The following is a 56962-nucleotide window of genomic DNA, read 5'->3' on the forward strand; positions in this document are numbered from 1 at the left end:
CACCCGCCCTGGCCGTAGACGGCGAGATTGCCGTGGAAGGCAAGGTGGCCAGCGCCGACGACATCAAGAAACTGCTGGGCTGAGCATGACCTCTTCTGATTTACCCAACATCGACACCGGGCTGTTCCGGGCCCCGACCAACGACGATCTGTTCGCGGCGGCGCCTTCTGACCACAAACCCAGAATTCTGCTGCTGTACGGCTCCCTGCGCGAGCGCTCGTTCAGCCGCCTGGCGGTGGAAGAAGCCGCCCGCCTGCTGGAAGCCATGGGCGCGGAAACCCGCCTCTTTAACCCCCGCGGCCTGCCCCTGGCCGATGCCGAAGATGCCTCCCACCCGAAGGTTCAGGAGCTGCGGGAGCTGGTGCAGTGGAGCGAGGGCATGGTGTGGTGCTCACCGGAACGCCACGGCGCCATGACCGGCATCATGAAAACCCAGATCGACTGGATTCCCCTGTCCATGGGCGCCGTTCGGCCGACTCAGGGCAAAACCCTGGCGGTGATGCAGGTGTGCGGCGGCTCCCAGTCATTCAACGCAGTCAACCAGTTGCGGGTGCTGGGCCGCTGGATGCGCATGGTGACCATCCCGAACCAGTCGTCCGTACCCAAGGCGTTCATGGAATTTGACGACAACGACCGGATGAAGCCTTCGGCCTACTACGACCGTATCGTGGATGTCATGGAGGAGCTGGTAAAGTTCACCCTGCTGGTGCGGGACCGCAGCGATTACCTGACCGACCGCTATTCCGAACGCAAGGAAAGCGCCGAAGAACTGTCGAAGCGTGTGAACCAACGTTCCATTTAAGGATGTGCAATGAGCCGTAACAGCGATGTAAACACGGTTGAAGCCACTGACGGCGGAATGGACCTGTTCGGGCGTTACCTGTCCGTGTGGGTGGCGCTGGCCATTGTGGCCGGTGTAGCCCTCGGGCAGCTCGCCCCCTCGATTCCCGAGACCCTGTCCCGCTTCGAATACGCCCAGGTGTCCATCCCCATCGCCATCCTGATCTGGGCAATGATTTTCCCGATGATGGCGCAGATTGATTTCAGCGCTATTGTCGGGGTGCGCAAGGAGCCAAAAGGGCTCGCCATCACCACCATTGTGAACTGGCTGATCAAGCCCTTTACCATGTTTGCCATTGCCTGGTTCTTCCTGATGGTGGTGTTTGAGCCCTGGATCGCCCCGCAACTGGCCAGCGAATACCTGGCCGGCGCCATTCTGCTGGGCGCCGCCCCCTGCACCGCCATGGTGTTTGTCTGGAGTTACCTGACCCGCGGCGATGCCGCCTACACCCTGGTGCAGGTGTCCCTGAACGACATCATCATGCTGTTCGCCTTCGCCCCGATTGTGGTGTTCCTGCTGGGTATTTCCGACATCCAGGTACCCTGGGATACGGTGATTCTGTCGGTGGTGCTGTACATCGTGATTCCGCTCACCGCCGGCTACCTGACCCGCCGCATCCTGATCGCCCGCAACGGCCAGCAGTGGTACGACGAGGTCTTTATGAAACGCCTCGGCCCGGTGACCCCGGCGGCGCTGATTGTCACCCTGGTTCTGCTGTTTGCCTTTCAGGGCGAAGTCATTCTGGAAAACCCGCTGCACATTGCCCTGATTGCCGTGCCGCTGATTATCCAGACCGTACTGATCTTCTTTATCGCCTACGGCTGGGCAAAATTATGGAAGGTACGCCATTGCATCGCCGCACCCGGTGCCATGATCGGTGCCAGCAACTTCTTTGAACTGGCCGTGGCTGCCGCCATCGCCCTGTTCGGCCTGCAATCCGGGGCGGCGCTGGCCACGGTGGTGGGCGTACTGGTGGAAGTGCCGTTGATGCTGATGCTGGTGCGCATAGCCAATAACACCCGGGACAAGTTCCCGGCCTGATCAGAGATTGTCTTTGGGAGTGAATATGGCCCCTGGCGCGGTGTCAGTTGCACGAATTCGGGAAATTTTCCTGGCCTTCCTGGCCCTGGGCCTGACCTCCTTTGGCGGCCCGGCGGCCCATCTGGGTTATTTCCGTAATGAGTTTGTGGCCCGGCGCCGCTGGCTGTCAGAGCAGGACTATGCAGATCTGGTCGCCCTGTGCCAGTTCCTGCCCGGGCCCGCCAGCAGCCAGGTGGGGTTTGCCCTTGGCCTGCAGCGCGGTGGCGGCTGGGGCGCTGCCGCCGCCTGGACCGCCTTTACCCTGCCCTCGGCCATCATCCTGGTGGCCTTTGCCCTGAGCGCCAGCCTGCTGGATGGTGCGGTCAGCCAGGGCATTATCCATGGCTTGAAAGTGGCGGCGGTAGCCGTAGTAGCCCACGCCGTGCTGGGCATGGCGCGCTCACTGTGCCCGGATCAACAGCGGGCCGGCATCGCCCTGGCAGCGGTTATGCTGGTGGTGTTTGTGGGCGGTACTGCCGGGCAGGTTTCCGCGATTGTGGTCGGAGCCCTTGCGGGCCTGGTGCTGTGCCGCGCTGCCGACGACGGCGCCGCCGGACATTCCGGCATCTCGGTGTCAGCGGGCACCGGCCGGCTGACGGCTTTTCTATACGTGTTCCTGCTGGTCGGCCTGCCCCTGCTGGCGTGGCTCGCGCCCTCGGCCCTGCTGGATATGCTTGATGGCTTCTACCGCGCCGGGGCCCTGGTCTTCGGCGGCGGCCACGTGATGCTGCCACTGCTGGAAGCGGAAGTGGTGCAAACCGGCCGGGTAAGTGCCGATGAATTCCTCGCCGGCTACGGCGCCGCCCAGGCCATCCCCGGCCCGCTGTTTACCTTTGCTGCCTACCTGGGTGCCGTGATGGGGCCCTCTGCACCAATTATCTGGGCCGCGCTGGCCCTGCTGGCCATTTTCCTGCCCGGCATGCTGATCCTGATGGCGGTACTGCCGCACTGGAACAACTTCCGCCGCTGGCACCGCGCCCAGGCCCTGATGCGCGGCGCCAACGCGGCTGTGGTGGGCATTCTCGGTGCCGCGCTGTACCAGCCGGTATTCACCAGCGCCATCGTCGGCCCCGGCGAATTCGCCCTTGGCCTGACCGGGTTTATGCTGCTAAGCGTATGGAAACTCCCGGCCTGGGGCGTGGTGATCGTGATGGCCGCCGGCGGCGTGCTGCTGGGTGCGTAACCTGCCGCGCCTGTTCAGCCGGCAGTCACCCTGCTAATATCCCGCTCGTTTTCTGAGCGCGCCAAACCCGTTAATCAGCACCACCGACCGGAATTAAAAGAATGGATGTTTACCAGGCCCTTTTCCTTGGCCTCCTCCAGGGACTGACCGAATTCCTGCCCATATCCAGCTCCGCCCACCTGATACTGACACCTGCCTTCTTTGGCTGGGAAGACCAGGGCGTAGGCTTTGACCTGTCGGTGCATGTGGGCACGCTGCTGGCCGTGGTGCTTTACTTCCGTCGGGATGTCTTCGGCGTTGCCCGGGACGGCCTGATCTCCATCCACCAGCGCAAAATCGTCGGCCAGGGCGCCCTGGCCTGGTACCTGGTCATCGGCACCATTCCCGCAGGCCTCGCTGGCCTGGCCCTGCTCGACATGATCGACAACGAACTGCGCGGCGCCTCGGTGATCTTCTTCACCACCCTGGTGTTCGGCATTCTGCTTGGCATTGCCGACTGGCTGCCGAAACGCCAGCGCACCATGGATACCCTGAACTGGAAAGACGCCGTCGTCGTCGGCATCGCCCAGGCCATGGCCCTGGTCCCCGGCACCTCACGCTCCGGCGTCACCATCACCGCCGGCCTGTTCCTGGGCATGACGCGGGAAACCGCCTCGCGGTTTTCGTTCCTGCTGGCGATTCCGATTATCGTGCTGGCATCTGCGGTGAAGCTGCTGGAAGTGGCATCATCCGATGTGATCGTAGACTGGAGTGGCTTCCTGATCGGCGGCGTAACGTCGTTCCTGATGGCCATCACCGCCATCCACTTCTTCCTGAAGTGGCTCAACAAAGTGGGCATGTGGCCGTATGTTCTCTACCGGATTGTTCTGGCTGGTGTGATTTACGCGGTTCTGATGTAAGACGCTTATTCGGGAGTTTCGTTCTTTGGGTGCAGGCCTCGACCTTGGGGGTTGGCAGGCATCAGGAAGGGCTTTCCAAAAAGCGCTCAAGCCGTCCATGGGCGCTTGTGTTCCGCCATCCATGGCTCCACAAATTTTTGGAAAGCCCTTCCTGATGCCAGCTCGTAACTACCGAATTGCCTGCCAGAAATAACTTCTCATTCCGCCTGATGGTTCAAGACTGGCTCTCAAAGACTCGCCTGTTATCTATTGGAGTTAAGACGTCACGCTTCCATATCTCTGCCTTTATGAGGATGGCACGGAGTACAGCGTTTCGGTTTGGGGGAGCCTTTCCAAAAATTTGCGGAGCCATGGATGGCGGAGCAGAAGCGCCACAAGGATGTGCCGAAGGAGCGGTTTTTGGAAAGGCTCCCCCAAACCGGAACTCCCCGCAACCAGCATGCGAACTCAACAGAGGCTAACGCCGAAACCTAGCAGGCCTCCAAAGGCGCATAGGCCAGCACCAGCCACTTGGCGCCATCGTCGAAGTTTACCTGCACGCGGGTGTGGTGCCCGGTGCCCTCGGAGTTCATTACGATACCCTCGCCGAACTTCGGATGACGCACCCGCTGCCCCAGACTGAAACCCGATTGCTGCGCCGAATCCTGGCTGAACATGCTTTCATTGGGGCGGGACACCATCGCCGGCCGGGTCACCGTATTGCGTAACCGCACTTCCTGCAGGCAGTCGCCCGGAATCTCCCGAACGAAGCGGGACAGCGCGTGGAATTTTTCCTGCCCGTACAAGCGGCGGGATTCGGCGTAAGTGAGCACCAGCTTTTTCATGGCACGGGTAATGCCCACATAGGCCAGACGGCGTTCTTCTTCCATACGCCCCGGCTCTTCCAGCGACATGCTGTGGGGGAACAAACCTTCTTCCACGCCCGCCAGGAACACCAGCGGGAATTCCAGGCCCTTGGCGGAGTGCAGGGTCATCAGCTGCACGCTGTCTTCATGGGCATCGGCCTGGGCTTCGCCGGCATCCAGTGCCGCCTGGGCGATGAATTCTGCCAGCGGGTCGACGCCGTCTTCCACCTCGAAATCGGACAGCGCATTTACCAGCTCTTCCAGGTTCTCTACCCTTGCCTGACCTTTCTCGCCTTTTTCGCTGGCGTGGTAGTCCTTCAGGCCACTGGCTTCGATGGCCTGCTTCATCAGCCCCTGCAATGAGGCTTCGCCCACCATTGCAGACAGGCCGTTGATGATTTCCATAAACGACTGCAGCCCGGTTTTCGCCCGGCCTTTCACCTGCCCTGCTGCCAGCAGGCGTTCGGCAGATTCCCACAGGGAAATGCCCTGCTCGGTGGCGTATTCACGCAACTCCGCCAGGCTCTTGGCGCCGATGCCGCGGGTCGGGATGTTGACCACCCGTTCGAAGGCGGCGTCGTCCCGGTGGTATTGCACCAGGCGCAGGTAAGCCAGGGCGTTGCGGATTTCCTGGCGGTCGTAGAACCGCAGGCCACCATACACCCGGTAGGGAATGCCCTGGCGCATCAGGGCTTCTTCCAGCACCCGGGACTGGGCGTTGGAGCGGTACAGGATGGCGGATTCGCTGCGCAGGTTGCCGTCGTTGACCCAGGCGGTGATGGAGTCGGCGATGTAATTGGCTTCGTCCTGTTCGTTAAAAGCCGCGTACAGACTGATCGGTTCGCCTTCGGGGCCGTCGGTCCACAGCTCTTTACCGAGGCGACCCTGGTTGTTGGCGATCACCGCGTTGGCTGCTTTCAGGATCATCTGGGTGGAGCGGTAGTTTTGCTCCAGCCGCACCAGACGAGCGTTGGGGAAGTCCCGCTGGTACTGCTGGATGTTTTCGATCTTGGCGCCACGCCAGCCGTAGATAGACTGGTCGTCATCCCCGACCACGGTGAGCGGCACGCGGTTGCTGGCCAGCACCTGCAGCCAGGCGTATTGGATGGTGTTGGTGTCCTGGAACTCGTCCACCAGGATGTGCTGGAAGCGCTGCTGGTAGTGGCTCAGCAACTCCGGCCGGTGCAGCCAGAGTTCGTGGGAGCGCAGCAGCAGTTCGCCAAAGTCCACCAGGCCGCCCTGCTGGCAGAGTTTCTCGTACTGGCGGTAGATTTTCAGCATGGTGCTGGTGAAGTGGTCACCGGGGTTTTCCTGGATATGATCCGCCCGCAGGCCTTCGTCTTTCTGGCTGTTGATAAACCACTGGGCCTGTTTCGGCGGCCACTGGCTTTCATCAATCTGGAACTCGCGCATCACCCGCTTGACCATGCGCAGCTGGTCGTCGCTGTCGAGTACCTGGAAGTTCTCCGGCAGGCCGGCGTCTTTCCAGTGCGAGCGCAGCAGGCGGTGGGCGATGCCGTGGAAGGTGCCGAACCACAGTCCCCGGGAGGGGATGTTCATCATTTCTTCGATGCGGTAGCGCATTTCCTTGGCGGCTTTGTTGGTAAAAGTCACCGCAAGGATGCCGGTGGGCGGCACCCGGTCCACCGTCATCAGCCAGGCAATCCGGTGCACCAGCACCCGCGTTTTGCCACTGCCCGCGCCGGCCAGTACCAGCAAGTGGTCGTTCTGGGCGGTGACGGCCTCGCGCTGGGCATCGTTCAGGGGGTCAATAATGTGGGAAACGTCCATAGCACCTGGCTTTTACTGGTTAAATAAACAGGCCTGAGAGTATAACAGGAGAAAAGCAGGTTTGTCGGGCAGGGATTGGCGCCGCTCTTTTGGAGTTAACGCTCAGGATCTTTGGAGTTAACGCACAGGAACGGGGACTTCTTCCCAGGACACGCTACGAGCACATCCCTGTGCGCTTGACTGTGGCCATCCATGGCCACAGACAGTCCTGGGAAGAAGTCCCCGTTCCTGCGCTGTCTGGCAACGAAGGTGCACCTCCCCCGTGCGACACCTCAAAAGATGAGGGCTTATGTCTTAGAAGCCACGCGGTACGGTTTGCGCTTCCACAAACTCGAACAAGCCTTCCAAGCCACCTTCCCGGCCAATACCGGACGCTTTCATGCCACCAAACGGCGCTTCCGGAGTAGGCCCGGTGCCGGTGTTCCAGCCTACGTGGCCGAAACGCAGGCCGGCGGCTACGCGCTGGGCGCGCTCGGCATCGGCGGTGAAGACGTAGGAGGCCAGGCCGAATTCGGTGTCGTTGCCGGCTTCGATGACTTCTTCTTCGGTGCGGAACAGGGCCATGGGCACCAGCGGGCCGAAGGTTTCTTCCTGGTAGCAGGCCATGTTGCGGTCAACGCCCTGTACCACCGTGGGCGGGAAGAACAGGCCTTCACCCAGTTCTTCCGGCTGCTTGCCGGCGACCAGTTTGCCGCCTTTGGCCAGGGCGTCTGCCAGGTGGCGTTTTACTTTGTCGAAACCGGCTTTGTTGACCAGCGGCCCGATGTCGACGCCGTCGTTCATGCCGTCGCCGACGGTCATTTTGTTCACCCGCTCGGCGAGTTTTTCGCCGAAGGCGTCGGCCACTTTTTCATGGACGAAGATGCGGTTGGCGCAGACGCAGGTCTGGCCGCCACCACGGAATTTGTTGGCGATCAGGTTGTCGGCGGCGGCGTCCAGGTCGGCATCGTCGAAGACGATATACGGGGCGTTGCCACCCAGTTCCAGGGACAGCTTTTTCACCTGCTCGGCAGTGTCGACGATCAGTTTTCGGCCCACTTCGGTGGAGCCGGTGAAGCTGAGCATGGGTACGTCTTTGTGTTCACACAGCACTTTGCCGATGACGCTGGCCTTGCCCATCACCAGGTTGACCATGCCATCGGGCAGGCCGAGTTTGTCCATGATGCTGAAGAAGGCAACCATGGTGAGCGGGGTTTCACTGGCCGGTTTGATGACCGAGGGGCAGCCGGCCGCCAGGGCCGCCGAGAGTTTCTTGGCGATCATGCCGATGGGGAAGTTCCAGGGCACAATCAGGCCGGTGACGCCGATGGGGCGGTAGTGAACCGTCCAGGTGCAGTCTTTCGGCTTTTCCGGAATGGTGTGGGCATCCAGCGCCTGGATGTGCCTGGCGCAGTAATCGAAGAAGCCGGCGGCGTAGTCCACTTCGCCCTGGCCTTCTTTCCAGGGCTTGCCGTGTTCCATGCACAGGATGCGGCCGATTTCCTCGCGGTTGTCCTTCAGGGCATCGCGGATGTCTTCCAGCCATTTGCGGCGGGTTTCAAGGGGATAGGGGTTGGTCAGCCGCAGGGCCTGCTTGCCGGCTTCGACCGCATCCAGTATGTCTGGCTCCGGCATCGAAGGTACTTTAGCAATCACCTCGCCCGTGGCCGGGTTGTAGACATCAAAGGTCCTGCCACCGGCGCTGTCTGTCCAGCGCCCGCCAATATAGCCGGTAAGATTCTGCAGCAGTGGTGATTCGATCATCTCGACTCCTTTTCTGTGCCTGATCACGCCCGGTTGCGGGCCGGGATCCGGGGTTCGGGTTCTGCCTTCATAGTGGTAGCTGGGGGCCAGCCTGTAAAGTCAGCGGGGATTTTTTGACCCATCCCGGTCTCTGCCTATACTCGAGGGAGTGAGTCAAGGAGGCCGGACATGAAAGCATTTTTCCATCCGTCACAGGATCTGCACATCCCGAAGACGTATTTCACCCGGGGCCAGATGCGCCAGCCCCAGGAGGTGCCGGATCGTACCGGCCAGATGATTGAAGGCCTGAAGGCGTTGGGCATTCCGGTGTTACAGCCCGCCGACCAGGGCGCGGCGCCGATCTCGAAGGTGCATGACCTGGGTTATCTTCGGTTCCTGGAATCCGCCCACCGGCGCTGGATGGAAATGGAAGACTGGGGCGACGAGGTGATGTCCAACATCTTCGTGCGTTCTCCCAATGCCCTGCGGGGTGTCCTGGCGGAAGCGGCCTGTTACCTGGCCGATGGCAGTTGCCCGATTGGCGAGAATACCTGGAAGGCTGCCTACTGGTCGGCCCAGACCGCACTCGGGGCGGCCGATGCGCTGATTGCCGGCGAGCGCTACGCCTATGCCGTGTGCCGCCCGCCCGGCCACCACGCCCGCAAAGACGCCGCCGGGGGCTTCTGCTACCTGAACAATGCCGCCATCGCTGCCGAGCATATGAAAAGCCGGTTCCCGCGCACGGTGATCCTGGACACCGACATGCACCACGGCCAGGGCATCCAGGAAATCTTCTACAATCGCAGCGATGTGCTGTATATATCCATCCATGGCGACCCCACCAACTTCTACCCGGTGGTGAGCGGCTTCGAGGACGAGCGCGGCGAAGGCGAAGGTTATGGTTACAACATCAACCTGCCCATGCCCCACGGCTCCAGCGAGGAGGATTTCTTTGCCCGCGTGGAGGAAGCACTGGCGGCTGTGCGGCTGTACCAGCCCGATGTGCTGATCCTGCCGCTGGGCTTCGATATCTACAAAAACGACCCGCAGGCGAAGGTGTCGGTGTCGTCCGAGGGCTTCTGCCGGCTCAGCACCCACATCCGGCAGCTGGGGCTGCCGACGCTGATCGTACAGGAGGGGGGATATGACCTGGACGCCCTCAGCGAGAACGTCCAGCAGTTCTTCAGGGGGCTGGAAGGCTAGGCGCCCGGAGCGTAAACCTTCACGTTGTTAAGGCCTTCCGCCTTCAGGTGACCGGCGTGCATGCGGCTCATGGTGCCCCGGTCACAGTACAACAGGTACTGGCGGCCTGCCGGCAGCTCCGGCACCTGCTGGTTGAGCTCGTAGAACGGGATCTTCAGGATCTCGTTGTTGGTAAGCGTCAGCGGCGCCCGCTCTTCCTCGGAAGGGTGGCGCACGTCGATAATCACATCGTCTACCGCCGGGGTCTGTACCAGTTCCACCTCTTCCGGAGTCACCACGCTGTCCAGCAGTTCGCTCACCTTGGTGTGCTCGCTGTTGGCGATGGCGCTGGCCAGTACTTGCGGGTCCATATGGGTTTCTTCTTCCTCCACCCGGTGCAGCTTGGCGCGGGTGACCGGTTTGCTGGAAATCACGCCACAGTATTCCGGCATGTTGCGGGCAAAGGGCTCGGTACCGATGTCCCGGGCAATGCGGATGATTTCCTGCTTGTCCATGGCAATCAGCGGGCGCAGCACCACTTCATCGCTGGCGCGATCGACCACGTTCAGGTTGGTCAGGGTCTGGCTCGACACCTGGGCCACGGCATCGCCCATCACCAGGCCGGTGGCGGTGTAATCCCGGGCAATTTCGGCAGCGGCTTTCAGCATCATGCGCTTGAGCACCACGCCCCAGTGGCGATGGTTTACCGAACGCATGATTTCTGCCACCACGCCCTCGAAAGGCACCGAGATAAACTTTACATTGTGGGAGGCGCCATAACGCTGCCACAGGTAGTGCACCACCTGGCGCACACCCACTTCATGGGCGGTGCCGCCGAGGTTGAAGAACAGGAAATGACTGCGGATACCGCGGCGCATCATCAGGTAAGCCGCTACCGACGAATCGTAGCCACCGGAGATCAATGTCATCACGGTTTCCACGGTACCCAGCGGATAGCCGCCCAAGCCCTCGTGACGGCGATGGGCAATGTGGAACTGGTCATCGTTCACTTCGATGCGCACTTCCACTTCCGGATTTTTCAGATCGACCCCACGGGCCTCGGAGGCTTGCATCAGCGCGCCGCCGACCAGTCGCTCCAGGTCAATCGAACGGAAATCGTGCTGGCCATGGCGCCGTGCACGTACTGCAAAGGTTTTGCCTTTCAGTCGACCGGCAAAGGCCTGTATGGCCTTGGCGCCCACGTCGTCCAGGTCCACAAACGGGTAAACCGCGATTTCCTGGATGGTGGAAATGCCTGAAATTCGGGTAAGTTCATCAATCACCGCGCCGGTCAGGCCCCGGCCTTCGGGCACCTCCACATCAACCCGGTCCCAGCTGCCATCCACCCGGATGTCGGCATCCAGGCGAGCCAGGAGTTTCCGGATATTCTGCCGCAACTGGCGCATTTGCTGCTGGCGAACGGGTTTGCTTTTGATGGCCACTTCAGCGGCGGGACGAATCAGTAATTTCATAAAAAAGGACTTTGATCGGAGGAACGTCGGGTAGCGTAAAAGGCGGAAAGCGCTTAGTGTACCCTTTCGCCTGAGTGGCTCAAAATCCGTCATTGCCGAAACAGCAGGAGTTCCAACACCGATGACCGAACCCACCATGAATGCCCTGGTCTCTCCGGAGGGCAGCCTCGAAATTCTCTCCACCCACGAGGTAAACCGGCTCAAGGACAAGAGTGAAGGTGGCTTGTACCGATTGTTCAGGCAATGCGCCCTGGCGGTGCTGAATACCGGCATGGAAACCGACGACTGCAAGGAACTGATGGAAGCCCACGGCGATTTCGATGTGCGGCTGGTTCCCCAGCCCCGGGGCCTGAAGCTGGAGCTGATCAATGCCCCGGCGCACGCTTTTGTTGACGGCGAAATGCTGCGGGCGATCCGGGAACACCTGTTCTCGGTGTTGCGGGATATTGTCTACAGCCACTCGCTGCCAGACACCGTCTCCGGCTTCCGCAAGGATAATCCGGAAGACATTACCAACCTGGTGTTCCACATCCTGCGCAATGCCCGGGCCCTGGAGCCCGGCCGCCAGCCCGACATGGTGGTGTGCTGGGGTGGCCATTCCATCAGCCATGACGAGTACCAGTACAGCAAGGAAGTGGGGCACCAGCTGGGGCTTCGGGGAATGAGCATCTGCACCGGCTGCGGCCCCGGTGCCATGAAAGGCCCCATGAAAGGCGCGACCATTGCCCACGCCAAGCAGCGGATCAAGAACGGTCGTTACATTGGTATAACCGAACCGGGCATCATCGGGGCGGAAGCGCCCAACCCGATTGTCAACGAACTGGTGATCATGCCGGATATCGAAAAGCGGCTGGAAGCCTTTGTGCGCTGCGGCCACGGGGTGATCGTTTTCCCCGGTGGCGTGGGTACTGCCGAAGAGATTCTGTATCTTCTGGGTATTCTGCTACATCCGGACAACGCCGACCTGCCGTTCCCGGTGGTGTTTACCGGCCGCCGGGAAAACGCGGAATACTTCGAGATGATCGACAAGTTCATCCGCAATGCCCTGGGCGACGAAGCCGCCAGCAAGTACGACATCATCATTGATGACCCGGTACGGGTAGCCCAGACCATGAAGCAGGGCATCAAGGATGTGGAGACCTTCCGCCGCGCCATGCAGGATGCCTACTACTTCAACTGGATGCTGAAGATCGACCCGGTGTTCCAGTTACCGTTCGAGCCCAACCACAGCAACATGCGGGCGCTGGAATTACACAGGGATCAACCGGCACACCTGATTGCAGCGAATCTGCGCAAGGCGTTCAGCGGTATCGTGGCGGGAAATGTGAAGGAAAGCGGAATTCGGCAGATTCAAGAAAAGGGACCGTTTGAAATTGCCGGAGACCCGACGCTGATCAAACCCCTTGAGGCCATGCTGGAGCAGTTTATTGCCCAGGACCGGATGAAACTGCCAGGATCATCCGCTTATCGGCCCAGTTACCGTATTGTCAGTGGTGCGGCCTGAGCCGCACCACTGCCGGGCAATTACTTGCCGCCAGCCGGCAGGCTTGCGTAGTAAGCCGCCAGGTTAGCGATGTCTTCATCGCTCAGGGCAGTTGCCTGGCCCTGCATGACCGGAGCCTGGCCACCCTGACGCTGACCAGCCTTGTAGGCTTTCAGGGCAGCAACCAGGTACTGCTCTTTCTGGCCTGCCAGGTTCGGGTAGATGGGCACCTGGGAGATACCGTTCTGGCCGTGGCACGCGGCACAAACGCCAGCCTTGGCCTTACCGGCTTCGGCATCGGCTGCCATGGAAGCGGCAGGCGCAGCAGCACCCAGTGCGAACAGACCAGCAACTGCGAAGTGTTTCAGGTTCATAGAGTTCATCCTCTCATCGTTTTTACGTTTACAATTCAGTTTTTTATCAACCGGACCGTAAGTCAGACTCTCTTTATAGCACAGCCATCCAAGGCCTCAAATGTGATAGGTCAAGGACATTCGTGCGACCATAGTGCTGTTTTACTCTCGTGCTGACTATAGGACAGTACGAACAAACCGCAAAAATACATTAATTAACAAAATCACCTGCACACCGGAGATCACACCACATGTCTGTAGAGGTTCAGGAGCTCACCTGCCGCCAGGGCCACATCGGGCTGCTTACCCTGAATGCAGCCCAGACCCTCAACGCCCTGACCGAGGACATGGTCAACCAGGCCCAGGAAACCCTGGATCGCTGGGCCACAGACGACCGCATCTGCATGGTGGTGTTGCAAGGCAGTGGCGAACGGGCCTTCTGTGCCGGCGGTAACATCCGCAACCTTTACCAGGCCCTGAAAGGCGAAGGTGACACATCTGCCCCGGAACGCTTCTTCACCCGGGAGTACCGGCTTGACTACAGCCTGCACCGTTTCCCGAAGCCGGTGGTGGGCCTGGCCCGGGGCATTGTGATGGGGGGCGGCCTGGGCCTGCTGTCCGCCTGCCGCTACCGGCTGGTCACACCCGATGTCACCCTGGCCATGCCGGAAATCAGCATCGGCCTGTTCCCGGATGTCGGCGCCAGCTGGTTCCTGAACCGCCTGCCGGGGCGCCTCGGGCTGTTTATGGGGCTGACCGGGGCTCGCCTGAACGTGGCCGACACCCTGCGGGTGGGGCTGGCAGACCTGGTGATTGATGCCGGCCAGATCGAAACCCTGCTGGCCCGCCTGCAGGATGAGCGCTGGACCGGCGAGGCCGCCGCCGATGACAACCGGCTGTTCCGCCTGCTGAACCAGGTGGAAGCACTGGATTACCGGAGCCTGGCGCCGGGCCACCTGGAGCGGCACGAACAGACCATCGCCCGGCTGACCGCAGGCACCGAGCTGCCCGCCATCATCGAACAGATACTCGCCGCCGACATTGACGACCCCTGGTGGCAAAACTGTGCGGAAAACCTGAAGAATGGCTGCCCGGTGACCGCCTGGCTGGTCTGGCACCAGCTGCGCAAGGGTCAGCAGATGTCACTGAAGGATATTTTCCGGATGGAACTGGCCATGGCACTGGAATGCACCCGCCGCCCCGACCTCGCCGAAGGCATCCGGGCATTGCTGGTAGATAAAGATAAAGCGCCGGTGTGGTCGTTCAAATCCGCCGGGGAGGTACCGGAAGAGGTGATCGAACGGCATTTCGAGCCAGTGTGGGACGACCTGAACGACCCGATGCAGCTGGACTGACACCGGGCCGGGAAATCAGCGGGCCGCGCCCGCCTGCACCAGCAGCATTTCCAGGTCCTGGTTATTGCGGGCCCGGGCAATGTCGAGGGCCGTAGTGCCATCGGTGCGCCGGTAGTGCACATCAGCACCAGCGGCCAGCAGCATCTCGGCGGTCAGCAGGTCGCCGGCTTCCACCACTTTCATCAGCAGGGATTCGCCGTCCTGGCTGACATTGACGTTGGCTCCCGCCGCCAGCAAGGCCCGAACCACCGACAAATGCCCGTTTTCCGCCGCATGGATCACCGGCGTGTAACCGCTGTTGTCTTCGCTGTTCACATCGGCACCGGCCGCCAGCAACAAGCGGACAATACGTCGGTTACCCTCCGCCGCGGCCAGCATCAGCGGGGTTTTGGAAGAACCTGCCCTTGGGTCCGGGTCCACGCCCTGCGACAGCATATCCAGCACCGCCCGGTCTTCATTGGCCGCAACCGCTGCCAGCAAATCCGCGCCGGTTGCCCCGGTATCGCCTACCTCGCCTGTGCTGCTGCAACCAGCCAGCAACGACAGCACCACCAAAACCACAAAATGAAAGCGACTGCCCGCATCCCTGCTCATCATTCGTACTCTCTTGTTTGATTTTTTCAGCTATTTTGCGGGCCGGGTGGTCATAATTAAATCGAAACGGTCACAACTCCGACACTTGTGCCAACCAGCGGGCCACGATTTGTCTCAGCCGCATTTCGCCCTCCCGCTTGCCGGATACCTGCCCGGCCCCCTGCACTTGCGACCAGGACCAGCCCTGAAGCACGGCACGGCACCAGAGCCCGGCATCGTCCTGCCCGGCCAGCCAGGCCATCCAGCCAGGCCAGCTGCAGACTTCACGCAGCAGCGGCAAAGTCACTTCAAACCCCCGGTAACCCTCGGCAAAGCTCCGCAAATCCTGCCAGTCGTCCGGCCCGGGCTCTGCCGTGACAGGCAGGTCTGCGGCAAGCTGCGCCAGCAATTCCGGGGGCATATCTGCCCAGTGCCGGGGAATCAGCACCTGCCAGTGCCTGGCAAACCGACGGCGCAGGCGCTGTTCCAGGTCGCAGCCCGCCGGGGATACGCCCTTGAGCAGTTGCACCGGAAACTCGCCGGTAGAATGCTCCCGGGTCAGCCCGATACGCACCAGGCGTAATCCACAACCTTGCCAGAACGACTGCAAACCCGCCTCGCCACCAAAACTGGTACCCAGCGAATCCAGCCCCTGGCTCCGGCAAAACTCTTCCGCCGCCGCCACCAGCGCCCGGCCCACTCCCAGCTGCCGGGCCGGCTCTGCCACGGCAATGCGCACCACCCGAAAACACCGCTGCTGCGCCGCCTCCGCAAAGCCGCCATGGCTGGCCAGGGACTGCGCCAGCAAATGCCCCCGCAAACGGCGCTGGCCCATGGCCACCTGGACGGCCAGGTCCTGATCCAGGCCACCTTCCACACATCCCCAGAGCACACCCACGGTTTTGCCCTGCACAACCGCCCGCCAGCTGCTGGCAGCAGGATCGTCCAGCCACTGGCGCAAATCCGCCGGCGTGGTGCGGTAATGGGCATCCACCAACAAGCCGAAGGCCTCGGCCAATTCCGCCTCGCTGGCCTGTGCCGGATTCCAGGGTTCGACATGCACCGCACCGGGTGCCGGCTTGCTAGTGTCCGGCCCCCGGGCCCCCAGCAGAAACATCCGGAACAACACCCGCTCGAGAGGATCACCCTGCGCCCAGCGCACCGGCTGGTTCAGCTCCACCGATTGCCAGTGCGGCGTCTCCCGGTCCAGCACCTGCCGAAACCGGATCGCAAAGCCACGCCCGGTGCCCTCATAGCCATGCACCGTGCTGGCAAACGCCACCCGAGGCCAGCCCAGCAAAACCTCCCGCAGCCAGCTCGCCGGCAAACCGGCGGCCTCGTCCACCATCACCACCTCGGCCTCCGGCTTCTGCGCCAGCAACTCCGGCACCGGCAGAAAACAAATCGCCTGCCCGCCCGGCAGCACAAGCTCCGACTCCGACCGGCTCTCAACCCGGTCGCCCAGAACCTCCGCCGCATGCCGGAAAAAACTCTGCAGATTGTCCACCGAAGGCGACGTCACCAACACCTGCTGCCGCCCCGCCAGCAACAACTCCGCCGCCGCCATCCCCAACGCCGCCGACTTCCCCCGGCCCCGGTCTGCCGTCACCACCACCGGCCGCCGACGCCGCCCCAACCCGAAACGCACCAGTCGCGCCACCAGCTCCGACTGCTCCGCCGTCGCCCCCGGCCTGAACGCTGCACCCTCACCCCGCACATCCGACAGCACCGGCCATTCATCAATCCCCTGCCGAACCCGGATCACCGCACCATCAGACGCCACAACCTCCGCCAACCGCGCCAAAAACGGATGCTCCCCCGCCCCGTCCAGCCCCGTGCGCGAGTAATCCGGATCATCAAACCCCGGCCATTGCGCCAGCGGCGGCATCAACCAGAACAACAACCCACCGGCCCTCAACGTACCCGCCAACCCCGCAAACCCATCCGGCGGATTCCCCTGCCAGCCATCCCAGACCAACACCCCGGTCTCCCGCCCCAGCCAGCGCTTGTACTGCGCTGCCGAGACACCACGGACCCCCGCAGCCCCGGCGCCCTCATCACAGCCAACCCACAGTCCCCCTGCGACATCAAAACCACCCAGCCGCTCCTGCACCCAGCCCCGGGCCCACTCCTGTTCACCCTCCACCAGAACGAGGCGGCGTTGACCGGTATGGGCCAATTGAGCCGAAAAGGTTTGCCAGTTCTGTGTGATCGAGGAAGGCATAATCTGAAGGCAACTCCGATGGAGCGCTGCGCCGGGGGTGGCCTTCAAAAAATTTGCGGAGCCATGGATGGCGGAGCAGAAGCGCCACATGGATGTGCCGACAGGAGCGTTTTTTTGAAGGCCACCCCCGGCGCAGTGCGGGCATGAATGACAAAAGTCTCAGGCAATTATGCGGCACGGCTACTCCCGCTGCCAGCAGCCAAGTACAATACCCGCCATGCCAAACCAGCCCCAGATGCCAGACACCAGCTACCTGCCAGACCACCTAACCGACGAACAGCGGGCCATCATCACCGCCGGCTACGAACACTCGGTGATCACCGCCGTGGCCGGCAGCGGCAAAACCTCCACCCTGGCCTGGCGCATACGCTACCTGCTGCAACAGGGCCACGACCCGGACCGCATGCTGGTACTCATGTTCAACCGCAGCGCCCGCATCGACTTCCAGCGCAAGCTACAAGAGGTGTGCCACCAGTCCGGCCTGGCCCTGCCGGAAATACGCACCTACCACTCCATGGGCCTGCGGCTGTACAAACGCTTCGTGCGGGAAGGCTACCTGCCCGGATTCTCTGAAAAAATCCTCACCGAACAGGAAATCGGCTACCAGGCCTGGCTGCTCACCCGCCGGCTGGCACCGGAAGACCTGGCTGACGAAATCCGCCGCAACAAGAAAGACTATGTGGAAACCGCCACCGGCTTTATCGACCTGGTCAAAACCTGCCTGTCGCCGGCAGAAATCGTATTCGAAGAACTGGGCTACTCGGAAAAACACAAATACCTGATCGACCTGTTTCACAGCTTTGAGCAATGGCGCAAAAGCCAGAGCCGCATCAGCTACGCCGACATGCTGTACGAACCGGTCATGGCCATTCACCAGAACCCGCCATTGCAGCGCCTCGTCGGCAATAAAATGGACCTGATCCTGGTGGACGAATACCAGGACACCAACGAAATCCAGCACCTGCTGCTGCGCTACGTGGCCGGCGACCGCGCCCGGGTGACCGTGGTCGGCGACCCGGACCAGACCATCTACGAATTCCGCGGCGCCAAGCCTGAATTTATCCTGCGCCGGTTCAGCGACGAGTTCGAAAGCCCCCTGGAACAGACCCTGAGCTACACCTTCCGGTACGGGCACCAGGTCGCCTTGCTGGCCAACCACCTGATTTGCCACAATACCGGCCGCAAGGATGTGCTGTGCCACTCCCACTCATCCACTCCGGCCACCGATGTAAACCTGCACAGGGCAGACAACGACAGCGACCAGATCCTGAAAATTCTGCAGCAACAAAGCCCGGAGCAAACCAGCCAGAGCGCCATCCTGTTCCGGGTCTGGAGCCAGAGTGTGCCGATCGAGCTGAAACTGCTGGCCCGGCAGATCCCCTATCGCATCGACAGCGGCAAAGGGGCCCTGTTCAGCCGGGAAGTGCAGGCCATTATCGCCCTGCTGATGGTCGTGAGCGGCCGCCTGCATCAGCTGCCCGACAGTGACCGGCTGGACCTGGCCCGGCAACTGCTGCGCTTTCCCCACGTCGGCCTGAAAGAGCCGGAACTGGAAAACCTGGCGCAGTTCCTCGCCGGCTTCGACAGCGACTGGCACGAACGCCTGCTGGCCATGGACTTCAACGCCCTGGCCCCCATGGCCGCCCGCAAGCTGAAAAAGCTGGGCGAAGTATTGATGCAGCTGCGCAACTACACGGGCCCCGTGGCTGGACTGATCAGCGTCTACGCCGACCATACCGATCTGTATGAAGGCATCCGCAGCCTCGCCCTGACCCACGACAGCGCCGAGGAGCGCATCGACACCATCCAGGGCTTCCGCGACTACCTGAAAAGCCTGGATGTTGACGCCACCGGTGCGCTGGACCACCTCAAGGCCCTGAAGCAGCAAGCCGGCGAACAGCGGGAACAGGGCGTACTGTTATCCACCATCCACCGCACCAAGGGCCTGGAGTGGCCGGTGGTCATCATTCCCGGCCTGCAGGAAAAGTACCTGCCCTACAGCCCCCGCCCGCAGGACGATGCCCGAGCCCTGCTGGAGAGTGAACGGCGGCTGCTCTACGTGGGCATGACCCGTTGCCGGGAGCAGCTGCACCTGATTACCCGCCCCGACAGCAGCCACCCGCACCTGGATGGTGATCAGGGCCCCAGCCGCTTCGTGGCAGAATTCTGCTTCCCCCTGGCCCGGGAGCTGGGGCAGGTTCTCGATGCAGGTAACCCCGCCTCCGGCCAGCCCATAACGCTCCGGCACCCCCTCACTCCGGTCAGCCTGCGCTATGCCGAAAGGGCCAAAATCACCCTGGATGGCCAGGCGCCAGCCAGCACCCCGGACACCTCACAACCCGTATGGCACCAGCCCCGGCTCATTCACGCCATCTTTGGCGCTGGCCGCGTAACCGGGGAAGACGAAAGCTCATTCCAGGTGCGCTTTGATAATGGCGACACCCTGAATTTCAGCAAGAAAAGCGCCCACCTGTACTTCACCCCGGTAACAGACTGATCCATAAGTGGAACCCCCTGCGTACAAGTCCTGGCCCAGGTAAAGATGTAATTTTTTGTATTTTTTGGCTTACTAACCTAGATTCCAGATAAGGCATTAAATCTAGGGATTTGTCTGCGTTCCTGATGAGAGAACGGGAACATAAAAATGAAACAGGAGGTTCTGCATGAACATCGTGCGCCCGGTCGCCCTGGCCGTCTTAGCTTCATCCCTGTCTGCGCCAGCCCTGGCCGCCGACAAGCAATCCATTTACCTGAACCCGTTCGCCGGTTACCAGCTGTTTGACGACAAGCGTGACCTGAGCGAAACCGACACCTACGGCTTTGGCCTTGAGTACCGGTTCAAGCCCCACTGGGCGGTGGAAGCGGTCTATTCCCGGGCCGATGCAGACCGCAAATACGACGCCGGTGATTCCGAATTTGAAGAACTGCGCCTGGACGGCCTCTATTACTTCCGTGGCCAGGATTCAGCCTGGAACCCGTACCTGGCCTTCGGTGCCGGCCATGCCGATTTCGGACTGGGCGACAACATCGGTCGTGAAACCGCCGGCACAGACCACGACGAAACCCGTGTAAACGTGGGCGCCGGTGTGCGTTACAACATCAGCGACATGATTTCCCTGCGCGGTGACCTGCGCGAGTTCCACGGCATTGACGAAAGCACCTTCGACACCATGGTGTCTCTGGGCCTGAGCCTGGCCTTCCACCGCACCACCACCGAGCCCAAGCCAGCGGATGCGGACAACGACGGTGTGCCCGATTCCCGTGACCAGTGCGCCAACACCCCGGTCGGTGCCCAGGTAGACAGCCGCGGCTGTGAACTGGATGCCGACAACGATGGCGTTGCCGACAGCAAGGATCAGTGCCCGAACACCCCGGCTGGTGCTGAAGTAAACAGCCGTGGTTGTGAGCTGGACAGCGACAACGATGGCGTGGTGAACAGCAAGGACCAGTGCCCGAACACGGCCGCCGGTGCTGAAGTGGACGAAACCGGTTGCGAAGGTGTCACCGAGACCATCGAAACCATCGAGCTGCGGGTTCAGTTCCCCACCAACAGCTCCGTGATTGACGCCACCTACGACGCCGAAATCCGCAAGGCGGCGGACTTCATGGAAGAGTACCCGGACACCACCGTTGAGATTGCCGGTCACTCCGACAGCATTGGTGATGCCGAATACAACCGCTTCCTGTCCCAGCGCCGTGCCGAAGCCGTGGCTGATCGCCTGACTTTCGTACTGGGCGTGGATCCGGACCGTGTAACTGCAGTTGGTTACGGTGAAGTCGAGCCGATTGCCAGCAACGACTCTGCGGCTGGCCGTGCCCAGAACCGCCGTGTAGAAGCCCGCATCCAGGTTCGTCGCTAAGACCAACCGGACGGGTAATGAATAAGTAAGGCGCCTTCGGGCGCCTTACTTGTTTCAGCCGCAGTCATTCCACCCGAACCGCGTCCACCAGCAGGTTTCTGGGCGTCAGTTCCCGTGCACAGAAACGGCCCAGGCGCACACTGTAGCCCTGCTCCTCCAGAAACACCGCGTAATCCAGCACCATCCAGAGCTCCAGTGGCCGGCGGAACAGATGCCGCAGTAACTCGTGGCGCTGAACCTGCAACGCCCGCTGTTCACCCCGCGCCAGCCAGTGCTGCCAGTCCAGGTTATCCGGCAATTCCAGCTGTTTCTTGCCCGCCGCCCAGCGGCAGAAGCCTTCGAAGTCACCGTTATTCAGGGACGGCGGATGGGAGGGCACCGGCAGATAGCCGTCTACTGCCCGCAGATGGCGCTGCAGGGCATCAAAGCCCAGCCGCCATGCCGTCACCCGGGCCGTCTGCTCCCGTACCCTTGCGGGCGCTGTGACCGTTTCCTGCACGGCCAGGCGCAGGGTGTTACGGGCTGGCCTCAGGGCGGGTGCGTGGTTTCGGCTGCCTTTTGCCAGGGGTTGATACTGCTCCTGGGCCGTCAGGTGATAACAGCAGGGGGAAAAACTCAGTCTCGGCGTACCGGCCGCCGCCCCGCGCTTCAACAGTTGCCGGTGCAGGTCGCCACAGGCATGCAGCGCCACGCCATGCACTCCCGCAGGCCAGTTCAGGGAATCCGCCATCACATCCTGGTGGTGCAACTGCACCGGATCGCCGTAATGCCGGGCCAGCCGGTTGCCGTCCTGAACCAGTTCATCATTCCACTCGAAGCCCTGCACGCGCGCCGCCCCCCGGGCCGCCAGCGTTCGTGCCAGGTGGCCTTTGCCACAGCACCAATCCAGCACCGGCTGTTCCAGCGGCAGCACTGCGGCGGCAAAGGCACCGGCTTGCAAACGCTTGCGACCGGGCATATCCACGGCCTGCAGCTCCGGCAGTGCCGACCGGGCCCCGCTGTCGGGAGGCGACAGTTCCGGCAGCTCTACCAGGGCGCTATAGTCAGCAAGGTTCGGTACAAACCGGGCGGCTTCAACTGCAAACGCCGCCAGGTTTTCCTCAAAGGCTTCACAGGCGTCCACCGTCAGCGTGCCCAGCCAGTGTGCAAGCTCCCGATAACGTTCGCACCAGGCCGGTTCCGGCTCCATAAACGGTGCCGGCTGCCACAACTCCTGGTGCCGGACCAGCCAGTCATTCACCTGCTGCCAGTGGCTGTAAAAAGATCTCGCTAGCTGGTGTAAACTCGCCGCCGGAGGTAACGTCATGAAACTGGCCTTTGTACTGGTTGAACCAAAAGTTCCGGAAAACGTAGGCGCGGCTGCCCGGGCCCTGTGCACTATGGGTTTTGCCGAGCTGTGGCTGGTCAATTCCGACCTGCACACCCGGCCTGAAGCCCACTGGCTGGCTCACGGCAGTGATCACATCCTGGATAACGCGCGCATTTTCCCTGATCTGGCAGCGGTTAGAAACTCCGCGGATTTGCTGATGGGCACCTCGGCCAAGCCCCGCCATAACCGGCAGGACTGGCACCCGCCGGCGCAGCTGAAATCGGTACTGGCCAACAAGGGCGCGGCAGTGGCTACCGCGGCCCTGGTGTTCGGGCGGGAAGACCGGGGCCTGTCGAACGACGAACTGGCCCTGTGTGACCTGCTGACCGGCTTCCCCATGGCGGTCAGTTATCCGTCACTGAACCTGGCCCAGTCGGTGATGCTCTACGCCTGGGAACTATCGGGGCTCGCCGGTGCCGGCACCGACAGCCCTGCCGAAGAAACGGAAGCCGCCGGTCTCGGTGCCCTGCGTACCCGGCTGGAAACCCTGTTGCCGAAACTGGATGCCCCAGCCGATGAAAAGCTGTCGCAATGGGTGTTCGAGCGCCTGCCCCTGCTGTCGGAGCGGGATATCGGCTTTGTGCATACCCTGTGCGGCAACATCGAGCGCAAGCTCTGAGCTATTCGGAGAACCGCCCGGGCCGGAAGGCGTCCAGTTGCACCTCCGGCTCCTCGCCATCAATCACCTGGGCAATCACCGCCGCGCTCCCTGCCGACAGGGTCCAGCCGAAGGTACCGTGCCCGGTATTCAGGAACAGGTTGTCCCTGGGGCCTCGCCCGATAATGGCGGGGCCGTCCGGCGTCATCGGCCGGAACCCGGTCCAGGTTTCGGCGTCATCCAGGTTGGCGCACCCCGGAAAGCGCGACTGCACGGATTTTTTGATGGTGGCAATGCGGGCCCCGGGGATGTCCCGGTTGAAGTCCGCCAGTTCCACAAAACCGGTGGCCCGCAGGCGGTTACCCAGCCGGGTGGCAACCACCTTGAAGTTGTCATCGTGAATGGTGCTCACCGGCGCCCGGCCGGGCTCGCTGAGTGGCACCGTAATGCTGTAGCCCTTGACCGGGTAAATAGGCAGTTTCAGCCCCAGCGGCCGCACCAGCTCCGGCGACCAGCAGCCGGCAGACACCACGAAGGCATCCCCCTCGACAATCTCGGTACGGCCATCAGCCCGCCGGATCTGCACGCCATTCACCCGCTGCTGGTCCGCCAGCAGGTGTTCCACTGACACTTCATAGCGGAATTCGGCCCCCAGCTCCTGGCAGACCCGGGCCAGTTCCTGGCTGAACAGGTGGCAATCACCGGTGCCGTCGGTGTCGTAGCGAATGGCACCGTACAGGGGGCCGCCACCGGTCATGCCCGGCTCCACCTGCCGCACCTGCTCCGGGGTCAGCAGGCTTGAGGCAATGCCCATGCCGGCCAGCAATTCATGCAACTTGCGGTAGTCGTCCATGGCGTCTGGCGTGCTGGCCAGGTGCAGCAGGCCCTGATGGGCACCGTCAAAGGCCAGCTTGTGTTCCTGTTCCAGGGCCAGGAAACGTTCCCGGCTGTAGATACCAAGGCGCAACATGGCCCGCTTGTTCAGCCCGAATAATCCCGGCGACCAGGCGTAGCGCAGGGTGGCAAACATGAACCGCAAGGCCTCCAGTGACGGCGGCAGGCCCAGTTTCAGCGGGCCGTCCTGTTGCAACAGCCATGGCAGGGACTTGAACACCATGGACGGATCCGCCCAGGGATACACCACCCCGTAGGAGCGCTGGGCCGCATTGCCCTTGCTGGTTTCGTTACCCGCCACCGGGTGCCGTTCCAGTACCGTTACCCTGTGGCCCCGCCGTATCAGCTCCCGGGCAGTGGTTACACCCACCACACCGCCGCCTATCACCACAATGTGCATGACTTGCCTCCGTTAACTCACGCCATTCTCGGCCAGCAACTGCCGATACTCCTCCAGCACCTCCGGATGTTCCGCCGGATACTCCGGTGCCAGCTGCTTCAACACATCCGCCACCAGCGCCGCCACGATCGCACGGGCAACCGGCTTGCTGTCTCCGGGCACAACAAACCAGGGTGCATCGTCGGTATGGGTTGCCGCCAGCGCCTGCTCGGCATACTTCTGGTAAGTGGCCCGCTGCTTCCAGCCTTCGATATCGGAATGATCGAATTTCCAGCGTTTCCGGGGTTTGTCCAGGCGCTTCAGCAACCGCCGTTTGTGCTCATCTTCCGACAGGTTGAGCCAGATTTTCACAATACAGGTGCCTTCAGACACCAGGTGCCGTTCGAAGTCACAGACCGCCTGGTACCGGGCCGGCCAGTTGTAGGTGTCTTCGGCCCGCACCGGCCACACCCGTTCGCCAATCACCGCTTCATGGTGGCTGCGGTTGAAGGCCACCATCTGGCCATAGGCCGGCAGGTAAGGCGTCACCCGCCACAGAAAATCATGGGCGGCCTCGGCCCCGGTCGGCCGGCTGAACGACCAGGCATGAAAGCCGGCAGGGTCTGCATAGGTGGCCAGGGTGCGAATCAGGCTGTCCTTGCCACTGGTATCCGGGCCATGGACCACCAGCAACAGCGCCTGCTTGCGGTTGGCCCAGAGCCTGCGCTGGTATTCCCCGATGTCTTCCAGGCTGGCCTCAAGCGATGGCACACCTGCGCTGTCATCCAGCTCGGTGGGGTAATGCCCCAGCCCCGGTTGTTTCGGGCTCAGAAACCAGGAACGGGCAAACGCCGTGTACTTCATCAAGGAAACTCCCTAGGCCTGCCGGGCAGGTCAAGCTGTATGCAAACTGTTAAACTCAGGGTATCAACTTTCAGGATAGCAGCCAGCCCCGTGCTGCGATGGAGCCAGAACCCCGGATATGAGCAAAAAACGTCGCGAGATTCCCGTTTTCGATCACCCGATCATTGAGACCCACTGCCACCTGGACTATCTGAAAGACCAGCCCCTGGCGGATATTCTCGAGCACAGCCGGAAGGTCAACATCGAAAAGGTCATCACCATCGCGGTGTCGCCGGACAACCTGGCCGGCGTGCGGGAACTGAGCCAGGCTGCCGACTGGGTGTATGGCACCCAGGGTATCCACCCCCATGAAGCCGAGAGCTACACCGATACGGTGGAAGCCGAAATCCGCCAGCACGCGGGCGACAGCAAGATCGTCGCCATTGGCGAGATCGGCCTGGATTATTACTACGACAACGCCGACCGCGAAGTGCAGCGGGAGGTGTTCCGCCGCCAGCTGCAAATTGCCTGCGACACCAACCGCCCGGTGGTGATCCACAGCCGGGATGCCGATGACGACACCATCGCCATCCTCAAGGAATTCGAAAACACCCTGGAGCGGCGCGGCGTCATTCACAGCTTTACCTCCGGCCCCGGCCTGGCGCAATACGCCCTGGACCAGGGCTGGTGTCTGGGTTTTAACGGCATCACCACCTTCAACAAGGCAGAAAACGTGCGGGACATCGTGCGCATGACACCCATCGAGCAGATTCTGCTGGAAACCGATGCCCCGTTCCTGACGCCGGTGCCCTACCGTGGCCGGGAGAATGCCCCCTTCTACCTGCCGTTCGTGGCGGAAAAAATCGCCGAGGTAAAAGAACTACCGCTCGGGCAGGTTGTGAGCCAGACTTATCAAAACAGTCTCAGGGTGTTTTTCCCGAAACCATGATCTCATCCGTTTTTCAGGTACTCGGCGGGCTGGCGTTGTTCATGCTGGCCATGGAAATGATGACCAACGGCCTGAAAAACGCCGCCGGCCATTCCCTCCGCCACCTGCTCGGCCACTGGACCCGCACCCCGATGCGCGGGTTGATGGCCGGCTTTGTGATTACCGGTATTGTGCAGCACTCCGGCGCGGTCACCGTGGCCACCATCGGCTTTGTTAACGCCGGCTTGCTGTCCCTGAAACACTCCCTGGGCGTAATCTTCGGCTCCAACATCGGCACCACCATGACCGGCTGGCTGGTGAGCTTGGTGGGCTTCGGTTTCAAGATCGAAGCCATTGCCCTGCCCCTGCTGGCGGCCGGCGTGGGATTCCGCACCATCAGCCGCACGCCCCGAAACCAGTTTCTGGGAGAGGCCCTGGCCGGCTTTGCGCTGTTTTTCCTGGGCCTGTCGATTCTGAAAACCGCACTGGAATCCGCCGCCGGCGGCCTTACCAGCGGCGACATCATCAGCCCGGACTACGGCCTGCCAGCGTTCTTCATGATTGGCCTGATCGCCACCGTTCTGACCCAGTCCTCCAGTGCCTCGCTGGCCATTGTGCTGACTGCAGCTGCCGGTGGACTGATCCCGCTCGATAATGCCGCAGCAGCCGTGGTGGGTGCCAACCTGGGGTCTACCTCCACCGCTGCGCTGTCGGCCCTGAAAGCCACCGCCAACGCCCGGCGCCTGGCTATTGGCCACATTCTGTTCAACGTGGTGACCGGCATCATCGCCCTGCTGATCCTGCCGGTGATGCTCTGGATGGTCGCCACACTGACCGACCTGCTGGACCTGGAAGCCAACCCGGCAGTGTCGCTGGCCCTGTTCCACACCCTGTTCAACGTGTTGGGCGCCGCCGTGATGCTGCCGTTTATCACCCCCTTTGCCCGTTTTCTGGGCCGGCTTTTCCGCAGCAAGGAAGAGGACAATGCCGAACCCCGGCACCTGGATGACACCCTGATCACCACGCCGGAACTGGCGATCGGCGCCGTAGACCAGGAGATGAAACGGCTGATCGGCCATACCCGGGGCCTGCTGAGGGTATGCCTGGACCGGGAAGGCCTGAATGTCGCCCAGATCCGCCCGAAAATGGAGGCCATCAAAGCCCTGAACAGCGCCATTACCGACTATATCGGGCGGTTGCGGGCGGAGAAAATGCAGGTCTCCATTGTCGACGCCCTGACGATCAGCGTTCGCACCTGTCGCTACCTGGCCGAAGCCACCGACCTGGCAGACCGGTTGCTGACCCTCAGGGAACTGGCAGGCCGCACTGAATTTGCCGGCTCCAAACAGGCCTACAGCGACTATCTGGACACCCTGCGGGCACTGGTGGCGTCGGAAGAACCGGCTCCGGAATTGCTGGCAAAAACCGAACAGGTTTATCACAGCCTGAAGAACGACACCCTGCAGAAAATTGTCTGGCAGCGGCTGGCCACCACCCTCGGGGACCAGATGCTGGATACCCTCAGCTCGGTACGCCGGCTGAGCGACCAGTGGGCCAAGTCACTCTACTGGCGCGCCGGCACCGATATCCTGAACGGCTACCACCATCAGGAGCCGGTGCCGGAGAACCCGCAATAACCGTTACGGCCCGTGTTCTTGGCCTGGTACATGGCCTGGTCGGCCTGGCGCAGCAGCTGGTCGCCGTCCAGCTCCGCAGGCTGGGGATACAGGGTGTAGCCGACACTGGCAGAGACTTCCACCATGTGGTCAGCCACCCAGACCGGCTCGGCAACCGCCGTCAGCAGCCTGTCCATCAGGTTTTCAATAGCGTCCACATCGGCCACGTTCACTACGATGGCCGCAAACTCGTCGCCACCAAGCCGTGCCAGGGTATCTTCTTCCCGCAGCACCGTGCGCAGTCGCCGGGCCACTTCCACCAGTAACTGGTCACCGGCGTCATGGCCGAAGGCATCATTCACCGGTTTGAATTTATCCAGGTCGATATAAAGCACCGCCAAACGATAATCCTGCCGCCTGGCCTGGGCCATGGCCTGCTGCAGGCGCTCGGCAAACAACACCCGGTTGGGCAGGTTGGTGAGGGCGTCATAGTGCGCCATGGTGCGAAGCTTCTTCTCGGTTTCCTTGAGCCGGGTGATATCACTGAACACACCCACGAAATGGCTTTTCTCGCCCTGCTCATCCACCACGCTGCTCAGGGTCAGGCTCAGGATCAGCCGCCGGCCATCCCGGTTACGGCTGGCGAACTCGCCGCTCCATACTCCGTGTTTGCGGGCAGCCACCAGTATCGAGCTGCCTTCATCCACCGGCAGCGGTGGCACGCGGCCTATTGCGGTGTTGCGGTCCCAGCCGGTAATCAGGAAGTAGGCCTCGTTGGTGTCGATGACCACACCATGGGCATCGGTGATGAAGATCGCTTCCCGGGCATTTTCAAACACCTTCAGGGCCAGCCGCTGACGTTCTTCGGCCTGTTTCCGCCGGGTGATGTTGTACCAGGAACACAGCACCGATGGTGTGTCGTCATCATTCTGGTAGACCGGGGCCAGGGTCATGTCCACCCACACGTGGCTGCCATCTTCCCGGCAGAAGAGCCACTCGGATTGCGCCACATCCCCTACCTGAACCCGCTGCAGCAGTCCTGCCAGCTTTCGGGCGGAGTCCTGGCCATCCGGCTGGACCTCCGGGGAAAACCGCTCCAGGGGCTGGCCCAGCATGTCGGCGGCGGAGCGGCACTCAAGCAGCTCCACTGCGGCCCGGTTACAGTCACTCAGGGCCCGGCCACGGATCATCAGCATGGGCTGGGGCCAGCTTGCCACCAGCTCCTGAAGCCGGCGGCTTTCCCGGGACAGCTGGCGCTTCTTGCGGCCCAGCCAGATGCTGGTAGCCAGCAATAACAGCACCAACACGGTTACCACCGCTACCCATAGCCGGTACTGGTGGAGTACATCCAGCCAGGTTACCTGGGGGACCTGGTCGTAAGGCGGCAGGCGAAGGCTGCGGGTCAGGTGTTCCACCGACTGGTAATCGGCCGGGGGCGCGAAGGAAGCCAGGCCTGCGGCCACGGCAGCCGGGTCGTCCGGTTCCAGGGCAAACAGGGCGGAGGCAATCTGGCGAATGGTGCGGGAATCCACATGGGGCAGCGACACCAGAGGCCATTCCGGATACAGGCGGGTTGAAAGCCGGAACGGATAGCCCCGGAGGTTCTGGGCGTTGATCACCTTCAGTGCGGTTTCCAGCCCCGGGTCTTCCTGCAGAAGTTCTTCCAGAACACCGGTGCGGATAAAGCCGATGTCGGTGTCTCCCGCCAGCACAGCCCGAACCACCCGGTCATGGTTGCCCAGATAGATGATCCGGTTATCCCGCCGGATATCCAGGCCTGCCGTCTGCAGCTCCAGGGCCTGGGCCTGGTAGCCGCCCAGATAGTGAAGGCCCGGGGTAGCAATGCTTTTGCCGCGCAGGTCTTCCAGCGCTTGAATATCACTGCGCCCGGCTCGGGCGATGATCACACCGCCAATGCTGCCGGTAGTGATGCCGTTCCAGTCGCGCTGCAGGGTAGCCAGTACGCCGGTCAGGCTGCGCTCGCTGCGGATCATCAGGAAGTGAGCCGGATTGGTCAGGAAAAAATCAATGCGGTTGGAGGCAACCGCACGGTCCATTTCTTCCTGGGCCAGCACACGGATGGTGATATCCCTGCCGGTCTCCCGGCTCAGATAGTCCGCCAGCGGCTGATACTTTGCCATCACCAGGGGGTCGGGGCGATATCCCAGCACCCCCAGCGTCACGCTACCCGCTTCTGCCGCCACCGGGAGCGGCGCCAGAACCAGCAGCACCAACAGCGCAATCGCCCGCCCCGGGTTACCTGCAAGAACCAAGAACCAACTCACTCTGCCCGCCTTGGCAGAAACTGCTGGCTGGCGATCCGTTCGTGTTCCGGGTGCTTGTCCATCAGTCCCTCCCGTTCCAGAAGCCCGGCCAGGCGTATGGCCGTTGTTTCAATTGTTCCGTTCTTGGCCAGGTAACGCTGGTTGGCGGCGAGATCTGGCAACATAACCGTCGCCAGTGCCTGGCGGATAAGCTCCGGCGCCATGCCCTGCCGCGTTGCTATCCGGTAAACCGCATCGTGCAGGTTGCGCACCAGGTACCGGTAACCGGCAAAATGGCCGGCCACCAGGTCCTTTATTGGCCCGGGCTGGCGGCCTTCGGCCCGGTGGGTCACCGCCAGCACATCAAAGATGGTATCCGGCAACTCCCGGCTGTCAAACAGGCTGACGGCCGCGGCATCCAGTTGCCCTGACAACAAGCCGCTCATGGAATCCCTGGCCGCCGTGCCCTTGACCAGTTGCACGGTATCCGGTAACCAGCCGAATTCTTCCGCCAGGTACAAGGGCTCGTACCCGATCCAGGGGTGAATACCGACTCGCAGGGGGTCACCCCGGCCACAACCGGGCAGGCTGGCGGCCAGGCCGGCGGCAAGCGAGAGCTGTAGGAAGCGACGACGGTGCATGAAAGGCTCCGAATAACACAATGTGTCGGATAGTAATACAGATGTCCTGCAGCCGCCTACCCGCAAGGGCCATCGGACCCAACCAGAACCCTGATATTCAGCTTAGCCGAAAGACAGGAACACGCCCATCAACACCGGAGACAGAAACGACAGCAGGAAACCGGAGGCAATGGCCACCGGCACACAGGCCAGGCCGCCACTGCTGCGGATAACCGGCAAAGTGAAGTCCATCGCGGTGGCACCACCGTAACCGATGGCCATGGCCGGGCGAGCGGTGATCACCAGCGGAATCAGAGCCAGAGCAATGATTTCCCGCAGCACGTCGTTCAGGAACGCTACGCCACCCCAGGCCGGGCCCAGGGCATCGCCAATGACAATGCCGGACAGCGAATACCAGCCAAAGCCAGACGCCAGCGCCAGGGCCTGGTGCCAGGGCACCTGCAATACCGGAATCAACGCCAGGCCCGCCACCAGGGAGCTTGCCACCAGCGCCAGGGCAATGCCCAGCCCCTGACGGTTCATCAGCAACTTGCGCAGGGAAAGGCCGGCATTACGTAATTGCAGGCCAATCAGAAACAGCAGAAACATCAAGGCACCGGTGGCCACATCGTCCACCAGCGGCAGCTCCGGAAACAGGAAATAACCCAGCAAAGCCCCCACAAGCACCGCCAACAGGGGTTTCAGCCCGGCCAGGAACAGGCGCCGGTAGCCCGGCCGACCCTCGCCGGTTTGTTCCCCGACATCCAGTGGCGCCCAGCGATGAAACAGCCACAACCCCACCATGTTCGCCACCAGTAACACCAGCACCAGCGCGCTGACCTGTCCCGCCATGGTGCCCAGTTGCCCCAGCAGCCCTTCCATCTGCCCGAGGCTCAGGCCCAGCAGTGCCAGAATGAAATACACCAGCCCTTCCACGGTGTAGTGGATCACCGTCATCAACCGGCGATTGGACAGGGCAAAGGCAAAACCCAGAAATAACGGGGCAAGAATCAGCAAAGCGCCGGTGAGCATGGCAACCTCGGAAAAGAACGGCTAAGGGAAAGGATCAGTGCAGGCTGGCGCCCGAGCGATCCTGCACCAGTACCCAGGGCGCAATGACCACGGCCCAGAGTTCCGCATTGCGATCATACCAGCCGCGCGCCAGATCCGGTGCCACTTCACCCACCTGCCCGGAGGTCATCCACTGTTCGAACTGCGCCTTGTTGTCGGCGGTCAGTTCTGCGGCTACGTCCAGCAAGTCCAGCTCCGGTGCAACCCGCACAACTTGCCCGCGGGCGTAGTAGGTTTGCAGCTCGTGCCAGTGAATTCGGGAGGTTTCGAGGTTGAGTTTGGCTTTGATGTCGTCGCGTGGGGAGTCAGCCATGGCACCTTGTCTTCATTCAGGGATTAAGAAAAGGCCGCCAGCTTACCTGAAAATGCGGGGCAGGACACGGGGCCAGCCGGGCTGGCCCCGCAGGATGGCATCAGGCGGTGCGAAGCATCTCCCGCACCACATAGTGCAGGATACCGCCATGCTGGAAGTACACCGCCTCATTCGCGGTGTCGATCCGCGACTTGAGTTCACAGCTCTCGGTGGAGCCGTCCTTGTACTTCACGGTCATCTTAAGGGTCTGGCCCGGCTTGATCTCGCCGGACAGGCCTTCGATGCTGATGGTTTCCTCACCGGTGAGTTTCAGGCTCTTGCGATCCGTACCCTCCGGGAACTGCAGCGGCATCACCCCCATGCCGATCAGGTTGGAACGGTGAATACGCTCATAGGATTCCGCCACCACGGCTTTCACGCCCAGCAGGCGGGTACCCTTGGCGGCCCAGTCCCGGCTGGAGCCGGTGCCGTACTCCTTGCCGGCAATCACCACCAGCGGGGTGCCGCTTTCCTGGTACTTCATGGCGGCATCGTAGATGGCCATCTGCTCGCCGGTGGGCACGAATTTGGTGAAGCCGCCTTCCACGCCGTCGAGCATCTCGTTACGGATGCGCACGTTGGCGAAGGTGCCGCGCATCATCACCTCGTGGTTGCCACGGCGGGAGCCGTAAGAGTTGAAGTCTTTCGGCTCTACACCGTGTTCCTGCAGGTATTTACCGGCAGGAGTGTCCGGCTTGAAGGAACCGGCCGGGGAGATGTGGTCTGTGGTCACCGAATCCCCCAGCAGGGCCAGGATGTTGGCATCCTTGATGTTCTCGATGGGCTCGGGCTGCTCGCCCATGCCTTCGAAGAAGGGTGGGTGCTGAATGTAGGTGGATTTGTCGCTCCACTCGTACACCTTGCTCTCCGGCACCTTGATCGATTTCCAGATGTCGTCACCTTCGAACACCTCGCCGTATTCCTTGCGGAACATGTCGGTTTTCACCTTCTCGACCGCTTCGGCGATTTCGGCCTGGCTGGGCCAGAGATCGTTCAGGTACACCGGGTTGCCGTCTTTATCGGTACCCAGCGGATCCTTGGTCAGATCCAGCCTTACGTTGCCCGCCAGGGCATAGGCCACCACCAGGGGCGGCGAAGCCAGCCAGTTGGTTTTCACCAGCGGATGCACCCGGCCTTCAAAGTTGCGGTTGCCGGACAGCACCGAGGCTACAGTAATGTCGCCATCGGTAATGGCCTTTTCCACGGCATCCGGCAATGGGCCGGAGTTACCGATGCAGGTGGTGCAGCCGTAACCCACCAGGTTGAAACCGAGCTTGTCCAGGTCGTCCTGCAAGCCGGCCACTTTCAGGTAGTCGGTGACCACCTTTGAGCCCGGCGCCAGAGAAGTTTTCACCCAGGGCTTGGTGCTCAGGCCCTTCTCCACCGCCTTCCGGGCGATCAGGCCGGCGGCCATCATCACGCTCGGGTTGGAGGTATTGGTGCAGGAGGTAATGGCAGCAATCACCACGGCACCCGGGTCCAGCCGGCACTTTTCGCCGTTCATTTCCAGCGGCTGACTGGCCGGGTGTTCGTAGCTGTTATCCACGCCCACCGCCGTCTGACCACCTTCTGATTCCAGTTTGCCTTCCTGGGCTTTTGCCGGGCCTTCTGCGGTTTCCATCAGCAACTCGAAGGACGCCTTCATGTTTTTCAGGGCCACCCGGTCCTGGGGCCGCTTCGGTCCGGCCAGGCTGGCCTCGACATCGCCCATGTCCAGTTCCAGGGTGTCGGTGTACGCCGGCTCATGGCCTGGTTCCCGCCACAGGCCCTGGGCCCTGGCGTAGTTCTCGACCAGTTCCAGCAGTTCCTCATCGCGGCCGGTCAGGCGCATGTAGGTGATGGTCTGGTCATCCACCGGGAAGAAGCCGCAGGTAGCACCGTATTCCGGCGCCATGTTGGCAATGGTCGCGCGGTCCGCTACCGGCATGTCTTTCAGGCCGTCGCCATAGAATTCCACGAACTTGCCCACCACGCCTTTCTTGCGCAGCATTTCCACCACGGTCAGCACCAGGTCGGTGGCGGTAATGCCTTCACGCAGCTTGCCGGTGATCTTGAAGCCGATCACCTCCGGAATCAGCATGGAGACCGGCTGGCCGAGCATGGCGGCTTCCGCTTCGATGCCGCCCACACCCCAGCCGAGTATGCCCAGGCCGTTGATCATGGTGGTGTGGGAATCGGTGCCCACCAGCGTGTCCGGGTAGGCGATGGTTTTACCGTCCACCTCCTTCTGCCACACCGTTTTGCCCAGATATTCCAGATTCACCTGGTGGCAGATGCCAGTCCCCGGTGGCACCACCCGGAAGTTGTCAAAGGCCTGCTGGCCCCAACGCAGGAACTCATAACGCTCCTGGTTGCGCTCCATCTCGATGGCGACGTTGTCCTTGAAGGCAGACGGATTGCCGTACTTGTCCACCATTACCGAGTGGTCGATGACCAGGTCCACCGGCGACAGCGGGTTGATCAGGGCCGGGTCTTTACCCGCCTGCTTCACCGCCTCGCGCATGGCGGCCAGGTCCACAACCCCGGGCACCCCGGTGAAGTCCTGCATCAGCACCCGGGCCGGGCGGAACTGGATTTCCGTGTCGGAGCCCCGGTCTTTCAGCCACTGCACCATGGCATCAATGTGGGAACGGTCGACCGTGGTGTCGTCTTCGTTGCGCAGCAGGTTCTCCATCAGTACTTTCAGGGAGAACGGCAGGCGGTTGAGATCGCCCAGGGTGTCTGCTGCCTTGGGCAGGCTATAGTAGTGGTACGTCTTGCCACCCGCGCTCAGGGTGGAGAGGGTATTCAGGCTGTCTTTGCTTGGTGATGTGTTCGACATACGTTGCCTCCTCGTGGAGTTTGTCTGGTAACACTCTATCCACTAACTATTGCACCGATAAGTGAGACTTCAACCGGCGACGATGAATGTTCGACATTTCCTTGGTGAATAGTCACTTGCGTTGTTGCGCGCGGCAACCGAGTTGTCGTTCAGCTCTATACTGGTCACCGACGCCCAACACCGGATTCTCTATGCCAACCCGGCCTTCTGCGCAACAACCGGGTATAGCCCGGACGAGCTGCGGGGCACCGGAATCCCGCAGTGTGAACACAATGGCTGCGACCCCCTGCCAGTTCTGTCATCATTAGCGCCTGTTTTCTGACGGACCAGGATCCTCTCCGTGAAGCACGATTGTCATTACCACCCGGGCGAGCCTGCCAAGTGGCATTGCGGTGAATGCCAAATGCATTATTGCACCCGCTGTATGCCCGATGCCGACACCCGGCAGTGCCGGGCCCTTTGCCCCCGCTGCAGCAAAGCCATGCGTTATCTGGGCGCCGCCACTGAAGTGGTCCCTTTCTGGCAACGGGTAGGCGCGTTTTTCCGCTACCCGTTCCATACCGACCCGCTGATCGTCATCGCTATCTGCACCCTGGTGCCCCTGATTGCGCCGCGCAACCTGTTCGGCGTGCTGATCTGGATTGTGCTGGCCCTGGCGCTGTTCAAGTACACCTACGCGGTGATCAACCACACCGCCGAAGGCCACCTCAAACCGCCACCCGTGGCCGTCGCCTTTACCGGCAGCGGGTTCAACATCGTGATTCTGCAGCTGCTGGTGTTTGTGCTGATGGGCGGGCTGGTGGGCGCCGCTGCCATGATCGGCGGGCCGATCCTGATGATGCTGGCACTGGCCTTTGCCGTACTGGCCCTGCCCGCCAGCATCATGGTGCTGGCCATGGAGCGGTCGGTGGGTGCCGCAGTAAACCCCATGAACCTGGCGGTACTGATCTCCCGAATCGGCACCCCCTACTTCCTGCTGTATGGCTACCTGATTCTGCTGACCCTGGCCTCCGGTGCGGCCCAGGACTTTGCCGTTAACCACTTCCCCATGTGGGTAGCGCAACCACTGGCCGGCTTTCTGAACAGTACCTTCACCCTGATCCTGTTCCACATGCTCGGTTACCTGCTGTTCCAGTACCAGGAGGAACTGGGCTTTGCGTCAGACCTGCAGGATGGGGAAGGTATAACCGAAAACCACCAGCGGGATCGCAGCAGCCGGTTTGATGCCGACCTGGACATGAACCTGAAAGACGGCAACTACGACCGGGTACACAGCATGCTGCTGGACGCCCTGAAGAATGACCGGGATAACCCGGTGCGCATTGGCCAGCTATACCAGCTGCTGACCGCCCGGAACGATACCCGGGAGCTGTACCGGTTCCACCCCAGAATCATGGCCTGGCTGGCCGCGCGACAGGATGGTGACGGGCTGAACCGGCTGGTAGAAACCCTGCAAACGCTGGAGCCCGGCTTCAAGCTCGAAGACCCGGAACTGGCAGTAACCTGTGCCACCACCCTGTATCACCGGGGCCACCCGAAAACGGCTATCCGCCTGCTGCAGGACTTCCACAAACGCTTCCCGAACAGTGACCAGCTGGCACCCGCCTACCTGATTGTGGCCCAGGCCCTGGCCAATGGCCTTCAGCAATGGGAGAAGGCCAGCGCCTTCCTGGCGTTTATCCAGAAGCGATGCGCCGGCCATCCGGTGCACCAGGATATTGAGGTGTGGCTGGAACAGGCCCGGAACCACCAGCCCCTGAAGGGCCCGAAAGCCAGCTTTCAGGTGCCGGACTAGCCCCTTAACAACTGCCGGTAATGCCGAGCCTTGGGTTCCATCTGCAGCTTTTCGAACTCGGCCAGCAGTAACCGGCAGGCTTCCTGCACCATATCCGGCTCAGCCTTAAGGCGCATGCGTTCGAAGGCCTTTTCAGCGGCTTTCAGGTCGTGGTTTTTCAGGCTGGTGAACAGCACCCGGTTATGGTCTTCCACCGCCAGCGGGTGATGGGCTTCGCCCTTGCTGAGGTACTCGTTCCAGACTTCCAGCATCTGTTCTGGCTGCCGCCGGTTCATGGCATCGGCCATCAGGGTTCGGGCCAGGTCCCGGTATTCCGGCAGGTCCGGGCGCAACTTGGCCAGCTGGTACAGGTGCTCCAGCAATACCGTTCTGTCCGGATAGTTTTCCCGTAAAGCCTCGAACTGGCGCCGGGCCAGGTCGAATTCCATGCGGCCAACACTGGCCATGGCCTGGGCATACCCTCGGGTAAACTGCCCGTCTTGCTGCTCCGGTTCCGGCTCGAAGAACTCTTCTTTTACCTGCAACCAGCTCTTGCCCAACAGCCAGACCAGCGCAGCCCCCGCCAGCAGGCCGCCGGCGTGGGCCATGTAGGCAATACCGGTGGCCCCGGCAAACCAGTAATCGTAGATCTCCTTGCCCAGCCACACCGGCAGCATGGCAATGGCCGGCGCCCGGAAGTAGTTGAAGTACACACCCAGGAAGTAGAAAAACCGGATTTTCTGCAAGCCATAGATGGCCACGTACATACCCATCAGCCCGGATATGGAACCGGATGCGCCCACCAGCGGGACCTGGCTGCCCATGGAAAACCCGGTAAATACCAACCCGGACAGGGCCCCGCACACCAGGTAGGCCACCAGGAATTTGCCCGGGCCCAGCGCCCGCTCCACGGTAAAACCGAGCAGGAACAAGAACAGCAGGTTGCCGATGATGTGGCCCCAGCCCCCGTGCAGGAACTGGTAGGTGATCAGGGTATACAGCGACAAGTCAGACGGCACCAGCCCCAGCTGGAAGGCGCTCATGCGGCTGATCCACTGCTCCTCGATGGCCCCGCGCTGCTCCGACCACTGGTTGCGCTCGGCCACCGACCAGATCAGGTCACGATTGTCTTGCAGGTACTGGTAATAATCCCGGTCAAACAGCAGGGTAACCGCCTGCCAGCCTTGTTCATCCTGCTCCCTCAGGGCCTGGAATTCCTGCAGCTCCAGCACACTCTGCTGGTCGCCTTCGAAGCGGATTTCCCGCTGCAGGTAGTCTTCGTAGGCGGGGGCTTCCAGTGCCAGCAGGTTGCCATCAAGGTACTGCTCGATCGCTGCGTCCAGCTTGCGGTCGTCTGCTCCCTGATAGAACAGGAACACCATGACACAGGCCATCATCAGGCCCAGGGTTACCCAGGGCGGGCGCTTCCAGTTGATGGCGTTCTCGGCGGGGATAATCAGCATGGGCGGTCACAATTCATCATAATCTGTCCCTGAAAAGCTGTTTTTTACCACAGCGGGGCCTTCTTTTCGCGGTGTAATGTCATCACCAGGTCACACAAATGCCATTCAATCGGTGACCAACAACCCCGTCAGGGGCTATCGACCATTAGCCAATTGTTGTTATTGCTCTATAACTGAATAGTGAAACGGCAATAACAAGAAGAACCTGACACTGGACTCAAGGATACTGCACATGACCGTACTCGTTCTGGACAACCCCGAAATGCTCGCCCGGGCCGCCCTGCTCTCCGGTGTAATGGCAGATTCGCTGGGGACAGAAGCCAGCCGCCCTCACCGCACCCGGTTCCATTATGGCTTTAACAAACATGTGCCTGACGCCGGCGATGCTGCCATTATGCGCCAGCATGCCGCCTACCTGAAAAACCACCCCGGTGTACGGGTCAGAATCCACGGCCATACCGACAACTTTGGTTCACCCGAGTACAACCGCTTCCTGGCCAGGCTGCGTGCCAACGCTGTAGCCCGGTTGCTGATTCAGGAGGGCGTGCCGCAAAGTGCTATCCTGATGACCACCTGGGGCGCCGAACGCCCCCTGACCCGGCCGGAAGACCACGCAGCCAACCGGCGGGTGGAACTGGAGTATCTTACCGTGGATATGGCCCAGGCCCTCTGAACCGTCTGGCACCGTAAACAGAAACGGGGCCTCGAGGGCCCCGTTTCTTAGACAGCTATCCGCCTCAGCCGTATACCTGCCAGACATTCCACAGCAGCAACAACGCCGCCACCAGGATCGCCAGCCAGGTCAGCAGAATACCGATCATTCGGGCTTTGTGGGGACCACCCTTGCCGTTGATCATGCCCCAGGCATGCAGGATTCGCCCGACCACTAATGCCATGCCGGTCCAGTAGATCAGGCCGCTGGCGACACCGTTCAACTCGGCAATGGCCAGCATGATCAGGCCAACCGGCGCGTATTCCACCAGGTTGGCGTGGGCGCGCACCGCCGCTTCAAACTCCGGGTCGTCATTCACCCCCAGACCCATGCGGTACTTGAGCCGGTACTTCACCACCTGGCCCGAGAGCACCAGCAACAACAGGCCGATAACGGCCGCGAAGACTGCGGTTACGGGTACGATCATGTCAGCCCTGCTTGATCTTGTTGACGACAGCCAGCAGCAACACCGCACCTACCGTGGCTGTGACCAGCTCGCCGATCATGCTCTTCACCGCCAGGCCCAACATGCTGAACAGCACACCGCCAATCACTGAACCGACGATGCCGATACCGATATTGGCCAGCACACCGAACCCTTTACCCTTCATGATCAGGCCCGCCAGCCAACCGGCCAGGCCACCGATAATCAGAAACCAGAGAAAGCTCATTTATCCACTCCCCTTATGTGGTGTTCAATCCTGCCAGAAGACTGCCCTGTTTCGGGCAGGCATTCAAGCAGTTCCGGGGCTGTGGCCGAGGGCTGTGATGGCGTCTGCCATTTGCTGGTGACACCGGGCCATCAGCTCCGGCACATCGTCACGGGTCAGGCCGGTGGTTTCTACCGGCGGCAGGATATGCACCGGCACCGGTTTCCGGCGGCCGGCCCAGCCACGGGTTTGGCTGTGATACTCGCCGACACACACCATGGTGATGGGGGCTCCGGCGGCAATGGCCGTGTGGAAAGCACCTTTTTTGAAGCTGCCCAGCCCCCGGCCACGGCTACGGGTGCCTTCAGGAAACACCCAGATGCTTTTGCGGTCTTTGTGAATAGCATCACTGGTAGCCTGCATGGCTGCAACGGCTTTATGGGAGCGGCCGCGATTGAGGATGATGTTGCCGCCGAGCCAGAACACCTGGCCGAAGAACGGCAACCAGACCAGTGAGGACTTACCCACCGCCACGGTACGCGGCGGCAGCAGGTCGCCCACCACGAACAGGTCGTCGTTCTGCTGGTGGTTGGCGATGATTACCGTGGGCCGGTCTTGCGGCATGTTTTCGGCGCCATACAAAGGGCGCTTCATGCCCAGCAGGCAGCGGCCCACCCGGGCCAGTGTCCAGGCCAGCAACCGGTTGTTATCCGGGTTGAAAGGCCGTGCGATGTAGCCAATCAGGGCCAGCATGCAAATCAGCGGAACACTCAGCCAGGCCAGGATTTTTCTTGCGACTGCCATACAGCTCTACCGTTACTCGAAATTTTGGCGCACAAGTGTACGCCAAAATCAGAGGGCGGCAACAGTATCCTTTTGTACCGGTCTGTTAACCGGCTTTGCCTCCACCACGAAACGCAGCGGGCCGTTGGCATCGAGCGCATCAAACGGGTAGCAGGTTACCAGCAGCAGGGTATCCGGGCCGAAGGTGCTGGTATCGATGGACTCTGTTCTGCTGTCCACCACCCGGGTTCCGGTTACCTGGTACTGCTGCCACTGCTGGTCCTGGCCCTGCAGCTGCACCCGGTGGCCCGGCTCAATGTACTCCAGGGGCCGGAAATGGGTATCCCGGTGGCCAGCCAGAATCACCGGCCCCTGCTCCCCGGCGACCATCCGCCCCGGGCCAAACGCCAGGCTTTCTCCGTGCAGGCCCTCCAGCACAATCATCGACACCCCCAGCTCCGGCAACTCCAGCCTGGCCACCGGCCAGGTATCGGCCCAGGGCCAGGGCCGGGCTTCCACCTGTCGCGCCTGGGTTTCGGCCCAGGCCAGTGCCAGCAGCTCCTGGGCTACCAGCGCCTTGAACGGAATCCACAGGCCGAACATCAACACGGTGGCGGAGGCACCAAACAACAGCAATAGCAGGCGGTTCATCATGCTGGCCTCCGGTTCAGCAGCAACATGGCCAGTGCCAGCATCAATCCGGACAGGCCCAGTGCTGCCAGCAACGGCCAGGCGGTGGCGGTTTGCGGGTAACGCAACATGCCGTCCCGGCTACCTGCTGGCAGCAAGGTGGGAACCGCCTCGGTGTCCAGCTTCGCCTCCGCCGGTCGGGCCGGTTGCTCCTCGACCGCCACAAAACTGGTGAACGGCGACATCACCCCGTGCTGCACCGACAACGCCACGATCGCCGGCTCATCCGGCGCTTCACCCTGCAGGCGGGCGGCATCCATCAGCTCGTCTATCCGGTCCCGGGCCCACTGGCGGTTCAGGCCGCTGGCCGGGGCAGCATTGCCCAGATCAAGCCGGGTATTCCAGGGCCGGCCGCCGGGCAAGCGTCCGGAGACCTCCAGCTCACCACCAGCAGGCACACCCCGCACCACCTGTACCAGCGGGCTGCCCTGAAACAGGTCACCGGGCCTGGCCGGTACCGCTTCCACCGGATTGCCACCGGTGGGCCAGCGTACGGTCAGGTCACTCATAACCGGCGCTTCCATGGCCGCAAACAGCCCGTTCAGGGCACGATTCACCTCACCGGTATTGTGTATCGCAGTGAACTCGCCACGGCCCCAGCGGGCCGCTTCGCGCAGAAAGTGCATATTGGGGGCCGAGCCGATGCCCACGGTGAACAACCTTCGTTCATCAAGGCCGGTACGAATCCGCTCGAACAAGGCCGATTCATTACCTACGGCACCATCGGTGATAAACACCATCTGCTGCACCAGTCCTTCTGCCGGCGCTTGTTCCATCGCCATCGCCAGTGACAGCGCCCCCGCCATTTCCGTGCCGCCGTTGGCGTTCAGACCTTCCACATACCGCCTCGCACGGGCCAGGTAATGGCCCTCGGCCGGCACCGGGCGGGCAAACAGGCTGTGGGCCTGGGAATTGAACTGAATAACGTTGAAATAATCCCCCGGGCGCAGGCTATCCAGTCCTTTCAGCAGCGCTGAACGGGCCTGCACAATGGACTCCCCTGCCATGGACCCGGAGGTATCAATCACAAACAACAGCTCCCGACGCAACACCGGGCCGGTGGCGTCCGGGGGCAATATCATCGCCATCAGAAAATCCTCACCCTGCCACTGCTGGTGAAACACCGCCGCCGTCGGTTCCCGGCCGGTTAACGGCCGCCAGCGCACAATCAGGTCACGATCCATCAGCACTTCCCGGCCTTCCGGACGCACCACCACCCGGCCGCCGTCTGTCTCGGTCACCAGGCTGTGACTGGGGCTGGTTACCCCGGCCAGCGGGAAACCACTGTCGATGGCCAGCTCAATCCGGGCCCGGTGGCTGCGCTCATCCACATCAGCCGCCCGCACCGTGAACGGGCTGATCTCCGCAGCATCCGGCACTTGCGTGGTGGCCGTGGCCCAGCCCGACTGCCACTGCGTTGCTGTCTCGACAACCAGTTCACCCGGCATGTAACGGGGCGTGAGCGCGGTGGGCAGGCGCAACTCGAACTCACCGTGGCGATAGCTCACCGGTTGCTGGTAGCGAACCTCCACCCGGACGGTTTCCCCGGGCGGGATGTTGGCCACCCGGCTGGTAAACAGGTTCGGGCGCTGCTGCTCCAGCGTGGCCGCATGCTGGCCGGCGGATTTCGCTTTTTCATAGGTTTCCCGGGCCTTGGCGCGGGGCTCGATGCGCCCGACTATCCGGCGCTCACCCACGGTCATGGTCAACCCGAACACCGCGGCCTGTTCCGGTAACGGAAACACGAAAATACCTTCGTGCCATGAATCACTGGTATTGCGGAATTCCCGGGTAAGCGTGGTCTCCGCCAGCAGGCCGGACACCCGCACCTGAAATTCACTGTCCAGAACCAGTGCCGGCTGCTGCCGGTTGCCCTGGCTGTCGACAAAGTAAAGCTGGCCGGCTTCCTCAGCTTGCCCGGCTTGCCGGTCACTGGCCTCGGCATACAGCGGATGGACAAACAGCATCAGCATAACCGCCAGCCACAGGCTGACCCCTTCGGCGCAGCGCAGCCAGCGGCGTTTGCTGATCAGGGGGCGAGCGGTGCGGGTCGTTTGCGAATAGAGGTCGGCCCGGACGGCCGGGTTGGCAAGCAGCGATAGCAACATCATCACGTCATCCTTTTTAGTGGAAGTTGGTGATGCCATTGCAACAGCCGGAACGGGCGCCGCCGTGGCAGAAACGGGCAGGCCGGCGACAAAAAATGATGAATTATGGCAATCGGGCCGGCACAACTTGTACCAGCCCTTGAGCGTGGTTTAATGGCTACACATTCCGGTGAAACACACAGCCATGAAAAAACACATTGTTCTGATAGAAGACGAAGCCGGTATCCGCGACAACTACCGGGCCGCATTTGAACGCCGGGGCTACCGGGTATCCGCCTATGGTGACCGGCCCTCCGCCTGGCAGGTGCTGCGCCAGAGCCTGCCGGACCTGGCTATTATCGATGTAGGCCTGGGCGACGAACTCGAAGGCGGCTTTACCCTGTGCCAGGATTTGCGGGCCCTGTCGGCCACCCTGCCGATTATTTTCCTGACCGCCCGGGACAGCGACATCGACTCGGTACACGGCCTGCGCCTTGGCGCCGACGACTACGTGACCAAGGACATGAGCCTGGACCACCTGCTGGCCCGCATCACCGCCCTGCTGCGCCGGGCCGAGGCCTGGGCCGAAGCCCTGCAAAAGCCGGACGAAGTGATTCACCGAGGCCGGATGACCATGAATGTAGACCGCATGACCGTCGCCTGGAACGACCAGCCGGTGGACCTGACCGTCACCGAATTCTGGATGCTACACGCACTGGTCCAGCACCCCGGCCATGTCCGCACCCGGGACCAGCTGATGGAAGCCGCCAGCACCGTGCTGGACGACAACACGGTGACTTCCCACATCAAACGCATCCGGCGCAAATTCATTCAGCTGGACGAGACCTTTGATGGCATCCAGACCGCCTACGGCATGGGCTACCGCTGGAATGCCCGTGAGGTGTAACCCTTGAGCCTGAAGCGCCAGCTGTTCCTGGCCAGCCTGCTGATGCTGCTGATCCCCTGGGCCGGCCTCAGTTTTGTGCTGGAACTGGACACGGCCCTGCGCCAGCAAACCCTGCAGCAGCTGCAAATACAGAGCACCCGGCTGACCGAGCTGGCCGACGACCTGCTGCTGGGGCAGCCGGCCATTGGCGCCGACCCGGTGGTGTATGCCCGCCCGGTGCAGACGTCAGGCGACAATTTTGTCTGGCCCAGCTATGAAGACCAGGACCACCGGCAACCCTGGCAAAGCGCCGCAACCAGCGACAACGAGCCACAACTGCGCTGGCAGGCAGCGGCCGACGATCGTTACCTGTACCTGTTAACGGATGTTCAGCAACACTCACTGACACCCTTCAACCCGGCCCGGCCGGAGCAGCCCTATGACCGCTTCGAGCTCTGGCTGCAGGCCCCCGCCAGCGACCTGGAACAACCCGCCGGCCCGCGTATCTGGCACATAAAACCGGATGAAGTACGGGCCACCAACGCCCGTGAACCGGAGCGCCGGGATTACCGGGTGCATGCCACCTGGCGTATCCGCACCAACAGCTGGCAGCTGGAAGTGCGAATGCCCCTGCCCGCCCAGGGCAGCCGGCTGGGTTTCCGGGTGGCCCGCAGCGATACCGGCGCAACTCTGGCCGGAACCGGGACCGAGCCCCTGCCGGCACTGATCTATCCTCACCGGGTTCTGGAGCGGGCCCTGGGCCGGCAACTGGGCCCCGGACAGCAGGTCACCATCACCGAGCCCGCCGGCTGGATAACCGCCAGCGTCAGCCGGGAGGGCCGGGATAGCACCGACTTCGAGAACCTGTCGCCCGGGCAGATTCTGGACACCCTGACCCTCAACGGTCTGCGCGCCCTGGTGCGCTGGTATCAACCGGAGCCAGCAGTCCTGGCCGGCACCGACTTCCAGCTGAACACCCGCCAGGTGCCCGACAACGGGCTGGTGAAACACCCGGACGACTCCCTGTGGCTGGCCACCGCCCACCCGTTGTTCGACGGCCGCTCCATGCTGCTGGAGCAATCCCTGAACCAATTGCTGAGCGTATCCGGCTCGGCTCTGGGCAGTGTGCTGGCCCGCTCCCTGTTGATCATCCTGGCACTGATGCTGGTGTTGCTGGGCTATGCCAGCTGGTTGTCGTGGCGCATAACCCGCCTCCAGCGGCTGGTGAGTGCCAGTGTGGATGACGACGGCCGCATCCTCGGCCCGGTGCCTGTTCCAAGATCCGGCGATGAGCTGGGCCAGCTGCAGCAGCACTTCGGCCAGATGGTCGACCGCCTGCAAAGCTATAACCGATACCTGGAAAGTTTTTCCCGCCGGCTGTCCCACGAGCTGAAAACCCCGGTGGCGGTGGTGCGCTCCTCGCTGGAGAACCTCGCCCACAGCCAGTCGGAAACCGAGCGCCGGGAATACCTGGAACGGGCTTCCGCCGCCACCGAGCGCCTGCGCCGCATCCTCACCAGCATGAGCGAAGCAGCCCGGCTGGAACAGAGCTTTGACCATGCCGACAAAGAACCCTTTGACCTGGCCGAGGTCGCCAGCCAGGCCTGTGCTGCCTACCAACAGCTGGATGACCGGCACCGGATTCACTATCAGGGACCGCCCAATGGCTGCCCCCTGCTGGGCAACCCGGAAATGCTGGTACAAATGCTCGACAAGCTGGTGGATAACGCCCGGGATTTCACCCCGGAACAGGGCAACATCGAGGCACGCCTGCAACATCGAACAGACCACTACCAGCTGGATGTCTTCAACGAAGGCTCACAGCTGCCGGAAACCGCCGGTGTGGATATCTTCGGTGCCTTTGTCACCCGAAGGGAAGGCAAGGCCGAAGGCCACCTGGGCCAGGGCCTGCTGATTGTCCGACTGATTGCCGACTACCATGGTGGTAAGGTGGAAGCCTTCAACCAGCACCATAACGGAATTGACGGCGTGTGCTTCCGCGTTATCATCCCTGTACAACCAGCATAACCAAGGACAGCTCCGTGACCTCCCAGCCACGCCCCCTGGATTTCCACCCGCTCCGGGCCGATCTGTACCAGGAGCTCCATTCCCGCCCGTTCCAGGTGCTGCCTTCACGCGCCCGGGTTACCCAGATCGCCCTGCTGACCACCCCGGCCCAGCGGCAAAGCCAGTTCCGCCACCTGCAGAACCTGCACCGGTTGCTGGGCGAACACTGGCCGGAACAGGAAGTAAGTTGCTACGAACAGGATTTCGGCCCGCTGCGCATCCGCCGGGAAGTGCACATGGAGTTCACCACCTACACCTTCACCAACCTGCGGGACTCCGATGCCGATCCGTTTGCCGAAACCGGCATCAGCCTGCTGCCGGACGGCTGGCTGAACGAACTCGAAGGCACGGTGGTAGGGGCCTTCCATGTGGAAGTACGGCCATCGTCTGAAAGCGCCCGCAACGAGCTGGCGTTCATGCGTAAACACTTTGAAGGCATGCGCCTGGTGGGTAGCAGTCCGCAGGAAGGGGCGGCGCGGATTCTTGGCACCTTCCAGTTGCACAGCGACCAGTTCGGGCGGTTTATGGTGCTTAACCACAGCATGTCAGACAGCCAGCTGGGCCGTTTGGTGCAGCGCCTGATGGAAATCGAAACCTACCGGCTGATGTCGCTGCTGGCCCTGCCCCTGGCCCGGGAAATCACCCCGGCCCTGAACGACATGGACCAGCAACTGGTGAACATCACCCAGTCACTGGCCGACAACGAAACCCTCGACGAACAAAGCATCCTGGCGGAGCTGACCAACATTGCCTCGCGCATTGAAGCGTTCCGGGCCCATTCCACCTTCCGCTTTTCCGCCACCCGGGCCTACCACCGGCTGGTACTGACCCGGCTGGAAGAGCTGCGGGAAGACGAAGTGTCCGGCCACCTCACCCTCACCGAGTTCATGACCCGGCGGCTGACCCCGGCGGTGAAAACCTGTGAGGCCGTGGGTGAACGCCTGGAAGACCTGTCGCGCCGGGTAGACCGGGCCTCGGACATGATGCGCACCCGGGTGGAACTGGCCATCCAGAGCCAGAACCAGCAACTGCTCAGCTCCATGGACCGGCGCTCGCGCATCCAGCTGATGATGCAGCACACCGTGGAAGGCTTCTCGGTGGTGGCCATTTCCTACTACCTGATCGGCCTGCTGAAGCTGGCACTGGATACCCTGCGCGAGGCCGGCGTAGCCTTTAATCACTCGCTGGTGCTGGGCGTTGCCATTCCGGTGGTGATGGTGCTGGTGTTCATCGGCATCCGCATGATTCACCACCGGTTTATCAAGATGGCCCGCCGGCAGTAGCCGGCCTCAGGTGAACCGGGGGTCGCCGGCAAACTGGCGGAAAAACTGCTGGGCGGTGCGGCCGTTGCGTACGCCCTTGCCGGTGGCAAAGCGCACCGCTTCGATATGCAGTTGCTCCCGGTCTGCCACTTGCGGGAACAGGGCATCCACCGCCTGCAGGTAGATATCCTGGGAGAACGGATAGAACGACAGCTGCAGGCCAAACCGGTCGGCCAGCGACACCTGCTCTTCGATGGCTTCGGCCGGGTGCAACTCGCCGTCACGGACCTCGCTTTTCAGGTTGTCGCTCATAAACTCCGGCATCAGGTGCCTGCGATTGGACGTGGCATATACCCGCACATTTTCCGGTGGCAACTCCAGTGAGCCTTCCAGCACACTCTTGAGGGCTTTATACCCAGACTCCCCCACATCAAACGACAGGTCATCGCAGAAAATCACAAACCGGAAGGGCAGGTCGCAGATGTCATCGACAATTTCCGGCAGGTTTACCAGGTCGTCTTTGTCGACCTCGATCATCCGCAGCCCCTGATCCCGGTAACGGTTGAGCAAGGCCTTGATCAACGAGGACTTGCCGGTGCCCCTGGAACCCCAGAGCAACGCATTGTTGGACGGTTCACCCGCCAGAAAACGCTCAGTATTGCGGGCCAGCGCCCGTTTTTGCCGCGCGATGCCGGTGAGATCGTCCCAGCTGATCGGATCCAGCCGGCGAATGGCCCGCAGGCCTGAGCGATGGCGGCGCCAGACCGCAGCCGGACTCTGTGCCCAGTCGAAGGGGGTTTCGTTCATAACCTTACTCCGTTTGGTTCTGAATATGCCCGCTCACAGTCTGGCCTTGGCCAGACCTGTAGGGGTAGGATCTGCAGATCTTATCAGACACCAGGAGCAAACCATGGCACGCATCTATAACGACAATTCCCTTTCCATCGGCAACACCCCCTTGGTAAGACTGAACCGGGTGAACGACGGCGCCACGATCTGGGCCAAGATTGAAGGCCGCAACCCGGCCTATTCCGTCAAGTGCCGCATTGGCGCCGCCATGATCTGGGATGCGGAAAAACGCGGCGTTCTGAAGCCCGGCATGACTATCGTTGAGCCCACCAGCGGCAACACCGGTATTGCCCTGGCCTACGTGGCAGCCGCCCGGGGTTACAAGCTGGTACTGACCATGCCTGCCTCCATGAGCCTGGAACGCCGCAAGGTGCTGAAAGCCCTGGGCGCCGACCTGGTACTGACCGAACCCGCCAAGGGCATGGCCGGCGCCATTGCCAGGGCGGAAGAACTGGTGGCGGCAGACCCGGACAACCACTTCCTGCCCCAGCAGTTCGAGAACCCGGCCAACCCGCGCATCCATGAAGACACCACCGGCCCGGAAATCTGGAACGACACCGACGGCGAAGTGGACATCTTTGTTTCCGGCGTGGGCACCGGTGGCACCCTGACCGGTGTTTCCCGCTACCTCAAACAGACCAAGGGCAAGGCTGTGACCACCGTAGCCGTGGAACCCACCGATTCGCCGATCATCACCCAGGTACGCAGCGGCCAGGACCCGAAGCCGGCCCCCCATAAAATCCAGGGCATTGGCGCAGGCTTTATTCCGGGCAACCTGGATATGGACCTGGTGGACCAGGTTGAAGCCATCAGCAACGAAGACGCCATGGCCATGGCACACCGGATGATGAAAGAAGAAGGGATTCTGTGCGGCATCTCCTGCGGAGCTGCAGTAGCGGCAGCCGTCCGGGTAAGCAAACAGCCGGAGCACCAGGGCAAGAACATTGTGGTGATCCTGCCGGATTCCGCCGAGCGCTACCTGTCTACGGGGCTGTTTGCCGACACCTTTGGTGAGCTGGAAAACCAGCAGTAATCCAGGTTCCTTAAACGCAAAAAGCGCAGCCTCGCCGGGCTGCGCTTGTTGGTTTCAGGCGGCTCAAAACTGGAACTTCAGGCCCACCCGGCCAGTATCGAAGTCCGGGCCGTCATTGGTCACCTGGCCGTTGAAGTCGTCTTCATCAATATCCACGTTGTAGCGGTTGTATTCGGCGAACGCTGTCAGCTGCTCGGTTACCCGGAAATCCACACCGGCGCCGACAAACGGGTTCACTTCATCGTAGGTTTCACTTTCATCGAAAGCGTCTACATCAAACGCCGAGGCAAAGGCACCTGCCTTGGCATACACACCGAAACTGTTGGTCAGCGGCAGGCGGCCAATGGCACTCAGGCCGGCACCTTTAAGCTTGCCCTCTACCTCGTCATCACCGAAGTTGCCGAAATCGATGTACTCGGCCTCCAGGGCGAAGAATTCGTTGAACTGGTAACCCAGGGCAGCACCCAGCAAGTCGTTCTCATCCTCGAACTCGCCACCGTGGGACTTGTAGCCCCCGTAGCTACCGCTGATGTAGGGGCCGGATTGATCACGGCTGACGCTGTCCTGCGCCCAGACGGCCGGGGCGGTGAATACAGCAGCACTCAGAACGGTGGCACACGCAAAACTGGCTTTGTAGCTCATAACGCGTTTTCCTCTGTGGTCAGGTTTCCATTCGTCGAAACGAACAACCGGGACGACTCGTTCCCGATTGCGTGAACCTACCCTACCGGGGAAATTTCGCGTTTTGGGTTAAAACCGTACTAAGAATTATTCACATTCAGGTCATGTTTCCGGACATGACCCGCAGCGGCCCTGGCGGCCAGTCCGGCGGCTGCCCGCCCGGCCAGCGACAAGCCGGTATAGCTCAGGCGGGATATTTCGTGGTGGCAGACACGCACGATGCGACTGCTGTGCCGGGTTGCGGGAATGGCTTCCAGCACCCGAAAGCTCTCATCCGCCACCGAAAGGTGAATCCGTTGCAGCTTGACCGCTCCGTGTTGCACGCCATGGGCCAGCAGGTCTGCCACGCCGAGCCACCAATGGGCATTGCTATGGGTTGGTTTCATACCAGCCACTCCTCAAGTTGCCGTGCTACGGCTGAATGATGGGCCAGGCGGATGTGATCCACCCCCGGAAAATTCGCTGTGCCGGTCAGCTGCCAGCCCGGCTGCCTGGCACCCCGGGCGCTGGCCTCATGCACCAGCGCATCGCCAAACAAGGCATTCACCGGGTGCTCTTCACCCCTGGCCAGCAGGCCGCTGATCACATAATGCCGGGCGCCGGCTAACAGCGGCTGGTGCGCCGTGCCCGGTTCAAACACCTCGCCCCGTGACAGGTTGCGAATGCCTTCACTGCGCAGGTCGATCACCTCGCCCACCACCTTCAGGTAATCCCGGGGCACCCGGTTGAGCCAGCCGGCGGCCTTGTGGGCACCGACTGCCAGCCAGGAACCGTCGTGGGGCGAGCCGATGTACACGCAGTCCGGGTTCAGCCGGACCCAGCTATCATCATTTTCCGCCCCGTAATGACAGGCACTGCGAATCAGCAGGCCGCCCATACTGTGGCCAAGCAGGACAAGGCGTGTTACCGGTACCGGCCAGTTGCTGACCAGCCGCTCCAGCAGCGCGGCCAGGTCCTGGCCATTGCGATAGATGGGACGGCCGGAATTGAAACGGAGCTTGAGTGCCGAGGCATTCCCCAACCGTTCAGCCAGCCGGGTGCCATAGTGCTCGCCTGGCTGGCCCGGAAAATCCCATACCGATTCCAGCTCCATCAAGCCGTGGATGGACAGACACAGCACACTGCCCGGCGCAGCGGGCCGGGGGTTCAGCAGATCCAGCGGCTCGCCGTCGGCAAACACCGTCATCGGCACCGCCAGTGCGTTGCCCCGGTGCTCCAGCCAGTCACCCAGAAAGCCGCTGGCAATGGCTGAAATGTGTTGCTGGACTCGCCCAGCGGAAGGAACAGACACCATGGTTATCTCCCGTGTATCCTTCCAGTGTACGCCCTTGGCGGTGCTTTGCACTGGCCATTTTCAGGCCAGAATGCGGCCCCGGGGCAAACCGGAGCGCCGTGGCTCAACGTTTGGTAATCTGCCCGAAAGGGCGACAGACACCTGATCCTGCTAGTCTTTGTGCCCGTATCACCCAAACCGGCCGTGCGCGCCTGTTGTCCACTGAGCAGCCAGAGGAAGTAGCCTATGCGATTTGCCATTATCGCCCTGACCAGCCTGTTGTTCTCAGCCAGCCCGGCCCTTGCCGAGCCCCAACCAGAAAGCTCTGCCGAACCGGAAGTGCTCGGTTTTATTGAATGGGTGGTGATGGGCGAAACCGGCATCCGGCTGAAAGCGCGCCTGGACACAGGCGCCAAGACCTCGTCGCTGCATGCAGTGAACGTGGAATCTTTCGAGAAAGACAACGAGGAATGGGTGCGCTTCCAGCTCCCGCTGGGCGATCACGAAGACCAGCCCAGCGAAGGTGAGCTGGAACACGATGAAGTGATCCTGGAATTCGAGCGACCGGTTTACCGCACGGTGCTGATCAAGCGCAAAGGTGCACCCTCCCAGCGCCGGCATGTGGTGAAAATGGAATTCTGCATCGCCGGCAAGGTGCACGAAACCCAGTTTTCCCTCACCGACCGGGGCAAGTTCGCCTACCCGGTACTGCTGGGCCGCCGGTTTATGCGGGATGACAACATCCTGACCGATTCCGCCAGAAGCTTTGTTGCCGAACAGGAATGTGAATACAGCACACTGGAAGAGCTCGCCGAGAGCAGCAAGGCGGTAGAGCCCTAATCGGGGCTCACCTCCGGCTCATCATTTCGCACTCGTAGAAAGCTGGCAAACCTGGGCAAGCCGGTGGCCGTGAAGCCCCGGTAGCGGAAGGTAATCACCGTGCCAACAGTCGGCGGATTGTGTCGCTCAACATCACTGAAGCCGGTGCCAATACGAAAGCGGCGGCCATTGGCCAGCTCCACTTCCAGCGATCCCATCAGCCCCTCGTACTTGCCCTTACCTTGCAGGTGACCAACCACCGTGGCTTCGGCGTCGTCGTGGGTCTTCACTTTCAGCAGATCATCTGAACGGCCGGCCTGGTACCGGCTGTTTCTGCGCTTGAGCATCAGGCCTTCCGCACCGGCAGCCACGACCTGTTCAAGCTCTGCCACCAGTTCAGGATGGCTGGCAACCGGGCGCTGCACCACCAGGGCCAGATACGGTGAACCAGAACCTTCAACCAGCTGCTTCAACTGGCGATAACGCTGCTCGAACACCTTTTCAGGAACAGGCAGGTCAAACACGTGAAACCTCACCTGACGCCATTCCTCGTCCACCGGCTGCCCCTTGCGCACCACCCCGGACAACTCGGCAAAGCGCCCGCGACCGTTCCAGAGTTCACCATCCAGGGGGTGCCGTGGAAACTGTGCCGTAAACCAATGCGGCGCCGCATACACATGCCCGCCCCGGGACCAGAGCTTCTCGCCATCCCAATAAGCCCGGACACCGTCCAGCTTTTCACTGACCCAGTAATCCTCGAGGTTTACACCCGGGTGATAGACATTCGCCAGGGGAATGGCCGGAGGCCCCGCATTAGCCTGAGGCGGATAAGTGGCAAGTAACGAAAGAAAAAGCAGGCTGAGTGCCAGGGCTGCTGCCCTGACACTGCCGGTCGTGAAGAGTGGCATGTTCCTTTGCCCTTTTTACATCCTGTTGATGGTATTCCGAAAAACTCTTTGCTCAGGCCGTTACATACTTCAGCAGCTCAACCACCTGCTCCGGCGTTTGTGCCCAGGCCATGGCAGCTGCATCTACTTCCTTGAGCGGGTGCACGATGTCTTCATCATGCAGGGTAATGTAAGGCGTGCCCATGGCGGCGCAGTAGCCGGCATCGAAAGCCGCGTTCCACTGCTTGTATTTGTCGCCAAAGCGGATAACCGCCAGGTCGCACTGTTCAATCAGGGTTTTGGTGCGGATGGCGTTCACCTTGGAAGACTGGTGATCACGCCAGAAGTTGCTCTCCGGCTTGCCCAGGAAATCGCCCGCAGCGTCGCTGGATTCGTGGTCGGTATTGGCAGAGGTGAACTCAACCGGCAGGCCGGCCGCCTCGGCACCCGCAGCAATCTGCTCACGCCAGTCGGTGTGGATTTCGCCGGAAAGGTATACGGTCCAGATCATTTTGGGCTCCTTAAGCTGAATTAAAGCCGGCCAGTCTAACCTACCGGCCGGCTATAATGTAGGTATCAGCCCGCGACGGAAGCCTCATGCTCACGAATCATGGTGTAAAGCTGATCCTTCAGGTGCAGGCGTTTTTTCTTCTGCTCTTCCAGATACTCGTCTGATGTGTTCTCAACACCGGTTTCGATGCGGTGAACCTCGTGGTCGAGATCATGGTACTCGTCAAACAGCTTGGCAAAGTGGCTGTTGCTGGTTTTCAGTTGGTGAATGGCTTCCTTGGACTCGGGAAGCTCGTGCAACAGATCATGCTTTTCGATGGTCATTCCTGGTGTTCTCCTGAGTTTTGTTGGTGCCTGAGTTCACTGTATGCCTATCGCCTGAGAGCGCTCTTGATCAACGTCAACCCGATGGCCATCGGCCGTAAGATGCGATTAGCCACCGCATTTTTCGCGCACACTGGCCCGGAACCGGTCTCGTATCTGCAGGTTCTGTTCTTCGGAGACAAACACCCGCTCCCCTTTATCATTGAGGTTGTAGAAGGTGGAGATACTTTCCATATGCTTCAGGCGGGCGTGAAGCTTACGGCAGGCCTCTGATTGTCGCTCGGCCTGCATCCGGGCCTTCGCTTCTGCCGCTTGTCTCGCCTCCCGCTCCTGCTGTTGCTGGTTCACGAACTCCGTCATTTTCTGATGCCGCTCACGGGCGGCAGTATCGGCCTGTGCAGGGGCAGCATTCACGCGTACTTCACTGGAACTCGCCTGCGCCGGTGGGCGATCGCCGAAATGGGTTTGGCCATTGGCATCTGTCCATTGGTAGACGGCAGCGTGAGAAAACGTACCAAGGGATACCAGAAATAAAGGGATGAGAAGCCTGCGAGCCATAACTGAATTCCTTTTCGAATAATGCTTTTAACGACTTTCGAAGGGGTAAAACCCATTGATCAATAAGACGCTCAGGCTCGGAAACGCCCTCTCCCTCGCTTTTGTTGCTGCTTCTCCTCACGCCCCGCTTGCCAACCAGACACTGACCCCATCTGGGTAAACTTCAGGCCCCGCTCGTAAGCACGGGTGAGTTGCTGATTCAGACCCTGTAGTGCCTCGGATGGCTTGGCCCATTGGTCTTTAGGCAAAGGCGCGGACCAGGCTTTCAATTCTTCTGGCAAGCTCTTCAGGGCCAAGGTCTTGATGCGGCGTTCAGTGATGATGTGGGCTAAGTAACGCTGAAAGAACCAGTCACCCAATTTCTTGACCAGCCAGGGTAACAAGGACATTTCTTTACGGGCCTGGTGGCATTTGGCTTTGTAGTGAGCCAGAGTCTCGTCCTCCTTCGGATCCGGGCAGGCCTCGGGGCCATTTTCCATAAACTGGCGAATACACTCCCATTGGGCCAGGCCGGCTGTTTCATGGCCGACGTTGATGCTTGCAGCAGCCAGGGCCGATTCCGGGTCGTCCGGTTTCGGAATGGCCATGGTGAGCACCGTATGTGTGGCCATCAAGCCGGGACCGATGTCCTGGCGGGTTTCGATGTAGGCGACCAGTTTTTCCCACGGGTAGATTTCGTAGACGAGTTTGGGGTCGTGTTTTTTCTTTAGGCGGAGGGCAAAATAGAGGTAGGTTCCTACTACTAAGACTTCGATTACCAAACCTATTAGCAAATAATCTCGTACACTTTGAACATATTCTGGAGGATTATTTTCTAGGCCCACAGGAGCATATAGGGTGGCAGCGATTGTGAAAGCAATAAGCATGTAAGCAAACCCGGCTGCATTCTCATTCCAAAATGGCAGCTTGAATTCCTTCCCCTCTACCCAGCGCGGCATAGCCACTTCCCGCCGCTGCCGGTTCAGTCTCATCGGTGGCGTTTCTTTTACTGCCTTGTTGCCCAGAAAATGCATATAAAGCCCCCAGGGCAGGGAAATCAGGAGATTTCCAACAAGCATAAACAGCGGCGCTTCCCAGTCCCAGTGTCCAAACTGATTTGGCCCTACTATGAACATAAAGCCGAACCCTAAGAAACCAATCGATAACAAGCTCAAGCTCAAGAACATTAGGGAAAACTCAGCGCCGAACAACAAGTTGCCGTTCTGCAAATCCAGCCAGCCCTCGGTTTTTCGTCGAATCCAAGCGTTGACGTCCGCCGCCCTCTCGCCGGTGGCCACAGGTGCAGGACCCAAAGCCAACAGTCGTCCCTCTTGGGTCGTGCGGCGCACACCGGCTTCCCAGTCGGGCTCAGGCGATGTTTGAGTTGGTGATGGGCTTTCGTTAGCTTTGGTCATAGTCAGGACTTGATGGGATGGTTTACCAGGGCATGGTAGTTGATGATCAATGGGGTCAATCGCGTGTCCGGCGCATCCAGAGGTGTTATCGGCTGCCATTCTTTCGTTTCGTTAGCGCCGACCATCGGCAAATTACCCTGCTCGTGTAAGGTCAGCTTGTAGTGGTACGCCTTGTCTGTCTCTGGCAACCAGTTGGGGGAGTTTGCTGCCTTGTAGCGGAAGGCCAAATAAAACCCATCCGCCGTATCCAGGTCAGCTCCGGTCAGGGACAGCTCCAGGGCAACGCCCGCCGAGCCCATACTCTTGGTAGTAATGGCCTGATTCCAGTAGTCGTGGTCAGGCTCCCAGGCCGTCCTTTCCTGCCGCAAGATTGCCCATTCCATGTTATCCGCTTCTAGCGAACTCAGTCCGGGCAATTCCAGGCGGAAGGCGCAATAACTTGTGCGCCCATCCAACGCGGCTTGTTCTGCCTTCACTGACAGAGTGGGTTGGTAAATGACCTTGGCCAGTTCGTGGCGCTGCTGATCCGTATCCCAACCCTTGGCGTCATTGCCCCAGGCACTCTGCTCACACCAGCGCTGCACGTCTGTGCGTTTATAATAGCTTTGTACCCAATTGCCTATGCAGACCAAAGCGGTACCTATCCACAGGTAAACGTTCAATCCCCTGAACACACCGCCGGCCAACGACAGCATACCCCGATTGACCGATTTCCAGGTGATGTCGACCGAGGTTTTGCGGAGGACGTGGTAGATGCCGGCTGATCCGGTTCTGGCCATTCGCCAGCTACCTGCCCCAAGCAAACCATCACCGCTTAACGTTAGCCCAGCTCCAGCCCGTTCCCCACCACTTTTGTTACTGTCAATCATGGAGAAAAACTGCTTTATGCCATCTGCGCCAGCCGAGAAAAATCCCGCCCAAGCCGCAATGGTGCCCCCCCAAACATTCACCCGGGCCAGCCGAGTCAGCACCTCATCCGTCTGGGAAATGGCCTTATAGTAATAATTCAGACGCGCACTGCCGACGATGGTCAAAACACTGGTGGCCGCGCCGATTGTGCCCGTGGCTCCGGAAAACGCGTCCGCCCAGTTGCCATCCGGATCGTCGTTTATCAATTTTTTGATTGCATCCCATGTTCCAACAGCCCCAACCAATCCCATAAACGACACTAATCCCATGCCGCCTATGCGTTTCGGCAGGTCCAGAGTGTCCTGTCCGTGAATCATACCCCGGCCATAATCCATCATTCGGGTAAGCCCGCCCCGCTCTCTCAGACGTCTCAGTTCATCGACTTCGGATTGCACGGCACGGCCGTAGGCGGTCCTAGTCAACCCAGCAATCAGGAGAGCTCCGCTGTGGTTTTCACCCTCTAACGGGGATGTATCCAATAATCTGAACCCGCGTTCCCGAAGCTGATGGGTCAGCTCTTGCTTTTGAGCACGAATGGCTTGGATCTGTTCGTCGTACTCTCGTTTATATCGGCGACGGTCTCGGGTACTAGCCTCGCTATGCCGCTGCTGAAGGCGGTTTTCCCGCTCCAAAACCTCCTCACGCAACTTGGCCAGCCGTTCGATTTCCTTCACGAGAGATTCATGCCTGGCAAGGCTTTCGGCATCTGCAATCTCCAGGTCAATCTGGTACA

General features: G+C 61.3%; 51 protein-coding genes (2 of these 51 cut by a window edge). 21 read left to right on the forward strand and 30 right to left on the reverse strand.

The window, feature by feature from the left end; all coding sequences use genetic code 11:
* From Q668_RS05075 to Q668_RS05095, 5 genes are all read left to right on the forward strand, one after another.
* Nucleotides 1-83: the 3' portion of a thioredoxin family protein gene (locus Q668_RS05075; protein ID WP_022988528.1), read on the forward strand. 148 nt of this gene lie to the left of the window's left edge; only the last 83 of its 231 coding nucleotides appear in the window; its start codon lies off the left edge, out of view; the stop codon is at nucleotides 81-83.
* A gap of 2 nt (nucleotides 84-85) precedes the next feature.
* Complete coding sequence (arsH, locus tag Q668_RS05080) at nucleotides 86-802, forward strand: arsenical resistance protein ArsH (protein WP_022988529.1); 717 nt, start codon at nucleotides 86-88, stop codon at nucleotides 800-802.
* Nucleotides 803-811: 9 nt separating this feature from the next.
* The gene (gene arsB, locus Q668_RS05085; RefSeq protein WP_022988530.1) at nucleotides 812-1882 is read left to right on the forward strand and encodes an ACR3 family arsenite efflux transporter; all 1071 of its coding nucleotides are present in this window, start codon (nucleotides 812-814) and stop codon (nucleotides 1880-1882) included.
* A 25-nt stretch (nucleotides 1883-1907) separates the two neighbouring features.
* Entirely contained in the window at nucleotides 1908-3104 is a 1197-nt protein-coding gene (gene chrA / locus Q668_RS05090; protein ID WP_022988531.1) for a chromate efflux transporter, read from the forward strand.
* Nucleotides 3105-3205: 101 nt separating this feature from the next.
* The gene (locus Q668_RS05095; protein WP_022988532.1) at nucleotides 3206-4003 is read left to right on the forward strand and encodes an undecaprenyl-diphosphate phosphatase; all 798 of its coding nucleotides are present in this window, start codon (nucleotides 3206-3208) and stop codon (nucleotides 4001-4003) included.
* A gap of 470 nt (nucleotides 4004-4473) precedes the next feature.
* On the opposite strand, the gene uvrD is transcribed toward Q668_RS05095, so the two are convergent.
* Complete coding sequence (uvrD, locus tag Q668_RS05100) at nucleotides 4474-6639, reverse strand: DNA helicase II (RefSeq protein WP_022988534.1); 2166 nt, start codon at nucleotides 6637-6639, stop codon at nucleotides 4474-4476.
* 294 nt (nucleotides 6640-6933) lie between these two features.
* Complete coding sequence (locus tag Q668_RS05105; RefSeq protein ID WP_022988535.1) at nucleotides 6934-8382, reverse strand: NAD-dependent succinate-semialdehyde dehydrogenase; 1449 nt, start codon at nucleotides 8380-8382, stop codon at nucleotides 6934-6936.
* 168 nt (nucleotides 8383-8550) lie between these two features.
* Between Q668_RS05105 and Q668_RS05110 the strand changes: the two genes are divergently transcribed.
* A complete protein-coding gene (locus tag Q668_RS05110) occupies nucleotides 8551-9564 on the forward strand; it encodes a histone deacetylase family protein (protein ID WP_022988536.1) in 1014 nt (337 codons plus the stop codon).
* On the opposite strand, the gene thiI is transcribed toward Q668_RS05110, so the two are convergent.
* A complete protein-coding gene (gene thiI, locus Q668_RS05115; protein ID WP_022988537.1) occupies nucleotides 9561-11015 on the reverse strand; it encodes a tRNA uracil 4-sulfurtransferase ThiI in 1455 nt (484 codons plus the stop codon). The two genes, Q668_RS05110 and thiI, sit on opposite strands and share 4 nt — an antisense overlap.
* A gap of 121 nt (nucleotides 11016-11136) precedes the next feature.
* On the opposite strand from thiI, the gene ppnN reads away from it, so the two are divergent.
* Entirely contained in the window at nucleotides 11137-12519 is a 1383-nt protein-coding gene (gene ppnN / locus Q668_RS05120; protein WP_022988538.1) for a nucleotide 5'-monophosphate nucleosidase PpnN, read from the forward strand.
* Between the two features lie 20 nt (nucleotides 12520-12539).
* On the opposite strand, the gene Q668_RS05125 is transcribed toward ppnN, so the two are convergent.
* On the reverse strand, nucleotides 12540-12872 hold the full coding sequence (locus tag Q668_RS05125) for a c-type cytochrome (protein WP_022988539.1): 333 nt from the start codon (nucleotides 12870-12872) through the stop codon (nucleotides 12540-12542).
* A 230-nt stretch (nucleotides 12873-13102) separates the two neighbouring features.
* Here Q668_RS05125 and Q668_RS05130 point away from each other — a divergent pair, with 230 nt between their 5' ends.
* Nucleotides 13103-14206 carry an enoyl-CoA hydratase/isomerase family protein gene (locus tag Q668_RS05130; RefSeq protein ID WP_022988540.1) on the forward strand — a complete coding sequence of 368 codons (1104 nt, stop codon included), beginning with the start codon at nucleotides 13103-13105 and terminating at the stop codon, nucleotides 14204-14206.
* A gap of 15 nt (nucleotides 14207-14221) precedes the next feature.
* On the opposite strand, the gene Q668_RS05135 is transcribed toward Q668_RS05130, so the two are convergent.
* Nucleotides 14222-14803, reverse strand: a complete 582-nt coding sequence (locus Q668_RS05135; RefSeq protein WP_022988541.1) for an ankyrin repeat domain-containing protein — start codon at nucleotides 14801-14803, stop codon at nucleotides 14222-14224.
* Nucleotides 14804-14870: 67 nt separating this feature from the next.
* Nucleotides 14871-17003 carry a tRNA(Met) cytidine acetyltransferase TmcA gene (locus Q668_RS05140; RefSeq protein ID WP_022988542.1) on the reverse strand — a complete coding sequence of 711 codons (2133 nt, stop codon included), beginning with the start codon at nucleotides 17001-17003 and terminating at the stop codon, nucleotides 14871-14873.
* A 217-nt stretch (nucleotides 17004-17220) separates the two neighbouring features.
* On the opposite strand from Q668_RS05140, the gene Q668_RS05145 reads away from it, so the two are divergent.
* Complete coding sequence (locus Q668_RS05145; RefSeq protein WP_022988543.1) at nucleotides 17221-19500, forward strand: ATP-dependent helicase; 2280 nt, start codon at nucleotides 17221-17223, stop codon at nucleotides 19498-19500.
* Nucleotides 19501-19666: 166 nt separating this feature from the next.
* Entirely contained in the window at nucleotides 19667-20863 is a 1197-nt protein-coding gene (locus Q668_RS05150; RefSeq protein ID WP_022988544.1) for an OmpA family protein, read from the forward strand.
* Nucleotides 20864-20927: 64 nt separating this feature from the next.
* On the opposite strand, the gene Q668_RS05155 is transcribed toward Q668_RS05150, so the two are convergent.
* Entirely contained in the window at nucleotides 20928-22169 is a 1242-nt protein-coding gene (locus Q668_RS05155) for a methyltransferase (protein WP_036219194.1), read from the reverse strand.
* Here Q668_RS05155 and Q668_RS05160 point away from each other — a divergent pair.
* A complete protein-coding gene (locus Q668_RS05160; protein ID WP_022988546.1) occupies nucleotides 22168-22851 on the forward strand; it encodes a tRNA/rRNA methyltransferase in 684 nt (227 codons plus the stop codon). The two genes, Q668_RS05155 and Q668_RS05160, sit on opposite strands and share 2 nt — an antisense overlap.
* A gap of 1 nt (nucleotide 22852) precedes the next feature.
* Here Q668_RS05160 and Q668_RS05165 read toward each other — a convergent pair whose 3' ends face one another.
* Both Q668_RS05165 and Q668_RS05170 read right to left on the reverse strand, forming a co-directional pair.
* Nucleotides 22853-24124: a D-amino acid dehydrogenase gene (locus Q668_RS05165; RefSeq protein ID WP_022988547.1), complete on the reverse strand. Its 1272-nt coding sequence runs from the start codon at nucleotides 24122-24124 to the stop codon at nucleotides 22853-22855.
* A 12-nt stretch (nucleotides 24125-24136) separates the two neighbouring features.
* Complete coding sequence (locus Q668_RS05170; RefSeq protein ID WP_022988548.1) at nucleotides 24137-24967, reverse strand: polyphosphate kinase 2 family protein; 831 nt, start codon at nucleotides 24965-24967, stop codon at nucleotides 24137-24139.
* A gap of 118 nt (nucleotides 24968-25085) precedes the next feature.
* Between Q668_RS05170 and Q668_RS05175 the strand changes: the two genes are divergently transcribed.
* Nucleotides 25086-25895, forward strand: a complete 810-nt coding sequence (locus Q668_RS05175; protein WP_022988549.1) for a TatD family hydrolase — start codon at nucleotides 25086-25088, stop codon at nucleotides 25893-25895.
* Nucleotides 25892-27511: a Na/Pi cotransporter family protein gene (locus tag Q668_RS05180; protein WP_022988550.1), complete on the forward strand. Its 1620-nt coding sequence runs from the start codon at nucleotides 25892-25894 to the stop codon at nucleotides 27509-27511. Before Q668_RS05175 ends, Q668_RS05180 begins: the two co-directional genes overlap by 4 nt.
* Here Q668_RS05180 and Q668_RS05185 read toward each other — a convergent pair.
* The 5 genes from Q668_RS05185 to acnA form a co-directional block, all read right to left on the reverse strand.
* The gene (locus Q668_RS05185) at nucleotides 27481-29775 is read right to left on the reverse strand and encodes a diguanylate cyclase domain-containing protein (protein WP_022988551.1); all 2295 of its coding nucleotides are present in this window, start codon (nucleotides 29773-29775) and stop codon (nucleotides 27481-27483) included. The two genes, Q668_RS05180 and Q668_RS05185, sit on opposite strands and share 31 nt — an antisense overlap.
* Nucleotides 29772-30395, reverse strand: coding sequence for a twin-arginine translocation signal domain-containing protein (locus Q668_RS05190; RefSeq protein ID WP_022988552.1), 624 nt, complete (start codon nucleotides 30393-30395; stop codon nucleotides 29772-29774). The genes Q668_RS05185 and Q668_RS05190 overlap by 4 nt, the downstream gene beginning before the upstream one ends.
* 102 nt (nucleotides 30396-30497) lie before the next feature.
* The gene (locus Q668_RS05195) at nucleotides 30498-31406 is read right to left on the reverse strand and encodes a lysine exporter LysO family protein (RefSeq protein WP_022988553.1); all 909 of its coding nucleotides are present in this window, start codon (nucleotides 31404-31406) and stop codon (nucleotides 30498-30500) included.
* Nucleotides 31407-31440: 34 nt separating this feature from the next.
* Nucleotides 31441-31758 (reverse strand): DUF2288 domain-containing protein, encoded by a 318-nt coding sequence (locus Q668_RS05200; RefSeq protein ID WP_022988554.1) that lies wholly within the window; start codon nucleotides 31756-31758, stop codon nucleotides 31441-31443.
* Nucleotides 31759-31858: 100 nt separating this feature from the next.
* Complete coding sequence (gene acnA / locus Q668_RS05205; RefSeq protein WP_022988555.1) at nucleotides 31859-34618, reverse strand: aconitate hydratase AcnA; 2760 nt, start codon at nucleotides 34616-34618, stop codon at nucleotides 31859-31861.
* 124 nt (nucleotides 34619-34742) lie between these two features.
* On the opposite strand from acnA, the gene Q668_RS16790 reads away from it, so the two are divergent.
* Complete coding sequence (locus Q668_RS16790) at nucleotides 34743-34940, forward strand: PAS domain-containing protein (protein ID WP_227498284.1); 198 nt, start codon at nucleotides 34743-34745, stop codon at nucleotides 34938-34940.
* A gap of 18 nt (nucleotides 34941-34958) precedes the next feature.
* Nucleotides 34959-36413 carry a B-box zinc finger protein gene (locus Q668_RS05210; protein WP_036219197.1) on the forward strand — a complete coding sequence of 485 codons (1455 nt, stop codon included), beginning with the start codon at nucleotides 34959-34961 and terminating at the stop codon, nucleotides 36411-36413.
* On the opposite strand, the gene Q668_RS05215 is transcribed toward Q668_RS05210, so the two are convergent.
* On the reverse strand, nucleotides 36410-37855 hold the full coding sequence (locus Q668_RS05215; RefSeq protein ID WP_022988557.1) for a rhomboid family intramembrane serine protease: 1446 nt from the start codon (nucleotides 37853-37855) through the stop codon (nucleotides 36410-36412). The two genes, Q668_RS05210 and Q668_RS05215, sit on opposite strands and share 4 nt — an antisense overlap.
* A 232-nt stretch (nucleotides 37856-38087) precedes the next feature.
* Here Q668_RS05215 and Q668_RS05220 point away from each other — a divergent pair, with 232 nt between their 5' ends.
* Nucleotides 38088-38528, forward strand: coding sequence for an OmpA family protein (locus tag Q668_RS05220; RefSeq protein WP_022988558.1), 441 nt, complete (start codon nucleotides 38088-38090; stop codon nucleotides 38526-38528).
* A gap of 64 nt (nucleotides 38529-38592) precedes the next feature.
* Here the strand turns inward: Q668_RS05220 and Q668_RS05225 are convergent, their stop codons facing one another.
* The 5 genes from Q668_RS05225 to Q668_RS05245 form a co-directional block, all read right to left on the reverse strand.
* Entirely contained in the window at nucleotides 38593-38994 is a 402-nt protein-coding gene (locus Q668_RS05225; protein ID WP_022988559.1) for an MAPEG family protein, read from the reverse strand.
* A gap of 1 nt (nucleotide 38995) precedes the next feature.
* Nucleotides 38996-39238, reverse strand: a complete 243-nt coding sequence (locus Q668_RS05230) for a GlsB/YeaQ/YmgE family stress response membrane protein (protein ID WP_022988560.1) — start codon at nucleotides 39236-39238, stop codon at nucleotides 38996-38998.
* Nucleotides 39239-39301: 63 nt separating this feature from the next.
* On the reverse strand, nucleotides 39302-40021 hold the full coding sequence (locus Q668_RS05235) for a lysophospholipid acyltransferase family protein (RefSeq protein ID WP_022988561.1): 720 nt from the start codon (nucleotides 40019-40021) through the stop codon (nucleotides 39302-39304).
* Between the two features lie 48 nt (nucleotides 40022-40069).
* Entirely contained in the window at nucleotides 40070-40654 is a 585-nt protein-coding gene (locus Q668_RS05240; RefSeq protein ID WP_022988562.1) for a class GN sortase, read from the reverse strand.
* Entirely contained in the window at nucleotides 40651-42801 is a 2151-nt protein-coding gene (locus tag Q668_RS05245) for a marine proteobacterial sortase target protein (RefSeq protein ID WP_022988563.1), read from the reverse strand. The genes Q668_RS05240 and Q668_RS05245 overlap by 4 nt, the downstream gene beginning before the upstream one ends.
* 181 nt (nucleotides 42802-42982) lie before the next feature.
* Between Q668_RS05245 and pdsR the strand changes: the two genes are divergently transcribed.
* The 3 genes from pdsR to Q668_RS05260 are packed head-to-tail and all read left to right on the forward strand — an operon-like array spanning nucleotide 42983 to nucleotide 47013.
* Nucleotides 42983-43684, forward strand: coding sequence for a proteobacterial dedicated sortase system response regulator (gene pdsR / locus Q668_RS05250; RefSeq protein ID WP_022988564.1), 702 nt, complete (start codon nucleotides 42983-42985; stop codon nucleotides 43682-43684).
* A 3-nt stretch (nucleotides 43685-43687) separates the two neighbouring features.
* Nucleotides 43688-45691: an ATP-binding protein gene (locus Q668_RS05255; protein WP_022988565.1), complete on the forward strand. Its 2004-nt coding sequence runs from the start codon at nucleotides 43688-43690 to the stop codon at nucleotides 45689-45691.
* Nucleotides 45692-45705: 14 nt separating this feature from the next.
* Nucleotides 45706-47013: a DUF3422 family protein gene (locus Q668_RS05260; protein WP_022988566.1), complete on the forward strand. Its 1308-nt coding sequence runs from the start codon at nucleotides 45706-45708 to the stop codon at nucleotides 47011-47013.
* Nucleotides 47014-47019: 6 nt separating this feature from the next.
* Here Q668_RS05260 and Q668_RS05265 read toward each other — a convergent pair whose 3' ends face one another.
* The gene (locus Q668_RS05265) at nucleotides 47020-47799 is read right to left on the reverse strand and encodes an ATP-binding protein (protein ID WP_022988567.1); all 780 of its coding nucleotides are present in this window, start codon (nucleotides 47797-47799) and stop codon (nucleotides 47020-47022) included.
* Between the two features lie 103 nt (nucleotides 47800-47902).
* Between Q668_RS05265 and cysK the strand changes: the two genes are divergently transcribed.
* Nucleotides 47903-48874: a cysteine synthase A gene (gene cysK, locus Q668_RS05270; protein WP_022988568.1), complete on the forward strand. Its 972-nt coding sequence runs from the start codon at nucleotides 47903-47905 to the stop codon at nucleotides 48872-48874.
* A 63-nt stretch (nucleotides 48875-48937) separates the two neighbouring features.
* Here the strand turns inward: cysK and Q668_RS05275 are convergent, their stop codons facing one another.
* The 3 genes from Q668_RS05275 to Q668_RS05285 form a co-directional block, all read right to left on the reverse strand.
* A complete protein-coding gene (locus Q668_RS05275) occupies nucleotides 48938-49516 on the reverse strand; it encodes a porin family protein (protein ID WP_022988569.1) in 579 nt (192 codons plus the stop codon).
* Between the two features lie 119 nt (nucleotides 49517-49635).
* The gene (locus tag Q668_RS05280; RefSeq protein WP_022988570.1) at nucleotides 49636-49941 is read right to left on the reverse strand and encodes a hypothetical protein; all 306 of its coding nucleotides are present in this window, start codon (nucleotides 49939-49941) and stop codon (nucleotides 49636-49638) included.
* Nucleotides 49938-50849: an esterase/lipase family protein gene (locus tag Q668_RS05285; protein ID WP_022988571.1), complete on the reverse strand. Its 912-nt coding sequence runs from the start codon at nucleotides 50847-50849 to the stop codon at nucleotides 49938-49940. The genes Q668_RS05280 and Q668_RS05285 overlap by 4 nt, the downstream gene beginning before the upstream one ends.
* A gap of 225 nt (nucleotides 50850-51074) precedes the next feature.
* Here Q668_RS05285 and Q668_RS05290 point away from each other — a divergent pair, with 225 nt between their 5' ends.
* Nucleotides 51075-51668, forward strand: a complete 594-nt coding sequence (locus tag Q668_RS05290; protein WP_022988572.1) for an ATP-dependent zinc protease — start codon at nucleotides 51075-51077, stop codon at nucleotides 51666-51668.
* Here Q668_RS05290 and Q668_RS05295 read toward each other — a convergent pair.
* From Q668_RS05295 to Q668_RS05320, 6 genes are all read right to left on the reverse strand, one after another.
* Complete coding sequence (locus tag Q668_RS05295) at nucleotides 51665-52555, reverse strand: DNA ligase (RefSeq protein WP_022988573.1); 891 nt, start codon at nucleotides 52553-52555, stop codon at nucleotides 51665-51667. The two genes, Q668_RS05290 and Q668_RS05295, sit on opposite strands and share 4 nt — an antisense overlap.
* Nucleotides 52556-52607: 52 nt before the next feature.
* On the reverse strand, nucleotides 52608-53045 hold the full coding sequence (locus Q668_RS05300) for a YtoQ family protein (RefSeq protein WP_022988574.1): 438 nt from the start codon (nucleotides 53043-53045) through the stop codon (nucleotides 52608-52610).
* 65 nt (nucleotides 53046-53110) lie between these two features.
* Nucleotides 53111-53368, reverse strand: coding sequence for a YdcH family protein (locus Q668_RS05305; RefSeq protein WP_022988575.1), 258 nt, complete (start codon nucleotides 53366-53368; stop codon nucleotides 53111-53113).
* Nucleotides 53369-53476: 108 nt separating this feature from the next.
* Nucleotides 53477-53926 (reverse strand): DUF4124 domain-containing protein, encoded by a 450-nt coding sequence (locus tag Q668_RS05310; RefSeq protein WP_022988576.1) that lies wholly within the window; start codon nucleotides 53924-53926, stop codon nucleotides 53477-53479.
* 71 nt (nucleotides 53927-53997) lie between these two features.
* Nucleotides 53998-55320 (reverse strand): hypothetical protein, encoded by a 1323-nt coding sequence (locus Q668_RS16590; RefSeq protein ID WP_152521761.1) that lies wholly within the window; start codon nucleotides 55318-55320, stop codon nucleotides 53998-54000.
* A 2-nt stretch (nucleotides 55321-55322) separates the two neighbouring features.
* Nucleotides 55323-56962 carry the 3' end of a toxin VasX gene (locus tag Q668_RS05320; RefSeq protein ID WP_022988578.1) on the reverse strand. 1804 nt of this gene lie beyond the right edge of the window, so only the last 1640 of its 3444 coding nucleotides appear in the window; its start codon lies off the right edge, out of view; the stop codon is at nucleotides 55323-55325.

The sequence above is a fragment of the Marinobacter sp. ES-1 genome, assembly GCF_000475255.1.
Taxonomy (GTDB): Bacteria; Pseudomonadota; Gammaproteobacteria; order Pseudomonadales; family Oleiphilaceae; genus Marinobacter; species Marinobacter vinifirmus.

What these genes read in the sequence shown, in the direction of transcription:
- arsH (WP_022988529.1), top strand. Translation starts at nt 86, where the DNA reads ATGACCTCTTCTGATTTACCCAACATCGACACCGGGCTGTTCCGGGCC.
- arsB (WP_022988530.1), top strand. Translation starts at nt 812, where the DNA reads ATGAGCCGTAACAGCGATGTAAACACGGTTGAAGCCACTGACGGCGGA.
- chrA (WP_022988531.1), top strand. Translation starts at nt 1,908, where the DNA reads ATGGCCCCTGGCGCGGTGTCAGTTGCACGAATTCGGGAAATTTTCCTG.
- Q668_RS05095 (WP_022988532.1), top strand. Translation starts at nt 3,206, where the DNA reads ATGGATGTTTACCAGGCCCTTTTCCTTGGCCTCCTCCAGGGACTGACC.
- uvrD (WP_022988534.1), bottom strand. Translation starts at nt 6,639, where the DNA reads ATGGACGTTTCCCACATTATTGACCCCCTGAACGATGCCCAGCGCGAG.
- Q668_RS05105 (WP_022988535.1), bottom strand. Translation starts at nt 8,382, where the DNA reads ATGATCGAATCACCACTGCTGCAGAATCTTACCGGCTATATTGGCGGG.
- Q668_RS05110 (WP_022988536.1), top strand. Translation starts at nt 8,551, where the DNA reads ATGAAAGCATTTTTCCATCCGTCACAGGATCTGCACATCCCGAAGACG.
- thiI (WP_022988537.1), bottom strand. Translation starts at nt 11,015, where the DNA reads ATGAAATTACTGATTCGTCCCGCCGCTGAAGTGGCCATCAAAAGCAAA.
- ppnN (WP_022988538.1), top strand. Translation starts at nt 11,137, where the DNA reads ATGACCGAACCCACCATGAATGCCCTGGTCTCTCCGGAGGGCAGCCTC.
- Q668_RS05125 (WP_022988539.1), bottom strand. Translation starts at nt 12,872, where the DNA reads ATGAACCTGAAACACTTCGCAGTTGCTGGTCTGTTCGCACTGGGTGCT.
- Q668_RS05130 (WP_022988540.1), top strand. Translation starts at nt 13,103, where the DNA reads ATGTCTGTAGAGGTTCAGGAGCTCACCTGCCGCCAGGGCCACATCGGG.
- Q668_RS05135 (WP_022988541.1), bottom strand. Translation starts at nt 14,803, where the DNA reads ATGATGAGCAGGGATGCGGGCAGTCGCTTTCATTTTGTGGTTTTGGTG.
- Q668_RS05140 (WP_022988542.1), bottom strand. Translation starts at nt 17,003, where the DNA reads ATGCCTTCCTCGATCACACAGAACTGGCAAACCTTTTCGGCTCAATTG.
- Q668_RS05145 (WP_022988543.1), top strand. Translation starts at nt 17,221, where the DNA reads ATGCCAAACCAGCCCCAGATGCCAGACACCAGCTACCTGCCAGACCAC.
- Q668_RS05150 (WP_022988544.1), top strand. Translation starts at nt 19,667, where the DNA reads ATGAACATCGTGCGCCCGGTCGCCCTGGCCGTCTTAGCTTCATCCCTG.
- Q668_RS05160 (WP_022988546.1), top strand. Translation starts at nt 22,168, where the DNA reads ATGAAACTGGCCTTTGTACTGGTTGAACCAAAAGTTCCGGAAAACGTA.
- Q668_RS05155 (WP_036219194.1), bottom strand. Translation starts at nt 22,169, where the DNA reads ATGACGTTACCTCCGGCGGCGAGTTTACACCAGCTAGCGAGATCTTTT.
- Q668_RS05165 (WP_022988547.1), bottom strand. Translation starts at nt 24,124, where the DNA reads ATGCACATTGTGGTGATAGGCGGCGGTGTGGTGGGTGTAACCACTGCC.
- Q668_RS05170 (WP_022988548.1), bottom strand. Translation starts at nt 24,967, where the DNA reads ATGAAGTACACGGCGTTTGCCCGTTCCTGGTTTCTGAGCCCGAAACAA.
- Q668_RS05175 (WP_022988549.1), top strand. Translation starts at nt 25,086, where the DNA reads ATGAGCAAAAAACGTCGCGAGATTCCCGTTTTCGATCACCCGATCATT.
- Q668_RS05180 (WP_022988550.1), top strand. Translation starts at nt 25,892, where the DNA reads ATGATCTCATCCGTTTTTCAGGTACTCGGCGGGCTGGCGTTGTTCATG.
- Q668_RS05190 (WP_022988552.1), bottom strand. Translation starts at nt 30,395, where the DNA reads ATGCACCGTCGTCGCTTCCTACAGCTCTCGCTTGCCGCCGGCCTGGCC.
- Q668_RS05195 (WP_022988553.1), bottom strand. Translation starts at nt 31,406, where the DNA reads ATGCTCACCGGCGCTTTGCTGATTCTTGCCCCGTTATTTCTGGGTTTT.
- Q668_RS05200 (WP_022988554.1), bottom strand. Translation starts at nt 31,758, where the DNA reads ATGGCTGACTCCCCACGCGACGACATCAAAGCCAAACTCAACCTCGAA.
- acnA (WP_022988555.1), bottom strand. Translation starts at nt 34,618, where the DNA reads ATGTCGAACACATCACCAAGCAAAGACAGCCTGAATACCCTCTCCACC.
- Q668_RS05215 (WP_022988557.1), bottom strand. Translation starts at nt 37,855, where the DNA reads ATGCTGATTATCCCCGCCGAGAACGCCATCAACTGGAAGCGCCCGCCC.
- Q668_RS05220 (WP_022988558.1), top strand. Translation starts at nt 38,088, where the DNA reads ATGACCGTACTCGTTCTGGACAACCCCGAAATGCTCGCCCGGGCCGCC.
- Q668_RS05225 (WP_022988559.1), bottom strand. Translation starts at nt 38,994, where the DNA reads ATGATCGTACCCGTAACCGCAGTCTTCGCGGCCGTTATCGGCCTGTTG.
- Q668_RS05230 (WP_022988560.1), bottom strand. Translation starts at nt 39,238, where the DNA reads ATGAGCTTTCTCTGGTTTCTGATTATCGGTGGCCTGGCCGGTTGGCTG.
- Q668_RS05235 (WP_022988561.1), bottom strand. Translation starts at nt 40,021, where the DNA reads ATGGCAGTCGCAAGAAAAATCCTGGCCTGGCTGAGTGTTCCGCTGATT.
- Q668_RS05240 (WP_022988562.1), bottom strand. Translation starts at nt 40,654, where the DNA reads ATGATGAACCGCCTGCTATTGCTGTTGTTTGGTGCCTCCGCCACCGTG.
- Q668_RS05245 (WP_022988563.1), bottom strand. Translation starts at nt 42,801, where the DNA reads ATGATGTTGCTATCGCTGCTTGCCAACCCGGCCGTCCGGGCCGACCTC.
- pdsR (WP_022988564.1), top strand. Translation starts at nt 42,983, where the DNA reads ATGAAAAAACACATTGTTCTGATAGAAGACGAAGCCGGTATCCGCGAC.
- Q668_RS05265 (WP_022988567.1), bottom strand. Translation starts at nt 47,799, where the DNA reads ATGAACGAAACCCCCTTCGACTGGGCACAGAGTCCGGCTGCGGTCTGG.
- cysK (WP_022988568.1), top strand. Translation starts at nt 47,903, where the DNA reads ATGGCACGCATCTATAACGACAATTCCCTTTCCATCGGCAACACCCCC.
- Q668_RS05275 (WP_022988569.1), bottom strand. Translation starts at nt 49,516, where the DNA reads ATGAGCTACAAAGCCAGTTTTGCGTGTGCCACCGTTCTGAGTGCTGCT.
- Q668_RS05280 (WP_022988570.1), bottom strand. Translation starts at nt 49,941, where the DNA reads ATGAAACCAACCCATAGCAATGCCCATTGGTGGCTCGGCGTGGCAGAC.
- Q668_RS05285 (WP_022988571.1), bottom strand. Translation starts at nt 50,849, where the DNA reads ATGGTGTCTGTTCCTTCCGCTGGGCGAGTCCAGCAACACATTTCAGCC.
- Q668_RS05290 (WP_022988572.1), top strand. Translation starts at nt 51,075, where the DNA reads ATGCGATTTGCCATTATCGCCCTGACCAGCCTGTTGTTCTCAGCCAGC.
- Q668_RS05295 (WP_022988573.1), bottom strand. Translation starts at nt 52,555, where the DNA reads ATGCCACTCTTCACGACCGGCAGTGTCAGGGCAGCAGCCCTGGCACTC.
- Q668_RS05300 (WP_022988574.1), bottom strand. Translation starts at nt 53,045, where the DNA reads ATGATCTGGACCGTATACCTTTCCGGCGAAATCCACACCGACTGGCGT.
- Q668_RS05305 (WP_022988575.1), bottom strand. Translation starts at nt 53,368, where the DNA reads ATGACCATCGAAAAGCATGATCTGTTGCACGAGCTTCCCGAGTCCAAG.
- Q668_RS05310 (WP_022988576.1), bottom strand. Translation starts at nt 53,926, where the DNA reads ATGGCTCGCAGGCTTCTCATCCCTTTATTTCTGGTATCCCTTGGTACG.
- Q668_RS16590 (WP_152521761.1), bottom strand. Translation starts at nt 55,320, where the DNA reads ATGACCAAAGCTAACGAAAGCCCATCACCAACTCAAACATCGCCTGAG.